We start from the raw sequence: 56,844 nt of genomic DNA on the forward strand, positions 1-56,844 counted from the left end.
CCTGCTCGACGAGGTCCAGGAGTTCCGGCCCGTGCTGGCGGACCAGGGATTCGCCGAGAAGGGTGGAAACGCGGCGGACGTCGGCCCGGAGTTCGGCCGCAAGATCGGTGTCGGAATGCATTGCAGTGTCAGCCATGGAAACTATCTTTCGAGGGTTCGACGTGGCTCGTACACTGCGCTGGATACTGTGAGCCGGATTACTTCTTCCCATGGGATGTTACCCGGAGGCACTCCCGTCCGGAATTCCGTCTCAGATAGTGTCAGTCCCCTCCGGGACCTACCGCGCGATCTTGAAGTTGAACTCGCCCGTGCCCAGCGCGCCCCAGATCCGCAGCCAGATCGGCAGGATCATTTCCGCCCCGCGGGCACTGGTGATGTCGCCGAGGTCGATCACGTCGCGGTGGCCGAAACTCTTGAGGATCCCGGTCACTGCGGCTTTGGCGTCGGCGTCGTTGCCGGAGACGAACACCGAGTGCTCGCCGCCGGCCACCCGCGCGGGATCCACCATCACCGAAGCCGTCATGGTGTTGAGGGTTTTCACCACGTGCGCCCCAGGGAAGGACCGCTGGATCTGCTCGCCCAGGCTGTCCGTGTTGACCGGGTTCAACGACGGCGGCATGCCCTGCGAGAAGTCCAGCGGGTTGGCGATGTCCATGATGACCTTGCCGGCGAGGTTCCCCGAGCCTGCAGCGGTCAGGGCAGCCAAAGAGCCGCCGCCGTTCGTGGCGTTGACGATCAGCTCCGCCCCGGCCGCGGCATCGGCAAACGCGGCGACGCCGACTCCGGAGTTCCCGGCGTGCCATTGGGCGAACGGCGGCGTGCCCATCATGTCCGGCTCCGTCCGGGCAAGTGTCGCCTGCGGGTCGCGGGTGCCGATCACGACGTCGTGCCCCAGGCCCGCCAGCGCGCCGGCAATCGTGCGCCCCACCATGCCGGTTCCCAGTACTGCAATCTTCATGGCATCCTCATTCTGAATCAGTGGAGTAGACAGGTTCGTCTACGTGTGGGCAAGACGCTATCAGACAGACCTGTCTACAGCAATAAGGAAAAGCGCCGGCGGGAACCGAAAGCGATGGACTGACAGATATTGAAATCCGTCAGTCCATCGTTGTAGCCTAGTTCCATGACAACTTCTCCGCTCGGTCCCACCCGCACCCTGGGCTCCAGGGGCCCCGCCACGGCTCCCATCGGCCTCGGACTGATGGGCATGTCCGATCTTTATGGACCGGCCGACGACGCCGAGAGCGTGGCCACGATCCATGCCGCCCTCGACGCCGGCGTGACGCTGCTGGACACCGGGGACTTCTACGGCATGGGACACAACGAAATGCTGCTGCGTGATGCGCTCCGCGGCCGCCGGCGCGAGGACGCCCTGATCAGCGTGAAATTCGGCGCGCTGCGAGACGCCCGGGGCGGATGGAACGGCGTGGACACCCGCCCCGCCGCGATCAAGAACTTCCTGGCCTACAGCCTGCGGCGATTGGGTACAGACTACGTTGACATTTACCGGCCCACCCGCCTCGATCCGACCGTCCCGGTGGAAGAGACCATGGGGGCCCTGGCCGGGCTCGTGAAGCAGGGCCTCATCCGCCACATCGGCCTGTCCGAAGTGGGCGCCGAAACCCTGCGCCGCGCCAACGCCGTCCACCCGGTCTCCGATCTCCAGATCGAATACTCCCTGATTTCCCGCGGCATCGAGCAGGACATCCTGCCGACGGCCCGCGAACTCGGTATCGGCATCACCGCCTACGGCGTACTGTCCCGCGGCTTGGTATCGGGTCACTGGCCCGCGGCCGGCACCGGAAACCGGCGCGATTTCCGGGCCCACCTCCCCCGATTCTCCGGCGAGAACCTGCAGCGAAATCTCGAACTCGTCGAACGGCTGCGCGGCATCGCGGACCGCAAGGGCGCGACCGTCGCCCAGCTCGCCATCGCCTGGGTCCTGTCCCGCGGCGAGGACATCGTCCCCCTCGTCGGCGCCCGCCGTCGCGATCGGCTCACCGAATCGCTGGGAGCGGCCGACCTGGTCCTCTCCGGCGAAGACCTGGCAGCGATCGAGGCCGCCGTCCCGGCCGGCGCCGCCGCGGGCACCCGCTACGACGCCGGCCAGATGGCCTGGCTAGACAGCGAACGCCGGTGACGCCTGCCGTCGCCGTCCTGACGGAGGAACGCATCCTCGACGCCGCCGAAGATGTGCTGCGGCGCTTCGGGCCGGCCAAGGCCACAGTGGTGGACGTTGCGAAGGCCCTCGGCGTCAGCCACGGCAGCGTGTACCGGCACTTCCCCACGAAGGTGGCGCTCCGGGACGCGGTGGCCCGGCGCTGGCTGGACCGTCTCGTGGAGCCGCTGGATCCTGCCCGGGATACGAACGGCCCGGCCGCGGAACGCCTGCTCCGCTGGCTGGAACGCCTCGCTGCCATCAAACAGGGCTTGGCACTGAATGATCCCGAGCTGTTTGCCACCTTCAGCCAGTTGACCACCGAGGCGCGGGAAGTCGTGGCGGCCCACGTCGACCATCTGGCCGCCATGATCACCGCGATCATTGCCGACGGCGTCAGCAGCGGCGAGTTTGTGGTGAAGGATCCGGTCACGGCCGGCCGTGCCGTCCTGCACGCGACCGCACGGTTCCACCACCCGCTGCACGCGGCGGAATGGGCGGACCCGGCCATCGGCTCCGAGCTGCGGGAGGTCTGGCGGCTGCTCGTGCAGGGCCTGGCCACACGCCCATAGGCTGGCGACAACACCGGGCAGGCTGGACGCTACATCAAGGACGAGCCGGGCATAGACAGACTTGTCTGTGTACGATTGTGACATGACGTCGCCAGCAGCCACCGCCCCGCCGGCTGCCCGGACCCCCGCCGGGCAGGCCCGGGAGAAGATCCTGGCCACGGCCTTCCGCCTCTTTTATGCGCAGGGACTCCGGGCCGCCGGCATCGATACGATCATCGCCGAGTCCGGCGTCGCGAAAGCCACGTTCTACAAGTACTTTCCGGCCAAGGACGACCTCATCCTGGCGTATCTGGAGAGGGTCGACGGCGTCTGGACCGGGCAGCTTCACGCCGCAGCCGAAGCCGCCGGGGAAGACCCCGCCGCGCAGCTCGTGGGCCTGTTCGATGCCCTGACCACGGCCTGCCGGCGCGACGGCTACCGCGGCTGCGCCTTCATCAATGCGGCCGCCGAGTCGGCCTCCGGCACCAGGGTCCACGACCGGACCGTGGCCCACAAACAGCAGATCCGCGCCTGGATCAGGGATCTGGCCGTGCGCGCCGGCGCGCACGACCCGGACCAGCTGGCCCGCGGCCTGACCCTGCTGCTCGACGGCGGGCTGGCCAGCGGGGTGCTCGACGGCGACCCTGATGCGGCCGCCGCGGCCGGCGCCGCGGCGGCCCAGCTCGTGGCAGCCAGCCTCGAAACTCCACCCACCCCCAACTGACTCGCAGCAGGGGCCGTTTTGAGGCGTCAAAGCGACCCCTGCTGCGAGCTAGTTGGGCCGATACCTCTGGAGGTGCCCATGATCACTCCTGAACCAGGGAATCGTTCGAAGCCCACACCTGATTCCATGCCCGCAACTGATCCAGCGAAGGATCCCCAGCTCGCCCGCTGGCAGCGCTTCCGGAACAGCCGCAACGCGGCCCTCGCGAGTGAGCACGGCTGGCTGACGCTGACGTCCTTTCAGTGGCTGGAGGACCGTCCGTCCGCCGTCGAGCTCGCCCCGGGGCTCTGGTCCACGGACGGCACGGCGGCCCGCCTCACGGCCGCCGCGCCCGAGGGCCTGACCCTCGTGGAGACCGGCGAACCCGTGGACGGGACCGTCAGTGCCGAACTCGCCGACGAGGAATCGTTGATGTGGGTGCAGTACGGCGGCGACGACGGCCGCCAGGTGGTGGTGGAACTCGCCATGCGGGCCGGCAAGTACGCCATCCGCACGAGAGACTCCCAGTCACCGGTGTTCACCGGGTTCGACGGCGTGCCCACCTTCGACTTCCGTCCGGACCTGGTGATCGAGGCCCGGTTCGTGCCCTATCCGGAGCCCGTGGACGTGCCGATCGGCACCGCCAACCCACTGGTGGACGGGATCCACCGCTCGGTGGGCGAGCTCGTCTTCCGCCTTCCGGGCTCGGAGCACGAGTTCCGCCTGCAGGCGGAGGAGGAGAAGCTCGGCGCGTTGACGGTCACCTTCCACGATGAGACGAATGGGGAAAGCACGGATGAGTGGCGGAAGGTGTCCACCGCAAAACCCCGGCCAGATGGAACCGTGGTCCTGGACTTCAACCGGGCCATCAACTACCCCAGCGCCTTCACCCCGTACGGCACCTGCCCCATGCCGGTGAAGAACAACAGCCTGGACTACCGCATCACGGCCGGCGAGAAGGAGCCCGGCCTCTTCTAAACGGTCGTCTAAGCGATTTGCTAGACGATCGCGGACACCCCGGTGACGGCCCGCCCCGTAATCAGGGTGTTGATCTCGAATGAGCCCTCGTAGGTGTAGATCGCCTCGGCGTCGGAGAAGATCTTTGCCATCCGGTAGTCGGTGACGATCCCGTTGCCGCCCAGCAGGGACCGGCCCATCGCCACGGTCTCGCGCATCCGGGCGCTGACGTAGGACTTCGCGAGCGCCACCTGCGGCATGTCCGCGGCACCCTGGTCCTGCAGCTGCGCGATCCGGACCATCATGCCCATGCTGGCCACGGCATTGCCGAGCATGGTCACCAGCTGCTGCTGGACCAGCTGGAACTTCGCAAGCGGCCGGCCGAACTGCTGGCGTTCGACGGCGTACTGCCGGGCGACGTCGAACGCCGCAAGCTGCTGCCCTACCGCCTGCCAGGCCACCATGATCCGGGAACCGCGCAGGAGCTCGTTGGTGTCCTCGAAGCTGCTGATGCCGGCGAAGCGGTCCGCCTCGGCCACGCGGACGTCGGTGAAGACGATATCCGCGTTCTGCACGGTGCGCAGGGCGATCTTGTTCTCGATCCGGCTCCGGCTCACGCCGGGCAAGGTGGCGTCGACGATGAAGCCCCGGATGCCGCCGTCGGCCTCGTCCCGGGCCCAGACCAGCATGTAGTCGCAGAACGTCCCGTTGCCGATCCAGCGCTTGGCGCCGTTGAGCACCCAGACGTCGCCGCCGCCGGCCTCGACGCCGGGAATCCGCCGGGCCCGGGTCTCCATGCCGCCAGCGACGTCCGAACCGTGGTCCGGTTCGGTGAGCGCAAAGGCACCCGTCGTGCGCAGGCTTGCCGCGTCGTCGAGCAGGCGCGCCTTCTGTTCGTCCGAGCCGAAGCCGTAGAGCGACTCCACGAAGAGGTCATGGTGGACCAGGAAGAAGGTCGCGAGCGAGGTGTCCACGCGGGTCATCTCGGCGATGACGATCCCGGCGAAAAGGTTGCTGTAGCCGCGCTGGGCGGGGGCACTGAGCTCCAGGGCCGCCAGCTTGGGCAGGATATGGGCCGGGAACTCGGCCCTGTTCCACCAGTCCGTGGCGAACGGGGCGACCTCGGCCGCCAGGAACTCCCGCAGCTCCGCGAGCTTGGCCTGCTCCGCGGCGCTGAGCAGGGATTCGTAGTCGAAGAAGTCCGCCGCGGGCAGCCCCGCCACAGATGCCACTGCCGCAACCGGTGCTGCCCCGGCGGCCGGCCCGGTCCGGGTCATTTCGGGCCCATGCGGATGGCGCCGTCGAGGCGGATGGTCTCACCGTTGAGCATGGCGTTGTCCACAATGTGCGCTGCGAGGTTGGCGTATTCGGCTGGACGGCCCAGCCGCGAGGGGTGCGGCACCTGCCGGCCCAGGGAGTCCTGCGCCTCCTGCGGCAGTCCGGCCATCATGGGGGTCTCGAAGATCCCCGGCGCGATGGTGACCACCCGGATGAGCGAGCGCGCGAGTTCGCGGGCGATCGGCAGCGTCATGGCGGCCACGGCGCCCTTGGAGGCGGCGTAGGCGGGCTGGCCGATCTGGCCGTCGAACGCGGCGACGGAGGCGGTGTTGATGATGACGCCGCGTTCGGGACCGCCCAGTTCCGTGCTGACAGGCTCGGTGGCGGCCATCGCGGCCGCGGCCAGGCGGATCACGTTGAAGGTGCCCACGAGGTTGATCTGGATGACGCGGTTGAAGGTCTCCAGGGGCAGCACGCCCTCGCGGCCCAGGACCTTGCCCGGGGTGGCGATTCCCGCGCAGTTCACCGCGATGCGCAGCGGGCCCAGGGCGACGGCGGCGTCGACGGCGGCCTGCACCTGCGTTTCGTCGGTGACATCGGCGGGGACAAAGACGGCCGTGCGGCCGCGTGCCTCAGCGCCGCCAGTGGACGTGCCACGGTGAGCGGACTCGGTGAGTTCGGCGGCAAACGCGGCCCCGGCGGAGCCCGGCAGATCCACGAGCACCACCGATGCGCCGGCGTCAAACAGGCGCCGGGCCGTGGCAGCTCCGAGACCGGAGGCCCCGCCCGTAATCAGCGCGACAGTACCCTTGATGTCCATGCATCCTCCTTGATGTGGAACCGAACCCCGGCCGCGAAGCCTCGACGCGGGCGCCGCCTGCAGCAGCGGCCCGCCGGGAACATTAGTTAGTGAATGTTAACTGGAATGCCGGGATTCCGCACCTTTGCCCGCGCCCTACGGAACGATTCCACCGCACGATTCCACCGCACGCCTGCCGGCACGATTGCACTGCGACCTTGACTGCACCCCTGGAGGCCGCCGTCACGAACGGTGTCCGGGCAGGTCCCGCGACTAGGCTTGAACCATGACCCGAGCCGACGCCGCCCCCAACTGGTCCTTCCGCGCGGACGAGGCCGCCCGCTCGGTGACCAGGCTCTTCGGACAGCGGCTCTTTTTCCTGCCGGGGACCCACATCGGAGCAATCCTCCGGCCCTCCGGCCGGCTCAAGAACCTGTCCCGGCCCTGGCACTACTGGTGGCAGGCGCACTACCTGGACTGCCTCGTGGACGCCGGCCGCCGGGAGCTGGGCTCGCCCGGGCATCGGGGCGCCAATTTCGACGGCGAGAACCGGCCCAGCGCCGGCAGGCTCGCCTCCCGGCTCGTCACCGGGATTCGGCTCCGCAATTTCCTCACGGTGGTCAATGACTACTACGACGACATGGCCTGGCTGGCCCTCGCCACGCTCCGGCTGGACAGGCTCGCCGAGGACTCCCGGAAACGCACCGGCCGGGAGCGCAACGCCAAGGTCCTGCAGAGTCTGACGCTCCAGTTCGACGCCGCTTCCACGGACGATCTGGGCGGCGGCACCTTCTGGAGCAAGAAACGGGACTTCAAGAACACGCCCGCCACCGCACCGGTGGCCCTCTACTACGCGCGGACGGGCAGCCGGGCCAAGGCCCAGGCGCTGCTGGACTGGCTCGACGCCCGGCTCTACGCGCCTGAACAGGGCCTGTACCGGGACGGCTTGCGGATTTCCGGCACGGGCGAAGCGGTGCTGGAGGAGACCATCTACACCTACAACCAGGGGCCTGTCCTCGGCGCCCTGCTGGAACTCGGGGGCGCGGCGAACCTCGAGCGGGCGGCCGCGCTGGTGGAGGCCGTGGCGCGCAGCCTCACGCAGCCGGCGCCGCTGCTGGGCCGCAGCGCGGCGGTGTTGCGCTGCGAGGGAACGGGCGACGGCGGACTCTTCACCGGGATCCTGGTCCGATACCTGGCCCTTGCAGCCCTAAATGAGGGCCTTCCGGCCGAAACCCGGGCCACGGCGTCAACCCTCGTAAATGACACCGCCCAGGCCCTCTGGGAGGGCCGGCGGATTCTCCCGGCCCACGACCGCCTCGCCCGCGGGGGCAGCCATCTGGTCTTTTCCAGCCGCACCGAACTGCCGGCGCGCCGCAGCTATCCGGAGGGCGCCGCCGTCGAGCTCTCCACCCAACTGCAGGCCTGGATGATTCTGGAGGCAGCCGCATCGATTGCCCCGGCACACGCCCCGTAGGCCGCCCCGACGTCGGCCATAATTACGTCACGCAATAGTTTCGTAATTCATGTGATCCTGATCACTTAACGTGCTCTCAGGTTGGTTGCTTAGGTTTGGCTAACCTACAGTCTTTCTTAGTGAGCATGCCCTAACTTCCCCGCTCACGGGGGTCAGGGCACCTACGACGACTTCCTTGCAGAAAGTAGCCCCATGAAGATCCGCACCAACGCACTGGCGGGCATCGCCCTGGCCGCCACTGCCGCCCTGGGCCTGGCCGCCTGCGGCTCCGGTTCATCCTCCCCGGCCGGCAGCAGCGCAGCCGCCGGCGGCACCCCGTCGGGTGAGATCACGGTCTATAACGCCCAGCACGAGTCCCTGACCAAGGAGTGGGTGGACGCCTTCACCGCGGAAACCGGCATCAAGGTCACCCTGCGCCAGGGCGACGACACCGAGATGTCCAACCAGATCGTCCAGGAAGGCCAGGCGTCGCCGGCGGATGTCTTCCTTACTGAGAACTCGCCCGCCATGGCCCAGGTGGAAAACGCCGGCCTCTTCGCGGACGTGGACAAAGCCACCGTGGATCAGGTCCCCGCCGAATTCCGCCCCTCCACCAACAAGTGGACCGGCATCGCGGCACGCTCCACGGTGCTGGTCTACGACAAGAACAAGATCAGCCCGGACAAGCTGCCCAAGTCGATGCTGGACCTGGCCAACCCCGAGTGGAAGGGCCACTGGGCCGCCTCGCCGTCGGGCGCCGACTTCCAGGCAATCGTTTCGGCCCTGCTGGAACTCAAGGGCGAAGCCGCGACCCAGGAATGGCTCAAGGGCATGAAGGAAAACTCCAAGGCCTACAAGGGCAACAGCACGGCCATGAAGGCCGTCAACGCCGGCGAGGTGGACGCCGCCCTGATCTACCACTACTACTACTACGGCGACCAGGCCAAGACCGGCGAGAACTCCAATAACGTCACGCCGTACTACTTCAAGAACCAGGACCCCGGCGCCTTCGTCTCCGTCTCCGGCGGCGGCGTACTGAAGTCCTCGAAGAACGCAGCGGCCGCCCAGGCCTTCCTAAAGTTCATCACCGGCAAGAAGGGCCAGGAAGTGCTCCAGAAGGGCACCTCCTTCGAATACGCCGTCGCCTCAGGCGTCCCGTCCAACGAAAAGCTCGTACCGCTCAAGGATCTGCAGGCACCCACCGTGGATCCGGCCAAGCTCAATTCCGCCAAGGTCACCGAACTGATGACCCAGGCAGGGCTGCTGTAACGGCAGTGACTAACAAGCTGGCGGTCCCAAGTCCATCCGGTGATTTGACGACTGACACGACGACGGCGGGCAGGGGCAAGCGCCCCCGCCCGCCTTTCGGCGTCTCTGTTGTGTCCATTGTGGCGGTGCTGATCGCCTTGTTCTCCCTCGTGCCGTTGGCCTACGTGATCGTCATGACGGCCGCCACCGGGTGGGACACCGCAGTCTCCCTGATCTTCCGCCCTCGGGTGGGCGAACTGCTGCTGAACACCGTGCTCCTGACCGTGGTGACGGTGCCCCTGTGCCTGATTCTGGGCGTGGGCGGCGCCTGGCTCGTGGAACGCACCAGCCTGGTGGGCCGGAAGTGGTGGGCTGTGCTGCTCGCGGCCCCGCTGGCCATCCCCGCCTTCGTCAACAGCTATGCCTGGGTTTCCGCGGTCCCCTCCCTCGGCGGGCTGTGGTCCGGGGTCCTGATCGCCACCCTGTCCTATTTCCCCCTCGTCTACATCCCGGCCGCCGCGACCCTCAGCCGCCTGGACCCGGCCATCGAACAGTCCGCCGCGTCCCTCGGCCTCGGCGCCTGGCGCGCCTTCTTCCGCGTGGTGCTGCCGCAGCTGCGCATCGCCATGACCGGCGGAGGGCTGCTGGTCGCGCTGCACCTGCTGGCCGAATACGGGGCCTTCGCGATGATCCGCTTTGACACCTTCACCACCGCGATCATGGTGCAGTACCAGTCCACCTTCAACGGCACCGCCGGGAACATGCTCGCCAGCGTCCTGGTCTTCCTGTGCCTGATCCTGCTGCTCGTGGAGGTCCGCAGCCGCGGCAGCGCCCGGTACGCCAGGATCGGCTCGGGTGCCCAGGCGCGCGCCTTGCGGCTGCCCCTGCACGCGTATCAGGTCCCCGCCCAGCTGTCCCTGATCGCCCTCACTGCGCTGGCGTTCGGCCTGCCGCTGACGTTCGTGCTGCGCTGGGTCATCGCCGGCGGGCCGGATGTCTGGGCCGCGGAGGAGTTCATGCCGGCCCTGCTGCAGACCCTCGCCTACGGCATCGCCGCGGCCGTGGTCACCACCTTGGTCGCGTTCCCCATGGCCTACCTTGCCGTGCGGCGTCCGGGGTGGTTCAGCAAGTCCCTGGAGCTCTCCAACTACATCACCAGCTCCATGCCGGGGATTGTGGTGGGCCTGGCGTTCGTGACCGTAAGCATCCGGATGCTCCCCAACATGTACCAGACCTCGGGACTCCTGATCGCGGCCTATGTGCTGCTGTTCCTGCCCCGGGCCCTGGTGAACCTCCGCTCCGGGCTGGCCCAGGCGCCGAAGGAACTCGACGAGGCCGCGCAGGCGCTCGGCAAGCCGCCCCTGCTGGCGTTCCTCCGTGTGACGCTGCGCCTCACGGCCCCCGCCGCGGCCGGCGGCGCGGCACTGGTGTTCCTAGGGATCGTCAACGAGCTCACGGCCACCCTCCTGCTCTCCCCCAACGGGACCCGCACGCTCGCCACCGAGTTCTGGAGCAAGAGCAGCGAGATTGACTACGCCGGCGCCGCTCCGTATGCGCTCCTGATGATCCTGATCTCGGCGCCCATGACCTATCTCCTTTTCCAGCAGTCCAAGAAAGTGGCCGGACAGTGACCGATTTTTACCCTCCGCACGAGGCACCCTCCCGTCTCCCCGAGCCGCGGATCGCGGCGTCCGTGGCGCCCAGCACCAACAGCCACCTGGAAATCGACGCGGTCACCAAGAACTTCGGGCCCCAGGCGGTACTCAAAGGCGTCAACCTCTCCGTCGCCAAGGGCGGAACGACGGCGATCGTGGGACCGTCCGGTTCCGGCAAGACCACCCTCCTGCGGCTGATCGCCGGCTTCGAACACCCCGATACCGGCACCATCTCGCTCAACGGCAGCAAGGTGGCGGGAGAGGACGCCTGGGTCCCGGCCCACAAGCGCCACGTCGGCTACGTGGCCCAGGACGGCGCCCTGTTCCCGCACTTGACCGTGGGCCAGAACATCTCCTTTGGCCTGGACAGCGGCAAACTCCCCGGCGGACGCAGCGGCGTCAAGGCGCGGGTGAGCGAACTATTGGAAATGGTCTCGCTGGACCCGTCCATGGCCAAGCGCCGCCCACACCAGCTCTCCGGCGGCCAGCAGCAGCGCGTCGCGCTGGCCCGGGCGCTCGCCCGCGAGCCCGAGCTCATGCTCCTGGACGAGCCGTTTTCCGCTCTGGACGCCGGCCTGCGGGTGGCGACCCGCCGCGCGGTGGGCCAGGTCCTGAAGGACGCCGGGGTCACCACGATCCTCGTCACGCACGACCAGGCCGAGGCGTTGTCCTTCGCCGACCAGGTGGCCGTGATGCGCGGCGGCAAGCTGGCCCAGATCGGCAACCCGTTCGTCGTCTACACACGCCCGGCAGACCGCGCCACCGCGGAGTTCCTCGGTGACGCCGTCATCCTGGATGCCTGGATGGAAGGTTCCCTGGCCACGTGTTCGCTCGGCGGGATCCCCGTGCGACGCCCGCCGGCGCAGGGCCGGGTCCAGCTGATGCTGCGGCCGGAGCAGATCCGCATTTCCGAGGACGGCCCCATCCGCGGCACCGTGGTGGACACCGACTACTTCGGCCCCGAGACCACCGTCCGGCTCCAGCTCCCCGTCCCGCCGGTCCTTGCCGCCGGCGCCGTCCCGGACCACCGCTACCCCGGCGGCGGGGAAATCATCACCATCCGGCACTGGAACGCCTCCATCGCCCGCCCCGGCACCGAGCTGAGGCTGCGCGTGGTGGGCGAGGCCGTGGCGTTCCCGATGGACGACGCGCCGGTCCAATAGGACATTGAGCCCTCCGTGGGCCCCGGCATAGGGTGGGCGAATGACTGTTCAGCCAGGCCTGCACCGCCAGCACTGCTCCGTTGCCGCCCCGACGCAGCTGTGGCTCGATCCCGACGGCCGCCTGGCCGGCGAGTCCAACCCGCCAGGCGCCAGGCAGTCCGGGCAGTCAGCCGGGCAGTCCGGCGATCCGGCCGGCGGGTCCACCGATCCAGCCGGGTTCACCGGGCTCCTTCACGGCGACACCCGGATGCTCTGCCGCGCCCTCGTACGTGTCAACGGCCTGGAGCCAGAACCGGCCACCGTCGAGACCCAGCCCGGCGGCGTCCTGCGCGTGCGGGGACTCGTCCGGGGCATCCCGGGGCCCACAGAAGATCCCGCCGTCGAGCTTGTCCAGATCTGGACCGTGACGCCCGGAGTGGTGCGGCATGCCCTGCAGCTGCGCACGTCACTGGATTCCCTCGACGTCGAGATCGACGTTGAGCTGGCCGCCGACTTCACCGACATGGCCCAGATCCGGCTCAGCCGCTTCCGCGACGCGTCCGCGCCGGTCTCGGCCGACCAGTCGGCGTTACGCTGGCGGGAGGGCGGGAAGAGCCTCGCGGTGGCGGCGCCCGGTGCTGTGACCCCGGAGGGCCGGCTGGCCTGGCGCGGGAGCCTGGGCCGGGGCCGGCCGTTCGAGGCCGAATGGCACGCCGTCCTGACCGACGATGACGACGCCGTGGTGGCGGCGCGGCCGCCCGCCCCGCGGCCGCCGCGGACCGGACCGGCCGGGGCCCTGGGCCTGCTCCTGGACAACTCCCTGGATGAAGTGGCCGGGCTCCGGCTGGCCACCCGCCAGCTTCCGCACGCTCCTTTCATCGCCGCCGGGGCGCCCTGGTACTTCACACTGTTCGGGCGCGACTCGCTGTGGGCGGCGCGGCTGCTGCTGCCACTGGACACCGGGATGGAGACCGGGCTTGCCGCGGGCACGCTGCGGGCCCTGGCGGCCTTCCAGGGCACCCGGACTGACCCTGCGGCTGCCGAGGAACCCGGCAAGATCCTGCACGAGCTGCGCTCCAAGGAACTCGTGCTCGAGAGCCAGGGCCTGCGCCTGCCTCCGGTGTACTACGGCGCCGTGGATTCCACCCCGCTGTGGCTTTGCCTGCTCGGTGAACTCTGGCGCGCCGGGCCGGACGACGCCGTTATCCGGTCGCTGCTGCCGAATGCGGCACGCGCCGCGGACTGGCTGCTCGCCGCCGGCGCGGGAGCGGGCAACAACGCCGGGTTCCTTAGCTACCGGGACGCGACCGGGCACGGCCTGAGCAATCAGGGCTGGAAGGATTCCCGGGATGCCATGCAGTTCCGCGACGGCCGGCAGGCGGAGGGGCCGATCGCCCTTTCCGAGGTGCAGGGCTACGCGTACCAGGCGGCCCTGCAGACGGCCGAGCTGTTCGACGCCTACGGGGAACCCGGCGGCCCGGCGCTGCGGGACTTTGCTGCCGCCCTCCGGCTCAGGTTCCGGGAGCGCTTCTGGGTTGACGACGACGCCGGGCCCTTTCCGGCCATGGCCCTGGACGGGCACGGGGTTCCCTTGGACATCCCGGGCTCGAATATGGGACACCTGCTGGGCACGGGCATCCTGGATGCGGCCGAAGCCCGGATCGTGGCTGACCGGCTGGTGAGCCCGGAGCTGTTCTCCGGCTACGGCGTGCACACGATCTCCCGGCGTGCCGCGGGGTTCTGGCCCTTCAGCTACCACTGCGGATCCGTGTGGAGCCACGACACCGCCATCGCAATCCGCGGCCTCCTGGCCGACGGGTTCATCCCCGAGGCACGGACCCTGGCCGATGGCCTGCTCGGCGCGGCAGCCTCGTTCGGGCACCGGCTGCCGGAGGTGTTCGCCGGGGTGCGGGCCGAGGACTCGGGGGTCGCGGTGCCGTACCCGGCGTCGTGCCACCCGCAGGCGTGGTCCTCAGCCTCGGCGGTGGTGATCGCCCAGGCGATGGGCGTCGGGCTCTAACGGGCCGTCTTCTGACGGGTACTCCTGCGCCGCGTACGCCGGAGCCGGCATTGCCGCCTGCGCGGCGGGGACGGCCGGCGCCGGCAGCCGGGCGGCCCTGGCGGTGCGCAGCCCGTCGGCCAGGATGACGGTCCCGGTGACGGCGAGCGCCAGGCCGATGGAGGCGAGCACGTCCGTCAGCCAGTGATAGCCCAGGTATAGCCGGCTGAAGGCGACCACCAGCGTCCCGGCGGCCGCGGCCGCGAAGCCGAGCGCCGACGTCGTTCGTTTGCTCGTCCGCGTGCCGCGGGCCGTCACCAGCAGGTAGCTCAGAACGCACAGGAAGACGCCTGCGCCGAACGTATGGCCCGAGGGGAATGACAGGGCGTCGTCCGGGCCCAGCATGAAATCGCTGGCGGCTGGCCGGGGGCGGGCGACGTCGTGCTTGATCAGAGTGGACACTGCAAGGGCTGCCGCCATGGCACCGACCAGCAGGGCCGGACGCCAGATTTCCCGTTTCCACGCCGCCCATGCCAGGGCCAGCATGCAGCCGATCACGGTCATCCACAGTGGCGACGTCACCGTGGTCACGGCCGTCAGGATGGAGGTGGCCAGCGGGTTCCGGGACGCCACGAGCCCGTCGTGCACGGGCCCGTCCAAGGCAGCGGCACCGCTGTTCGACTGCACCGCGGCAAGCATGGTCCAGAAGATCGTCTCCCCCGCGACCAGCAAGCCCGCGGCCACGAAGAAGAGCCGCCGCTGGGACGGCAGCGGCGGGCGGGCGGAGGGTCGCGGAGCACGCTGGGCAGGGAGCATCGCCCCATCCTGCCAGCGGCAACTACCCGTAACCCGAACGGTTTCTGGGAGTTCTCTGGGATCCGCGGCGGGGGCTGCCGGGGCCACAGGGGCAGGTGTTACTCTTCCCGGGGCCGCTTGGTCTGCGGGTACGGCGTTTCGAACCGGGCGAGCATCTCAACGAACCCGGCGATCTTCCTCTCTCGCGTAGCGGCCTGCTTAACCCCGTTCGTGCGATAGATCAGGGCATACCGGTTCACCGAGGTCAGGACCTCGAACATTGCCTGCGCCCGGGGCTCCGCCGCGATGGCCGCGGCGAGGTCTTCCGGGACCTCTGCCGTGGCCGCGCCCGAATAGGCGGCCTCCCAGCGCCCGTCCTCCTTGGCGCTGAGGACGGCGGCCTGTCCGGCCGGAGCCATCCGCCCCGCCGACTCGAGACGTTCAACCCGCTCCACGTTCCGCGCGGACCACACGCTCTTGGGTCCGCGCCGTGTCATCCGCTGGCAGGAGCTCTCCTCGTCCCGCCGTCGGCCCTGCCCGTCGATCCAGCCAAAACACAGCGCCTCCTGCAGCGCGGCCTCGTAATCCAGCTCGGTCACCGAGCCGCCTTTCTTGTGCAGCACCAGCCATACGCCGGGGCTCTGCGCGTGATGCCGCTCCAGCCAGGCACGCCACGCGGCGGCATCCTTGACCAGCAATTCCTCCAGTTCAACAGCCATGGCCCTATTGTGCCCTTCGGACCTGACCACAAGTACCGCTTTGGTGGGACGATATCCCTGCGAACCGAAACCCGTGACCACCCGAGGAGCAACGATGCTGCGCGTCCGCCCGATCCACTTCACTTCCCGCCTTGATGAATGGGAGCGGCTGCTCACCGATCTGGGCCTAGTCAAGACCGTAGACGAGCCCACCTGGCGGGTGTTCGACGCCGGTTCCGGCCGCCTCGCCCTTCACTTCGTCGAGCAGGGCTCCGCAGAGGACGGCACCACATCCTTCGGCGTCGAAGTGGGCGATCTGAAGGAATTCGCCCGGCGGACCACGGAGGCGGGGGCGCAGGGCGGTCCCGGCCCGGCCGGCGGCACCACCGCGGAACTCATCGAAGCGGACCACGGGTCTTCCTGCCGTATCACCGCTGCCGACGGTTTCACTTTCCTCGCGGACCCGGCCACGCGCGATGCCGACGGCAGCTGGGGCGGGTCGGCGGAAGCGGACCCGGGCCTCGCCGTCGTCGGCGTCTGGTTCTCCGAAAACGCCGTTGCGGCGGCGCAAACGCTGCGCGATATCGGTGCCCGGCCCCGGCCGGTCCCGGGCAGCGGCGCTGACACAGCGGAGTCCGAAGCGTTCACGGCGAAGAACGGCGGGATCTTGATGGTCGGTGCAGGCGCCGGGACCGCACGTGCCGGCTTCGGCTTCGAATACGCCGGCGACTTTGACGCCCTGCATGAGCGGCTGAACGAGGCGGGTCACGAGGCGGCGATCATTGAGGAAGCTGCCATCCCGACCCTGCACGTGGTCAACCCCGATGCGGACGGAGTGGCCGCCCACCCGCCGCTCTGGATTTCCTCGGCACCCGCGGAGAGCTGAGCGCGGCAGGACTCTATGTGCCGGATCCCGTCCGCGCGGTGCACCTACCTGGGGCACAAACAATATCCCCGATCTGAGGCGCGGCGCGGGGAACGGGTCAGGGATGGGGTAGAACTTAACCATGAATGTGCGCACCCCTGACCCGAATCCCGGCTGGCTCTCCGACGACGACTTGTTCGAAGCGCGGGGAAGGCTGCCGATGGTCTACGTCGAGGCCGTTCCGGTCCGGCTGGATCCGCTGGGGTTTGTTAACGAGGTCGGCACCCTCCTGCAGGCCGACGCGGACGGCACCATGGTCCGCTCCCTGGTTTCGGGCCGCGTGCTCTATCGCGAGACCATCCGCGCCGCGCTCCTCCGCCACATGGAGAAGGACCTGGGCCCGCTCGCCTTCCCGCAACTGCCGGTCAGCCCCGTGCCGTTCACCGTGGCCGAGTACTTCCCGTCGCCGTCGCACACAGGCTTCACCGATGACCGCCAGCACGCCGTCGCCCTGGCGTACATCATTCCCGTCACGGGAGAATGCTCCCCGCGGCAGGACGCCCTGGAACTGACCTGGATGACCCCGCAGGAGGTCATGAGCTCGGACGTGCAGCTTGAATTCAGCGGCGGCCGCGGTGCCCTGATCCGGCAGGCGCTGGCTTTCGCGGGAGTCGGCAACTAGCCGGTTCCCCTGGGTCCGGCGCCGCCCCGGGGACGCTCGGGGCAACAGCAGCGTCCCCGACTTCGGGCACCTGATTTTGTAGACTGTTGGGCGGACTGCAAGAGAACTTTAAGGACTCCCGATGACCCACCCCCCAGCCTCCCGGAACCACAGTGAACTTCAGGCTGGATCTCTACGGGCCGGCGATCACCTGATTCTGCCCGATGGAAACCGCTCCGCCGAGGTCCATCAGGTGGACGTCGAAACCGACGATTTCGGCACGCCCGCCATGGTTCTGGCGACCCTCAGCGGCGGCGGTGTGCTGCGGATCGCGGCAGGATCAACGGTGAGGATCACGGACGACGCGGAGACGGCTGAGATTGACACGGAGGACACGACGGAAGCCGCGGAGTTCACTGATTTCGCGGCCGCCGGCACCGCCGATACAGCACCCCCGAATACAGGTTCCGCTACTTCCGATGCCAGCGCATCCGACGCCGATACCTCCGATGACGGCGCGGCCCCTGCCCCGGGCCAGGAGGGCTCCGAGGCGGCGGCGCCCGGCGTCGTCGTTCCTCCGCTGCCCCTGGTGCCGCCCGCGGTGAGCGGACCCAGCGAGACGGACCTGGCGCTCATCCCGGCACCGGACGGCACACCGGAATCCGTGGTGGAGGCGGTGGCAGAGGCCCATCCGGGCGCCGTCGGCGTGCTCCTGCTCAGCGAACGGCTTGCCAAGGGAATCAACACCAAGTCCGGGAGCTGCCTGAAGGACCTCAGCGACCTCGCCCACGAGCTCTTCGTCATGCTCAAAGACGCCGAAAACGCCCTGGCGGTCGCGGACCTGCTCAACGTCCTGCCGTTCGACGGCAACCCTGGCCGCTGGGCCTCGGTGGAGGCGTCCTTGGCGCTCTCCAGCTACATATGCCGCCAGCTGGGGCAGGACGAGCGCGCCGGAATCTACGAGAAATTCCTTCGCGCGCCGGAGGCCATGGAAGCAGACCCGTTCAAGGCCAGGATCAACGCCAAGGTGCGTCAACGCTCGCTCAACGAGCCCAATCTGTACGACAAGGAAATCTTCCGCTCGATCGACAACTCAAACCCTGATGCGGAACGCGAATGGCGGCTGCTCCGGCTCGAGGCGCTCCTGTTCCTGCGCGCGCACGGCGGCTCTGAAACCATCGGCGCCGCCGAGCTGGAACGCCGGATCGGCAACGAGCTGGAATCCGTCCGCCCCTAAGGGCCTCGCGATCGTTCCCATCCGGCCCAGCCAATCTTCTCCGGTCCCAGCCGGTCCTGCCCACCCGTTCGCCCCTACCCGTTCGGGGCCTGGCGTTGTAGATTCACCCCATGACGAACAATCTGAGCGTTGTGATCAATTCGGACGCGCAGCAAGTTTGGACCATGCTGCGCGAACCCGCCAGAATCGCCCAATGGCACGGCTGGAACGCCGATGACCAAGAGGCCGAAATCAACGAAATCTACTTCGGCCCCAATGTGGTCGAAGGCGCGGACCACACCTCCCTGGTGGTCGACGGCGGAGACGTCTTCACCTTGAAACCTGTCCCCACGGGCACGGAAGTCAGCGTCACCCGGGCGGCGATCGACCACAATTCCGAATGGGCCGCCTGGGACGAGGACATCACCCAAGGCTGGCTGACCTTCCTCCATCAGTTGCGCTTCGCCTTGGAACGGCACCCGCACGGCAAACGCCGGACCTTCTTCTTCTCCGTGCCCGGCACCGGCGGCTCGGCGATAGAAAACCTCGGGCTCAGCGACGTCCCGGCGCCCGGGGACCCGTATTCGCTCACCCTGCCCACGGGCGAGGAGATCTCCGGCAAGGTCTGGTTCCGCAGCAATCACCAAGTGGGCCTGACGGTCCACAACTACGCCGAGCACGGCGAGGGCCTGCTGATCGTGGCGGACCAGCCCGCCATCGCGGACGTCCGGCCCGACGGCGGATCCCTGGCGATCGTCTCCACCTATGACCTCGGGGCCCACCAGCTGGACGCGATCCGCAATTACTGGGACAAATGGCGGGCTGAGAACTACCCCACATCGGATCCCGTCCACTAAGGCTTAGGCGGCGTTAGCTGGCACACTTGAACCGTGCCAGCCAATCCTGTCTCTGATTCTTTGCCGCCCGCGCCTGCCCGGCAGTCCGAGTTCTCCTTCCGTGTGGGCAAGCGCCTGAGTGAGGCGTGCCCGCCGTCGGCCGGTCAGATCGCCGCCAACGGCGGGGAGTTCCTGGGCCGGACCGGCACCATCGCCACCCCGCACGGCGAGATCCAGACTCCGGCGTTCATCGCCGTCGGCACCAAAGCCACGGTCAAGTCCGTGCTGCCGGAATCCATCGCCGAGCTCGGCGCGCAGGCCGTGCTGGCCAACGCGTACCACCTGTACCTGCAGCCGGGCGCGGACATTCTGGACGAGGCCGGCGGGCTGGGCGCCTTCATGAACTGGCGCGGGCCCACGTTCACCGATTCCGGCGGCTTCCAGGTGATGAGCCTGGGCTCGGGGTTCAAGAAGGTCATCGACATGAAATCGGTGGACCATTCAGGGCCGGACGACGCCGTAGCCCCCGGCAAGGAACGCCTGGCCCACGTCGATGAGGAAGGCGTGTGGTTCAAGAGCCACCTCAACGGCGACCGGCACCGGTTCAGCCCCGAGATCTCCATGAACGTCCAGCACCAGATCGGTGCGGACATCATGTTCGCCTTCGACGAGCTCACCACCTTGCAGAACTCCCGCGGCTACCAGGAGGAGTCGCTGGAGCGCACCCGGCGCTGGGCCGAACGCTGCATCACCGAGCACTTCCGGCTCACATCCGAGCGCGTCGGGAAGCCCTACCAGGCGCTGTTCGGGGTGATCCAGGGCGCCCAGTACGAGGACCTGCGCCGCAAGGCCTGCCGCGACCTCGGCGCCATGAACTTCGACGGCTTCGGCATCGGCGGCGCACTCGAGAAAGAGAACCTCGGCACGATCGTGCGCTGGTGCAATGAGGAGCTGCCGGAGAACAAGCCGCGGCACCTCCTGGGCATTTCCGAACCCGACGATATCTTCACCGCAATTGAGAACGGCGCGGACACGTTCGACTGTGTCTCCCCCACCCGGGTGGCCCGGAACTCGGCGTTCTATCACCCCACCGGCCGGTTCAACCTCTCCGGCGCCAAGTACAAGCGCGACTTCGGACCGCTCCAGGAAGACTGCGACTGCTACGCCTGCCTGAACTATTCGCGGGCCTACATCCACCACTTGTTCAAGGCCAAGGAGATGGTCTCGGCGACGCTGATCTCGATCCACAACGAGCGCTTCGTGGTAAAGATGGTGGACGATGCGCGCCTGGCCATCGAGTCGGGCAACTTCTTCGACTTCAAGGCCGAGACCCTGGGCCGGTACTACTCCTAGGTTCCGCTGACGCCGTCCAGGTCGCCGCAACGTTCCGGACCCGGCGTCGAATTCGCCGGAACCTCTCGAGGTCGCCGTAACGTTCCGGCGATCCCGCAGCTTTCCGGCGACCTCGCCATCACCGCACGACGGCGGCCCCTACTCCGGGCGCTGTCCGCACCGCCGTCGAATTCGCCGGAAAGCTGCCCGTTCGCCGGTCTCTTACGGCGAACCCGGCGCTTTCCGGCGACCTCGGGGTATTGATCGAACGACGGTCAGTTCGTGAGGTGCAGCGACGCCGAGAGCGCCGCGTCGGCGTCCCGCAGGACCTTGGCCGCCACCTGGAGGCCCTCAATCCGGCCCAGGGAGGTGTCCTCGTGCTCGATGTTGACGAGCATGTTCGGGTCAACTTCGTAGAGCGCGCGCAGGAACTCCGTCCAGTAGGCGGTGTCGTGCCCGCGGCCCAGGGCCACGAAGTCCCAGGCGGAGTTCTTGGGCCACTCGTTGGCCCACTCGTCGCCGCCGAGGTTGGTGCGGTTTTCCTCCGGGGACAGCCGGCGGAAGCTGTTGTCGAGGACACCGTAGAGCGCGGCGTTCTCCGTGTTCACTCGGACGTCCTTCGCGGCTGCCTGGAAGACCAGCGGACCGAGTTCGCGCACCACCGCGACCGGATCCATCTGCTGCCAGAACAGGTGCGAGGCGTCCAGCTCGACGCCCACGTGCGTGGCGCCGGTCAGCTCAATGAGCTTGCGGACGTCGGCGGTGTTGAACACGATGTTCTGCGGGTGCAGTTCAAGGGCAACCTTCACGCCGTGGTCGGCGGCGAGGCGGTCGGTTTCTTTCCAGAAGTCGGCGGCGATGCCCCACTGGTAGTCCAGCACGTCCAGGGCGGCCGAGTTCCAGGCGTTGACCACCCAGTTGACCGTGGTGGCACCCGGTTCGCCGCCGGGAAGGCCGGACATGGTCACCACCCGGTCCTGTCCCAGCCGGTGCGCCAGCCGGATGGAGCGGCGGATGTCCTCGGCATGCTTCTCGCCGATCTCCCGCTTGGGGTGCAGCGGGTTGCCGTTGCAGTTCAGGCCCGCAATCGAGACTCCGCTCCCCTCGAAAATCGCGAGGTAGTCATCACGGGCCGTATCGCTTTCGAGGATCTGGTCCATGGTGGGCACATGGACGGCCGGCAGGAATCCGCCGGTGTTGATTTCGATGCCGGTCAGTCCGAGGTCGGCGATGACCTTGAGGGCCTCGGGAAGCGGCCGGTCGTGCAGGATTGCGTTGTAGACGCCGAGTTTCATAGCGTGATTTTCTTTCCGTTGTTGAGCGCCGATTCGGTGACCGCGCCGAGCAGTTCCATGTTCCGCACGCCCTCGTCGAACGTGGCGCAGCGCGGCAGCGACTCCGCCTCGCTGAGACCGGCAACTTCCTCCAGGAACGCCCGGGCCTGGTAGCCGAAGGCGTCGTTCTGTCCGAAGCCCACTTCAGGGGCGTCCATGGCCAGGCCGCCGGCGATGTAGGGGTGGCCAGGGCCGAGGATGACCTGGCGGTAGCCGTTCTCGTTGCCGGAGCCATCGTTGAGGAACAGCTGGATTTCGGCGGGGCGGCGCTGGTCGAACTTGGCGGCGCCGTTCTCGCAGAACACTTCAAACTGGAGGCTGTTGGCGTGTCCGGCGGCAACGCGGGAGACTTCAAAGCTGCCGGCGCCATTTTCGAACTCTGCGGAGAACGCCGCGTAGTCGTCGTTTTCGACCGGCTCGAAGGTGTCGCTGACAGCGACGTGGTCGTGGCCCATGACCGCGGCGAGCGGGAGCGGGCGCTTGTCGATCACGGTGCTGAGGTGCCCGCCGCTGATGGACTTGATGTCACCGCAGAGGAATTCGGAGACGTACGTGAGGTGGCTCCCGACGTCGGCCAGCGCGCCGGAGCCCGGGCCGCCCTTGTAGCGCCAGCTCATGGGGGCCGAAGGGCTGAACCCGTAGTCGGTCCAGTAGCGCCCACTGAAGTGCAGGACGTTGCCCAGGACGCCGTTGCGGATGAGGTCGCGGATGTAGGCGATGCCCGGGGTGCGGCGGAAGGTGAACCCGATGCGCGCGATCGAGCTGGCGTTGCGGGCTGCCTCGGCCATGGCGCGGGCGTCCTCGATCGAGTCGCTCAGCGGCTTTTCGCACAGCACGTGCTTCCCGGCGGCCAGCAGGCCCTCCACGACTTCCCGGTGGAGGGAGTTCGCGATCACGACGCTCACGACGTCGATGTCATCGGCCGCGGCGATCGCCTGCCAGGAGGTGTCATTGCGTTCGTAGCCAAAACGCTTCGCCGCAAGGGAGCCGAACTCGGCGTTGACATCGCCGATGGAGACCAGCCGGATGGAAGGAAGAACCGGGCTGTACAGCGTGGACGCCGTACGGTACGCGGCCGCATGCGCCTTTCCTGCCATTCCGGCGCCGATTACGGCAACTCCTAAACTGTCAGCCATCGATTTCTCCTTTGAAATTGCCAGGCCGACGGCCCGACTCTAGAAAATTGGAGCGCTACAAAAATTAGCGCTGATAAGAAGCGTAGCTATGTGAATATGTCCTGTCAATGGTTAGACGGCTATCCTCGAATGAGACATGAAAGGCTCTGCAGATGACGCTGAACACCTCTCGAACCCGCCGCCCGACGATCTACGACGTCGCCAAGAGCGCCGGCGTCTCCCCGTCGCTGGTTTCCCTCGTGCTTCAAAACCCGTCGAAAGTCAGCGAGAAGCGCCGCGAGGCCGTCCGGGCGGCCATGTCAGAGCTAGGATACCGCCCGAGCCGGGCAGCGACCACGCTTGCCAGCAGCCAGACGAAAAGCATCGGACTGGTCATTGACGACTTCCGGAACCTCTGGTTCGTGGACCTCCTGCGCGGCATGGAATCCGCTCTCTCCCCCCACGGCTACCAGGTCACCCTCGCGGATTCCCGCCCGGGCGAGAACCGCATCACCGAAGCCGCGGACGGTCTGCTGTCCATGCACGTCGAGGGCCTTGTCATCGCGGCCGAGCCGAGCGAGTCGATGATGGCGGGGACCTGGGTTCCGGCCGTCGTCGCCGGCTGGCGCAACGGTGTTCCTGCCGGCGCCAGCCTCATTACCAATGACGACGACGGCGGCGGCCGCATGGCGGCGGACCACCTGCTGGGGCTCGGCCACACGCGGATCGGACACCTCTCGGGCTCCGGCGGAGCTGCCGCCCACCGGCGCGAGGGCTTCCGCAGCGGCATCACGAAGGCCGGCGTCGAGCATCGGATCGCCGGCGAATCGCAGGGGACCTCGGAGGAGGACGGCTACGCGGCCGCCTGCTGGATTCTTGACCACCACCCGGACACGACTGCCTTGTTCGCAGCCAACGACACCATGGCCCTGGGCGCCCTCGCCGCGGCCAAGGCGCGCGGCCTGTCCGTTCCGGCAGACCTCTCCGTGATCGGCTACGACAATTCCCAACTGGCCAAGTCGCGGTACCTGGACATCACGTCTGTCGACAACCGCAGCGACGTCGTCGGCGTCGATGTGGCCAACACCCTGCTGGCCCGGATCCAGGACCCGGCCCTCGAGCCTGAGCGCAAGCTGATCGAGCCGGCCCTGATCGTCCGGGGCACGACGGCGCGCGTTTCCGGCTGATACCGGCGCGTCCCGTTCCGGGCCGCCGTCGAACTCGCCGGAAAGGCCCGAATTCGCCGTAAATCCCCGGCGACCCCCGCAGCTTTCCGGCGACCCCGCCGTTATCCACATCGCCGTTATCCACATAGCGACGGCGGAGCCTCCCGGGCGCGTCGGCGGTACTGGACGCTGGAGCCATGTCGCAAAACCCCTCGCTGCAACTGCCCCCGACGGGCAATCTCTGGCGCACAGAAGAACTGCTCGACCTCGGCTACGGCTCGCGGACCATCCGATCCCTCCTGGATTCGGGCGCCCTCGTCCGGCTCCGGCACGGCTGCTACATCCGCGCCAGCCTCTGGAACGCCCAGTCCCCGGACGTCCGGAGCAGGCAGCGCATCTTCGCGCACGCCCACGGAACACGTACGACGTCGACGGGCACCTTCCTGTACAGTCACACGTCCGCAGCGCGCCTCCGCAGCCTGTTCCTCTGGAACGTGGATGACGCCATCCACGTCCTGCAGAAAGTGCGCCCGTCGAACGAGCGCCACGGCAGGGACGTCCGGTGCCACACACGTCCCTTTACCGAACACGACGCCGCCATTGTCCGCGGCCTGCGGACGACGTCTCTGGAACGGACGGTTGCCGACTGCGCCATGATGCTGCGCTACAGGCAGGCCTTGATCCTCACCGACCACGCGCTTCGCCTGGGTGCGGATCGAGTAGCCCTGCAGACCATGGCGGACGCACTGGATGGCCGCCGGGGGATCCGGACGTTCCGTCGCGTCCTCATCACGGCGGATCCACGGTCCGAATCTGCGGGCGAAACCCTGACCCGCGAGCTGATCCACCGGCTTCGGATCAAGCCTCCTGAGCTGCAAGTGGAAGTATCAAGCCGCGCCGGGCGCCACCGTCTGGACTTTGCGTGGAAAGAGGAGAAGGTAGCCCTCGAGTTCGACGGCAAGACCAAGTACTTCGACTACAGGCCCACAGCCGAGGTGCTCTTCGAGGAACGGCGCCGGGAGAAAGCCCTGGCTGAAGAGGGCTGGCGGTTCATCCGCGTTGAGTGGGAACACCTCTTCCGCGAGCAGGAATTCAGGAACCGGCTGCTTCGTGCTTTAGCCGGCCGCCCGCACGCCTGACACGCCCGTGAGTCGCGAATTCGCCGGACGCCCTCGACGTCGCCGGAAACTTACGGCGCCCCCGCAGGTTTCCGGCGAACTGGGCCACGGAACGGAACGGCGTCGGGCACGACGGCGGCTGCCTAAGCGCCGTAGCTCGGTTCGCGCTTCTTCACCCAGCCGATGGCGAGCGTGGTCAGCGGTACGAAGGCGAACTCCACGAGGGTCTTGTAGAGGAAGCCCACAAGGACATAGTTCACGAACATCCCGACGTCGGTAATTCCGATCACGGACGCGGCGATGCTGCAGAAGATCAGCGTGTCCACGAACTCGCCGGCCACGGAGGAGCCCATGATGCGCGCCCACAGGGATCTTTCCCCGGTGCGCGCCTTCATCTTTACCAGGATCCAGGAGTTGATGGTCTGGCCGGCAAAGAAGGCCAGCAGCGAAGCCAGCACGATCTGCGGGACCGGGCCGAGGGCGCCTTCCAGGGCCGCCTGCTTGGAGGCCCCGTACTCGTCGCCGAAGCCCGGCAGGGCGATGATGACCCAGTAGCAGAGGGACGCGAAGACGGAGAGTGCAAAGGTGGTGACGATGGCCTTGCGGGCCACTTTGAAGCCATAGACCTCGCTGATGACGTCGCCCAGGATATATGCCAGCGGGAAGAGGAAGAAGCCGCCGTCCGTGATGATCGGGCCGATCGCCACGCCCTTGGATGCCCCGATGTTGGACAGGATCAGCACCACGGCCATAACGGCCAGCATGATGCCGAAGTATGGAGAACCGATCGAAGCGAACTTCGGCGGCGCGGACACCGGGAAAGTCTTGGCGGACGTCATGGCATTCCATTCGTAGTGGTTCGCTCGGCGGCCCGCGCCCGCAAGGGAATACGCTGGTCCGCCGGCTGTATTAGCACTGGACGGCCCGGGCAAAAGAACCACCCGAACCGCCCTCCATTCTCGCACCCGGCCGTGCGGGCACGACGGTGCGAATCCGGCCCGGAGCCGCGAGTTCGCCGGCAACCTGCCGGTTCGCCGGGAACTTACGGCGATCTCGCACGTTTCCGGCTACTTCGATGCTGCCGGGCCCCGCACTGTGAACGTTCCGGGCGTGATGGCAGGATGGGGGCATGGAGGAGCCCCGTGCCTGACACCGCGGTTTCCACGCGTGCCCTCGTCAAGCGATACCGCGGAGTCACCGCCGTCGACTCGCTCGACCTCGACGTCCGCCGCGGCGAGATTTACGGGTTCCTCGGCAGGAACGGGGCGGGCAAGACGACCACCATCCGCATGCTGCTCGGCCTCATCCGCCCGAGCAGCGGGGAGGTGACGGTCCTCGGGCGGCGCATCCTGCCCGGCGAGACCAACGTGTTTTCGCGCGTCGGCTTCCTCGTCGAGACCGCTACCGCCTACCCCAACCTCACGGTGCGCGAGAACCTCGACATCCAGCGGCGGCTCACCGGCTCGCCAACCCGGACGGTCGCCGACTCGATCGCTCTGCTGCGCCTGGGGCCGTACGCCGACCGGCGCGCCGGGCAGCTCTCGCTCGGCAACAAGCAGCGCCTCGCGCTCGCCCGCGCACTGCTGCACGCCCCCGAACTTCTCGTGCTCGACGAACCCGCCAACGGGCTCGATCCTGCCGGCATCGTTGAGATCAGGGAGCTGCTCCGCTCGCTTGCCGACGATCGTGGCGTCACAGTCTTCATGTCGAGCCACATCCTCGCCGAGGTCGCCCACCTGGCGGACCGTATCGGCATCGTCCACGAGGGCCGGCTCATCGAGGAGTCATCACGCGACGAACTCGCCGCGAAGGCACGCGCCTTCGCGACCGAAGCCTACACGTCCGAAGAACGCGAGCAGGCGCTGCTCACACTGGATCTGGAGCGCTACTTCCTGGCGCGCACGGACGAGAACCCGAAGAGCGGGGACGCCTGATGTTCGGTCAGGTTCTCGCCACCGAATTCGTCAAGCTCCATCGTTCCAAGGCGACGGGGGCCACCCTGGCGGTGCTGGCGATGATGCCGCCGAGCGTAGCGCTTTTCATGTGGATCGTCCGCGAACCGGGGCGTGCGGCTGAGCTGGGGCTTCTGGGCACCAAAGCGAGCCTTGTCGGGATCGAGGCGACATGGCCCGCATACTTCTACATGCTCACGCTGATCTTCGGCGTCGGCGGGATGCTGCTGCTGGCGTTCATCGTCGCTTACCTGTTTGGCCGCGAGTACAGCGACGCCACCGCCAAGAACATGCTCGCGCTGCCGGTGGGCCGTCACTGGTTCGTCGTCGCCAAGCTGCTGGTCGCGGCGGCGTGGTGGATGGCGCTCGTCGCCGTCGTCCTCGTCGAGGCGTTGGCGATCGGACTGGCGATGGGCCTGCCGGGGTTCTCGGCGGAGCTGGCCGCGACCGGAATCGCACACGTGCTGCTCGCCCCGGCGATTTCGTTCCTGCTCGCACCAGTGGTCGCATGGATCGCGGTGTTGAGCCGTGGCGAGGTGGCGCCCATCGCCTTCTCGCTCGTGATGCTGGCCCTGGGCAATCTGTTCGGCAGGACCGGCTGGGCGGAGTGGTTCCCCTACTCGATCGTCCCGCTGCTGATCGGCGTGGTGGCCGACCCTGTCGACTCACTCCCGGCAGGCAGCTACGCGGTGCTTGCCGCGACATTCGTGGCAGGCGTCGCCGCCACGATCCTGCAGCTGCGGTTCGCAGACAACGCGCAGTAACCTGACGACGGCGGGGCTCAGCGCACCGTCCGCCACCGTGGTCTGCGTGATCCAATAACGCTCAGGTGTTGTTCCTACTGTTCATGAAATGCCTGTTCAAGAGCACAATGCGGTCGGAATTAGCCCAATGGCAGGATGGGACCATGACTTCTACCGCATTCGACTCCGCTGCCCTGGCTGTTGCCGACACCACTGCCTCCCCCGCCATCGCCCTGACCATCGCAGGCTCCGAAGCGACCGGCGGCGCCGGCGCGCAGGCCGACCTGAAGACGTTCCAGGAACTCGGCGTCTTCGGCATCGCGAACCTGACCTGTATCGTGTCCTTCGACCCGAAGGACAACTGGAACCACCGCTTCGTCCCGGTTGACCAGCAGGTCATTGCGGACCAATTGGAGGCGACGACGGCGGCCTACGGTGCCGCGTCCGGCGCACCGACCGTGTTGGATACCGTGAAAATCGGCATGCTGGGCAGCCCCGCGACAATTGCGACCGTGGCTGCGGCACTGTCCGACGGGCAGTTCGCCAACGTGGTGCTGGATCCGGTGCTGATCTGCAAGGGCCAGGAGCCGGGGCACGCCCTGGACACCGATCAGGCCCTCAAGGCACAGGTCCTGCCGCTGGCCACCTTCGTCACGCCGAACCACTTCGAGGCGGAGTCGCTCTCCGGGCTGGAGATCACCGACGTCGAATCCCTCACGGCCGCCGCCGTCCGCATCCACGAGCTCAGCGGCGCCGCGGTTCTCGCCAAGGGCGGCGTGCGGCTGGACGGCCCCGACGCCGTCGACGTCTACTACGACGGCGAAACCCTGGAAGTCCTGTCCGCCCCGAAGGTGGGCGACGTGGCCGTGTCCGGTGCCGGATGCTCGCTGGCCGCCGCGGTGACGGCCGAACTCGCGAAAGGCGCGACCCCGCTGGAGGCCGCCCGGACGGCCAAGGCGTTTGTGACCGCGGGGATCCGGAACCGGGTGGCCTCGGGCGCCCCGTTCGACGCCCTCTGGCAGGGCGGCCCGCGCTAGAGCCCTCCGGCCCATTCACCGAGTTCGCCGGGGACTCTCCGGTTCGCCGGAAGTTTGCGGCGAACTCGAGAGTTTCCGGCGATGTGGAGTCAGGCGGGCCGCCCATCACCGGGGGTCGGCCACAGTTCCCATGAACAGGGGCAGGCCGGATTCGACGTGCACGATCTGGTAGTGGAACGGCCGGTCGAAGTCGATGGTCTGTTCCGGCTCCGGCGGCAATCCGGTCACCATGCCGTCAATTCGGGTCACCGCCGCGGCCACTGTCCCCTTCTCCGCGGCAGTGATGCTGGCAGCCTGCGCGGCCTTGGTGATAGTGAGTCTGCTCTGGATGGAGTCGAAGTCTTTGGTGGTGGTGAGGGTTGTGTTCAGCCCCAAGGATCCCAGCACTTTCCGAAGGTCGAAGCTGCTCTTGTGGTCCCACCTGGGCAGGGAGATCAGCACGAGGACTTCGGGGGCCATGTCCAGGGCCGCCGCAATCTCCGCTAGGGTGGCGGCCGTGAGGGTCTCCGGCCCTTCGCCGGGACCGGGCAGCACCAGCCGCATGACAAAACCTTTTGCGTACGGCAGGTCCACGACTCGCCAGCCGGCACCCTCTGCATAGGCCAGCTCCAGCATGTTGTGCATCGTCGGGACGCTGATTTCCTCGCCACCGGACTTGGTGAAGGGGCTGTCCTGGGTGTCGTTGGGGTCGAAAGGCGACAGCCACGCCGCGGCGAAGTACAAGGCGTTGAGGAGGCTGAAAGTGCAGTCGCGATCGTACTCCGCAGGCGCTTTCTTGATCCGGCCGCCGGTGTTCTTGTTCACCCAGGCGTCGATTGCAGGCTTGGTGGCGGCCTCATCTTGGAAGTCCACCGGGTACACGCCGGTGCCATAGTGCTTGGCAAGGGTTGCCAAGTAGTCCTTTCTGGTTGGCACACCCTTGTCCACAAACAGGCCATTGGCCGCGTGCATGACCGGCTTCCGTGGCGGGTCCTTTTCGTCCACCGAGCCGGGATCGCCGTCGTACGCCGCCAGGAACCCGAGAAGGGCGTTCATGGCCTCATCCCGGTTGCCGGCCGGGAGCCCCAGGACCTTGTCCATTTCGACGGCGGTCTCCCCGGAGGCCCCTGCCCGCAGCATTGCGAGCGCTATCAGCAGGCTGCCCGGGGACGACACCACGTTTCCGGCGGACTCTTCGCCGCCGTCGGCCAGGAGAGCGGCTCCCAATGTCAGGGCTGAGGCGCGGAACGCCTCCAACTCGGCTGCGTAGGCGAAGCGGTCCACGCGGACGCGATCCACACCGTCGGCCGTCAACAGCGCCGGTGGCGGGGGCGAGTATGCGGCGAGCGCCCCGGCGCTCCGCGCTGGCCCGATTCCAGCCATGCGGTGATTTTTCATTGCCACTCCCGTTGTCTCGTTAGTGCCCAGTTCGCCTGAATCTCTCCAGTTCGCCGGAAACTTCCCGCGAGCTGGAGAGTTTCCGGCGAACTCGGAGGGTCTCAGCGCCGCGGGATGTTGCGCAGGTTGCTCCGGGCCATGCTGACGGCCTCGCCGGCGCCCCGGTTGAGGACCACCTTGGACATGGCCGTGGCGAAACCCAGGACCTGCGCGCCCTTGATCTTCGGCGGGAGGGACAGCGCCTTGGGGTCCGTGATGAGCTCCACGAGCGACGGGCCGGGATGGGCAAACGCTTCCCGGTACGCGGCCTCGATGCGGGACGGGTCCGTGACACGTACGGCATGGAACCCCAGGGCCCGGGCGACGTCGGCGTAGTTGGCGTCGGGGACGTCCACGCCAAAGTCAGGGAGCCCGTCCACCAGCATTTCGAGTTTCACCATGCCGAGGGTGGAATTGTTGAAGACCACGACGTTGACCGGAAGCCGGTGCGCGGCGACCGTGATGAGCTCACCCAGCAGCATGGACAGGCCGCCGTCCCCCGAGACCGAGACCACCTGCCGGCCGGGGTAGGCCAGCTGAGCGCCGATCGCGTGCGGCAGCGCGTTGGCCATGGAGCCGTGCAGGTACGAGCCGATCAGCCGGCGGGTGCCCAGCGGGTTGATGTACCGCGCGGTCCAAACATTGCACATGCCCGTATCCGCCGTGAAGATCGCGTCCTCTGCCGCCACCTGGTCCAGCAGCGAGGCCGCATATTCCGGGTGGATAGGCTGTTTCTTGCCCACGTTCCGGGTGTATGCGCCCACGGCCTTGTTCATGAGACGGTCGTGCTTCTTGAGCATCGCATCGAGGAAGCGCCGGCTCTTCTTGGCCTTGATCAACGGCATCAAAGCCGCGAGCGTGGGGAGGACGTCGCCGTGCACGGCGACGTCGACGTCGGTCCGCCGACCGAGTTTGTGGGCGGCCCGGTCCACCTGCGCCGTCCGGGTTGCCGGCAGGAACTGATCATAGGGGAAGTCGGTGCCCAGCAGGATCAGCAGATCCGCGTCCTCGATGCCTTCGGCCGCAGCGCCGTAGCCCAGCAGCCCCGTCATGCCGATGTCATACGCGTTGTCGTACTGCATGAAGTCCTTGCCGCGGAGCGAATGGCCGATCGGCGCCGCGATCAGTCCGGCGAGCGCCACCACCTCATCGTGCGCGCCCTCGACGCCGGCCCCGGCAAAGATGGCTATCTTATCCGCCGCGTTGATGGCGTCTGCCAGCTCTTGAACGCTGGCGGGGTCCGGGGTCAGCGTCGCCGGCCGGAATGCGGCCGGGGCCGGGGTCGGAGCGGTTGCTTCGAGGCCGGCGATGTCGCCGGGAAGGGTCACGACGGCGACGCCCCGGAGCCCGACAGCGTGCTGGATGGCGCTGTGCATGACCCGGGGCGCCTGCTCCGCGGTGCTGATCAGTTCGGAATAGACCGAGCATTCGTTGAAGAGCCGGTCCGGGTGGGTTTCCTGGAAGAAACTGCTGCCGATCTGCTTGCTCGGGATGTGCGAGGCAATGGCCAGCACCGGCGCCCCGGAACGGTTGGCGTCGTACAGCCCGTTGATCAGGTGCAGGTTGCCGGGCCCGCAGGAGCCGGCGCAGACCGCGAGCCGGCCGGTCAGCTGGGCCTCCGCCGCCGCGGCGAAGGCGGCTGCTTCCTCATGCCGGACATGGATCCAGTCAATGCCGCCCTGCTGCGAGCCGCCGGTCTTGCGGACGGCGTCGACAATCGGGTTGAGGCTGTCCCCCACGATCCCGTAGATCCGCTGCACGCCGGCAGCCTGGAGTTGTTCGATGAGCTGGGTGGCAAGTTCCTTGGCCATGGGTGCACGCTCCCGCGAGGTGGGTCGATGAGCTGACAAAGGCCAATATAGTCCGCCCTGCCGTCAGCCACGCCCAAGGCGACGCTCCCTCACCTTCCGCAACAGTCCGCCGGACGCTCACTCACCAGATGTGCGGGAGCGACGCACTGAACCGCAGAAAATGCGGGAGCGACGGCAGTAAACGGGCGGGACGGGAGGGTCCCGGAGAAACCCGCAGGACGTGAGGGGAGGATCAGCTTCCGGAGTGGGCCTGCAGGAAGGAGTAGACCTCGGTCTCGTCCACGCCGGGAAAGGCGCCCGGCGGCATGGCGGCCAGCAGGTGGGAGTGGGCCCGGGCCGAGGGCCAGGCGTTGCCGGCCCATTCGGCGGTCAGCGATGCCGGTGGGCGGCGGCAGCAGCTTTCGTCCGGGCAGGTGGATTTGGACCGCTCCGTGGTGTCGCGGCCGCGGAACCACTTCACGTGCGCATACGGGACACCCACGGAGAGCGAGAACTCCCCGTTGGCGGAGCGTTCGGTGCGGGCCGTGCACCAGAAGGTCCCGGCCGGGGTGTCGGTGTACTGGTTGTACGCGCTGAACTTGTCCGGGACGTCGAACACCACCCGGGACGTCCAGTTCTTGCAGGACGGCTGGCCCTCGATGGCGCCTGTGTGGTCCTGCGGGAACGTCACGCCGTCGTTCTCGTAGGCCTTGTAGATGATGCCGCTCTTGTGGGTCTTCTGGAAGTGCGTGCGGAGGTCCAGATGCTGCGTGGCGAGGTTGGTGAACCGGTGCGCGGCCGTCTCATAGGACACGGCGAAAGCATCCCGGATGTCCTCGACGGCGATTTCCTTGGCCTGCTTGGCCCGCTGCAGGAACTCCACCGTGGCCTGTTCCGGGAGCAGGAGCGCGGCGGCGAAGTAGTTCGTGGCCACGCGCTGCATGAGGAAGTCCCCGTAGTTCGACGGCGTCTGGTGGCCCAGGACATAGTGGCCCAGGGCCTGCAACAGCACCGACCGGGGGTCGTGGTCGCTCCGTGCGTTCTGCGTGAGGTAAATTCTGCGGTTCTTAAGATCCGTCACCGAGCGGGTGGAATGCGGCAAATCGCCCACGTGGTGGAGGCTGAAACCGAGGTGCCCGGCGATGTCCGCAATGACGTGGTGGGAGAGGGGTCCGCTCGTGTGGCCCACCGAGGCCAGGACCTTCTGCGCCTCGGCCTCATACTCCGGGAAGTAGTTGTTCCGTTCCCGCATCATGGCCCGCAGTTCACCGTTGGCGCGGCGAGCCTCCTCCGGTGTCGCCACCTGCTCGTTGAGCCGCCGCTCGAGTTCATGCTGCAGGCCCACCATGGACTCCAGCACGTCCATCGGAAGCCGCGAGCTGATACGGATTTTCGGCAGGTTGAGAGACTCGTAGATGGGGCTGCGCTGGTAGCGTTCCAGCTCGATTTCCAGCGCCGCGCGGCGGTTCGGCGGCTCGGCCCCGAGCAGTTCATCGATGCTGACCCCGAGGGCCCCAGCGAGCTGCTGAAGCAGGCCAAGCTTCGGCTCGCGCTTACCGTTTTCGATCAGGCTCAGCTGGCTGGGAGCGGTCCCGACGGCGGCGCTCAGGTCATCGAGCGTGAGTCCGGCAGCCTTGCGCAGATGACGGACACGGCGGCCCATGCTGATGACGTCCACCTCCGGGACGGCAGGCGAGGCGGCTGAGGCGGGGCGGTTCCAGCTGGCGGGGTGCATTTATTGAGGATATGCGAAGAAGTGCACTTCTTTCCATAGCTTTGGTCTAGAAACCCCTTGGAAAGTGAAGAAAAGTAGATCTCACTGAAAGATTCACTATCCGGAAACAACCGGCCAGGATCTGCAGAATCGCAGGCTGGCCGGTCCCGGACCCCATCAAGGAGACAAAGATGACTGCAGCATTTGAGCCCACCCAGCAGCCGTCCAGCCAGGACACAACAGAGCAGGCCGCCGCACTGGAGCTCGAGTGGGCCGCCAACCCGCGCTGGGAAGGTGTGACCCGTGACTTCAAGGCTTCCGACGTCGTCCGCCTCCGCGGCCGCGTCTCCGAAGAACACACGCTGGCCCGCCGCGGTTCCGAGAAACTGTGGAAGCAGCTCACCGAGGAGCACAGCACCGGCAAGTACACCAACGCCCTGGGCGCCCTGACCGGCAACCAGGCCGTGCAGCAGGTCAAGGCCGGCCTCCGCGCCATCTACCTCTCCGGCTGGCAGGTCGCCGCCGACGCCAACAACTCCGGCCACACCTACCCGGACCAGTCGCTCTACCCCGCCAACTCGGTCCCCACCGTGGTCCGCCGCATCAACAACGCCCTGCTCCGCGCAGACCAGATCGAGTTCTCCGAGGGCATCCAGACCGTCGAGGACTGGCTGGTCCCGATCGTGGCCGACGCCGAGGCCGGCTTCGGCGGCCCGCTGAACGCCTACGAGCTCATGAAGTCCATGATCCAGGCCGGCGCCGCGGGCGTGCACTGGGAAGACCAGCTCGCCTCGGAAAAGAAGTGCGGCCACCTCGGCGGCAAGGTCCTGATCCCCACCCAGCAGCACGTCCGCACGCTGAACGCCGCCCGCCTCGCCGCCGACGTCGCCGGCACCCCGTCGGTCATCATCGCCCGCACCGACGCGGAGGCAGCCACCCTGATCACCTCCGACGTCGACGAGCGCGACCAGGAATTCATCCTCCGCGAAGGCGGACAGCCGGTCCGCACCCCGGAGGGCTTCTACAAGGTCCGCAACGGGATCGAACCCTGCATCGCCCGCGCCAAGGCCTACGCCCCGTACTCCGACCTCATCTGGATGGAAACGGGCACCCCGGACCTGGAGCTGGCCCGCAAGTTCGCCGAGTCCGTCAAGGCCGAGTTCCCGGACCAGATGCTCTCCTACAACTGCTCGCCGTCGTTCAACTGGCGCAAGCACCTCGACGACGCCACGATCGCGAAGTTCCAGCGTGAACTCGGCGCCATGGGCTTCACCTTCCAGTTCATCACCCTGGCCGGCTTCCACGCCCTGAACTACTCGATGTTCGACCTCGCCCACGGCTACGCCCGGGAAGGCATGAGCGCCTACGTCGAGCTGCAGGAGAAGGAATTCGCCTCCGAGTCCCGCGGCTACACCGCGACCAAGCACCAGCGCGAAGTCGGCACCGGCTACTTCGACGACATCGCCACCGCGCTCAACCCGAACGCATCCACTTTGGCTCTCGTGGGATCCACAGAAGAGGGCCAGTTCCACTAATCCCCGCCCAAGGTGAGCTGTTGACTCCGCTCATCTGAAGGCACGACGGCGGCCGGCACCCAGGGTGCCCAAGCCCTCGGGGGCCGGGAAAGGTGATCCGGAAGCGTGCGTATAAGGGGCCCTGTCCCCGCCCGGCCGAGCTCTGCGAGGCCCACGGCGGGGATGGGGAATAGCACGCGGAGGATTGCCTTTTTCGGCCCCAAACCGCACCCCGCCGTCGAACATTTGCTTCTCCGAGGAGAGATTGAAATGAACAGCTTCACTGACAACTTCACTATCAACGGGATCACGCTGACTGCGCAGCCGATTTGCCGGCAGAGCGAGGTCCTCACACCGGATGCGCTGGCGTTTGTGGCCAAGCTGCACAAGGCCACGGCCGGGCGCCGGCAGGAGCTATTGGAGGCACGGCGTGAACGCCGTCAGCAGATCTCCAAGGGCCAGGACCCGCGGTTCCTGCGCGAGACCGAGTCCGTGCGCAACGACCCTAACTGGCGCGTCGCTCCCCCGGCCCCGGGTCTGGAGGACCGCCGCGTGGAAATCACCGGGCCGGTGGACAAGAAGATGACCATCAACGCGTTGAACTCCGGCGCCAAGGTGTGGCTCGCGGACATGGAGGACTCCTCCACCCCATCCTGGCGCAACGTGATCCAGGGCCAGCTGAACCTCACGGATGCGCTGGAGCGCCGGATCGACTTCACCTCCCCCGAGGGCAAGGAATACAAGCTGCGCCCGGCCGGGGAACTGCCCACGATCGTGGTCCGCCCCCGCGGCTGGCACCTGCCGGAAAAGCACATGCTCATCGACGGCACCCCGATCGCCGGTGGAATCGTGGACTTCGGCCTGTACTTCTTCCACAACGCCCGCCGCCTGATCGCCCAGGGCAAGGGACCGTACTTCTACCTGCCCAAGATCGAGAACCACCTCGAGGCCCGGCTGTGGAACGACATCTTCATCCTGGCCCAGGACCTGCTGGGCATCCCGCAGGGCACCATCCGCGCCACCGTGCTGATCGAGACCATCACCGCCGCGTTCGAGATGGAGGAAATCCTCTACGAACTGCGCGACCACGCCGCGGGCCTGAACGCCGGCCGCTGGGACTACATCTTCTCCCTGATCAAGAACTTCCGCACCCGCGGACCGCGCTTCGTGCTCCCGGACCGCGGCCAGGTCACCATGACCCAGCCGTTCATGCGCGCCTACACCGAACAGCTCGTCCGGGCCTGCCACAAGCGCGGCGCCATGGCGATCGGCGGCATGGCCGCTGCCGTCCCCAACCGCAAGGACGCCGCAGCCAACGCGATCGCCTTCGAAAAGGTCCGCGCCGACAAGACTCGTGAGGCCGGCGACGGCTTCGACGGCTCCTGGGTGGCGCACCCGGACCTGGTTCCGGTCTGCCGCGAGGTGTTCGACGGCGTGCTCGGCGACCGCCCGAACCAGCTGGAACGCCTCCGGGAAGACGTCACCCCGGACGACCGCGCCCTCCTGGACATGTCCTCGACCACCGGAACCATCACCGAACAGGGCATCCGGAACAACATCGAAGTCGGCATCCGCTACATCGAGTCCTGGCTGCGCGGCAACGGCGCCGTGGCCATCCACAACCTGATGGAGGACGCCGCCACCGCGGAGATCTCCCGCTCACAGCTCTGGCAGTGGATCTTCTCCCGCGCCATCACCGACCACGGCGACGTCGTGACCCGCGAGTGGGTGGAGGACATGCTGGATGAGGAATTCGCCAAGCTGGAACGCTTCGAAGGGGACCGGTTCGCCGACGCGCGGGACATCTTCGAGGAGGTCACGCTCAGCAACGAGTTCCCGGCCTTCCTGACGCTGCCGGCCTACGACCGCTTCCTGTATGAAGCGCGCGACGGCGCGGAGCTCAGCGAGAAGGCCGCCCTCATCCCGGCGTAACCCCAGAATTCCGTCAGCTGGACTGCCCGCCCTTCGCAACAGGCAGCCCGAAATCCGGGTGGCAGCCCAGCAACGGAACACAGCCCGACAACGGCGTCGAACTGACAGTGAGGGCCCATGTTTTCGATAAAACATGGGCCCTCACTGTGTTCCCGGCGCAAACTTTGTGGGCGGGAAGGCGGCCGGGGCGGGCATTTCTCGGCGCACAGGCGTCCACAAGCGCGGCCCCGAAATGAGCCGGGGCGGGAGGAACCTAGTGCGGCTTCGGCACGCGGCGCAGGGACAACGCGGTGCCCAGGATGAACGCGGTCACGGAGCACAGGATCAGCAGCAGCGGACCGGTCCAGGCGCCGGAGACACCGTGGACGTAGCCCAGAAGGGTCGGCGCCACGGCGCCGAAGGAATACCCGGTCCCCTGGACGACGGCGGACATCCGGGCCGCCGACGCCTGGTCCCGGGCCAGCCGGATGATGGCGAGGAAGATCAGCGTGATGCCGCCGCCCTGGGCGACACCGCCGAGGGAACACCACAGCCACCACAGTTCGGGCGCGAGCAGCAGGCCCACAGGAACCGTGAGCCACAGCAGGCCAAGGGTGAGGCCCACCGCCGTCGTGCTGGCGAACCGGGCCGCCAGCGGGACGCCGAGGCCGCCCACAATGGCAAAGATCTGGAAAAGCGAGGACGCCGCACCGGCGGCCGACGGCGTCATGCCAAGTTCGTCCACCAACAGGCTGGGCAGCCAGGCGGTCACACCGTAGTAGGAGAACGCCTGCCCGGCGAACCCGACGGTCAGGGCTGCCGTGATCCACCGCGATGTGAGTTTGCCAGCCGGCCGCCCGGGGTCGGACGCGGGAACGGCAGCAGGAACGAAGGCCGCCCGCTGGCCGACGGCGATCACCCAGACCGCGAGGGCCGCCAGCGCGAACAGTCCGCTCGCGGCAATCGCGGGACGCCAGCCCAGCAGCTCGGCCAGCGGCGCGGACACCATCGACGTAAGGAACGAGCCGATATTGAGCGCCGCAGTGTAGGTGCCCATCGCCGCGCCCTGCCGGGCCGGAGTGAAGTCCCGCCGGATGATCAGCGGCACCACGATGTTGCCGATCGTGATGGAAACGCCCAGGATCACGGTGCCCAGCATCACGACGGCGCCGCCTCCCGCCGAGCGGACCACGACGCCCAGGAGCACGCCCAGCAGGGTCAGCGTGATGGCGAACTCGGGACCCAGCTTGCGCCCGGCCAGCGATGCCAGCGGCGCGGCCAGGGCAAAGCACAGGACCGGGATCCCGGTGAGGAATCCCAGTTCCACCGGAGTGAACCCGAGATCGTGCTGCATCTGCGCGACCACCGGGGCCACGGCCACCAGGGGGCCGCGCATGTTCAGCGCGATGAGCCCGATCGCGAGCATGAGGAGCCAGCCGCGCGGTGCCTTGGCGAGGTCTCTCATAAGGTGGGCCGTCGCCCGGCGAGCGGGCACAAATATGGTTTCATCAGTCCCATTGCTATCACGGGCCACTCCCGCACTCGCGGAATATGACGCCACCCGGGACACGGCCACCGGCGACCACGCATCCGGGGCGACGGCTTCCGGGGACGCCGTTTCTAGCCCGTGGCCTGCAGAGTCGCCTCAATGACGGCGGGCGAAAGCACGTGCTGCGTGACCATCTGGCTGGCGCCGAGGATGGCGGCCTGGTCGCCGGCTTTGGACAGGCCGATCCTCAGGTGCGTCGTGGCCAGCGGCAGCGAGCGCCGGTAGACCACCTCGCGGACCCCTGCCATGAGGTGCTCCCCGGCCTGGCCGAGGCTTCCGCCGATCACGATCACCGAGGGGTTTAGCAGGTTGACCACCGTGGAGAGGACATCCCCGAGGTCCCTGCCGGCCTGCCGCAGCGCCTGGATTGCCTGGAGGTTCCCCTCAGCGACGAGGCGCAGGACGTCGACGCCGTCGTGCGCCGGCAGTCCCTGCTGAGTGAGCGCCTTGGCGACGGCGGGACCTGACGCCAAGGCTTCGAGGCAGCCGTAGTTCCCGCAGCGGCACAGCACGTCGTCGCCGCGCGGAACCCGCACGTGCCCGAGGTCGCCGGCGGTGCCGTTGGCCCCGCGCTGGAGTTCACCGTTGCTGATGATGCCCGCGCCGATGCCAGTGGCCACCTTGATGAAGAGGAAGTTTTCGTCCTGGGGCCAGTGCGCCGTGCGCTCGCCCAGGGCCATGATGTTCACGTCGTTGTCCACCAGGACCGGGACCGGGAGGGACCGCTGGACGTGACGGACGACGTCGAACCCGTCCCAGCCGGGCATGATCGGAGGCTTCACCGGCATGCCGGTGGCGTGTTCCACGGGCCCGGGGAGCCCGATCCCGGCACCGGCCAGGTCCGAGGTACTCCGCCCCGCCTCGCCGAGCAGCTTCAGCCCTTCCTCGATCACGCGGTCCAGGACAACCACCGGGCCGTCGGCGACGTCCTGCGCCAGACGGCACTCGGCGAGCACTTTTCCGTTGAGATCCGTCACGGCGATGATCACGTGCGTGGCCCCGACATCTACAGCCAGGACTACCCGGGCGGCCGGGTTGAAGGCAAAGCGCGACGGCGGCCTGCCGCCGCTGGAGCTCGCCTCCCCTGCCGGGCCGACGAGCCCCGAAACCATCAGCGCGTCGATGCGGGAGGCCACAGTGGAGCGGGCAAGCCCGGTGGTCAGGGCCAGTTCCGCGCGGGTCCGGGCCCTGCCGTCGCGCAGGAGCTGGAAGAGGTCGCCGGCGCGGGACAGGCTGCCGCCGGCCTCGGTGGCTGCGGGTTCGGTGCCGGTGGGCGTACTCATGTGTAAGTGATAGCACGAAGCCCTTCTGCATGTCACGCTTCACAAAGATTGAAACGTAGTTTTCAACTTTTGCTTGACGCTCGTCAAAAGTATGTCTAGCTTTGGGTGTGAGCCAGATCACCGACCCGGCAGCTTGGCTGCCGCTGGACGGTTCCGGGACTACGAAGGGGTATGAACGAACTTGTCGAGCCAAGAACATGCGGCGCCGGCGCCGCTGGGAGTGGGGATTCTGGGGGCGGGTCCCGTCACCCAGGCGATCCACCTTCCCTCCCTCGCCAGGCTGCGCGGCATCCTGGAGGTCCGCCACATCATGGACGTCGATCCGGCGGTGGCCGAATCCGTGGCCGCACGGGTGGGGGCACGCTTCAGCACCAGCATGGAAGAACTGCTGGCCGACCCCGCGGTCGAGATCGTCGCGATCTGCAGCCCGCACCAGTTCCACGCCGTCCAGGTGATCGCCGCCTGCCGCGCCGGCAAGAAAGCCGTCCTGTGCGAAAAGCCCTTCGCCATGAACGGCGAGGAAGCCGCGGCCATCGCCGCCGTGTCAGCCGAAACCGGTGTGCCGATCGTCGTCGGCGCCATGCACACCTTCGACCCCGGCTGGCTGGCCGCCGAAGCCGCGTGGGGCACCCTGCCGGAACAGGTCCACACCGTCAGGTCCTCGATCGTCCTGCCGCCCAACCCCCGTTTCGAGGACTTTGCCACCGAGATCGTGGGCCGCACTCCCCCGGCGCCCGCGCCCGACAAGGACACCGCCCCTGATACCGCCGCGGTGAAAGCCATGCTGACCGGCGGCGTCATGGGCCTGGCCATCCACGACCTCCCCCTGGTCCGCAGGTTCGCCCCGGACTTCCGGGCCGTCGAGGTCCTGCATGCCAAGACCGTCATGCCGTTCGGCTACGTCATCTCCCTGCGGGCGGGCGACGTGGCAATCGAACTCCGCGCCGCGATGAACGGCACCTGGGAACCGTCCTGGACCTTCGAGGCCATCGGCAACGACGCCTCGCTGTCCATCGATTTCACCCCGTCCTACGTTCACGCGGGGTCGGCGACCGCCCGGATCCGCACCGCTGCCAGCACCACCGTCCTGGGACCCTTCGGCCACAACGGCTACGAGGGCGAATGGCGCAAACTCGCCGAAATCGCTCGAGGCACCGGAACGGCCCCCCGTCCGGAGACGCTGATCAACGATCTGGAATTCGCCCTCGCGATCGCCGACGCCGCCGCTGCCTGCGTCGATGCCGGCGCCGCCGCCTATGAGGAGGCCAGCGCATGACAACCCCGCTTCTCGTCCAAGCCGGCCCGGACGCCGAGCAGACCGGAGCCGTCGGCGCCGTCGTCGCGTCCCTGCCGGTTTCGTTCGCCCCGGCCGGCGGCGGGCCCGACGTCGTCGCACTCGCCGGCACCGCCGGCTGGACGGCCAGCGCCACCGCCGCGGTCCGCAGCGGTGTCCGCGGCGTCGTCGTCGTTGATCCCGTGGCGGAAGACCCTGCGGCGCTGGCCGCGGCAGCAGCGGAGGCGGGCTCCGCGGTGGTCCTCGACCAGGCGTGGGCCGGAAACCCGGTCCTGGCGGAATCCCAGGCCGCGGTCCGAAACGCCATCTCCGACGCCCTGGCCGACGCCGTGCTGCTGGACTCCGTGGCGTGGGGCGCCCCCGGAACCGACCCGGAGACCCTGCTCACGCGGCACCTTGGCGCTGTTCTGGCCTGCGGCGTCGAGCTGGAAGGCCTGCGGGTCATCCAGCGCAACGCCAACGGCTACACGGTGATCGGCAGCCTCCCCGGCGGGGCGCCGGCGGCCCTGCAGGGAATCACCACGTCCTCGCTGCCCGCGACGGCCACCGTGTCCGTCCTGACCTCCTCCGGACGGGCGGACATCACGCTCCCCGACTCCTCCGCAGGCTGGACCGCGGAGGTCCGCTCGGTCACCTCCGCCGGGGCCGCCACCTTCCCCTCGATCTACGAATCGGCCCACCGGCACAGCTGGAGGCGGCTCCGCGCCGCGATCGACTCCGGTGCCCCGGAGGCCGATCTGGAACGGTTCGCCGCCCTGACCGCACTCGTCGGGCAGCTCCACGACTCACCGCAATAACTGCACTAGCTGCTCTAACTGCACAGCCCGCAATACCTTCCGCATCAACTCACTGTCGAGAAGACCGGCCCGCGCCACAGCAGGCCGGTCACGAAAGGAAATCATCGTGACGATCAAGTCCTCTGTAACCTCCACCGCATTCTCCCGCCGGGGATTCCTGGGCTTCGCCGCAGCCGCGGCGAGCGCACCTCTCCTCGCCGCGTGCGGCGGCGGCTCCGCCTCCCAGTCAGGCGGCAGCGGCGTCATCAAGTTCTGGGACATGCCGTGGGCCACCCCGGCCTACAACGATGCCGCCAAGAAGATCGCAGAGGGATACGCGCCGGCCTCGGGCAACCTCAAGGCCAGCTACCAGACCATCCAGTGGAACAACTTCTACCAGACGTTCTCCTCGGCCATCGCCTCCAAGACCGGACCGGCGGTCTCCACCGGCGGCGGCTTCCAGGCCTTCCAGTTTGAGCAGCAGGGCCAGATCGCCTACGCGGACAAGGTCGTGGAGGAACTGAAGAAGAATGGCCAGTTCGATGATTTCCTCCCCGGAGTCCTGGAGCCGTTCAAGTCGGACAAGGGCTACGTGGCTGTCCCGTGGCAGCTGGACATGCGCGTGTTCTGGTACCGGAAGTCGCTCTTCGAGAAGGCCGGCGTGGACGTCCCCACGGACTGGGCCTCCCTGCTTGAGGCGGGCAAGAAGCTCAAGACCATCGGCGCCTTCGGCTTCGCGACCGGTTCCGGCGCCGGCAACAACATCGGCAACCACTCGATGATCATGATGATGGTCAACAACGGCGGCGGGGTGTTCACCCCGTCCGGTGAGCTCGATGTCATGAACGACCGCAACGTCGAAGCTATCGAGTTCCTCCTCGAAATGGTCTCCAACGGCATCATCGACCCCGCCGCCGTCAGCTACACCACCGACAACCTCAATGCCCAGTGGAAGGACAGCAAGGCGGCCTTCGGCCCGTACGTCCTCGGCGTCCCGGCCCGTGTCGGCGACACCTCCGGGGACATCGTGGTGGCCAGCCCCATCGCCGGACCGCACGGGGACAAGGCCGGCCTGGTCTTCCCGAACAACATCATGATGTACACAAACACGCCGTCACAGGCGTCGTCCGAGGCCTTCCTGGTTGCCTACATGGGGCAGCTGAAGCAGCTGTGGCAGCAGAAGCTCATGAACGCGCTGCCGGTCTTCAAGTCCATCACCGAACTCCCCGAATTCAGCAGCGACCCCAACAACGTCAAGATCGTCAAGGAATGGCAGCCGATCGCCAAGACCTTTGCGGCCCAGGGCAACTCGCTCAACGCCAACCTTGCCGTGCTCGACGGCGGGCAGGCCCTCAACCAGTTCACGCAGACCGTCCTCACGGGCAAGACCGACGCCAAGTCCGCGTTGCAGGCCTTCCAGTCCGGACTGCAATCCGTCCTGAAGAAGTAAGCGGACCTTTCGATGGCACTGACCACAGCCCAGACCGGCCTGAGCCGGGCCCGCCGGGGCGTTGCCCCCGGCGGGTCGGGCAAGCCCGCCAAACCTGCCAACCGCAAGAGCAAACTCAGCTCGCAGACCCGCAAGACATTCTTCTGGCTCCTGCTGCCCTCCGTCGTCCTGCTGGTCCTGATCCACGGCTACCCGCTCGCCTACGCCGGCGTCCAGGCCACCCACAACGGCTCGCTGATCGACACCGGCGAGTTCGTCGGCCTCGAGAACTTCGCCAACGTCCTGGCCTCCGATGCCTTCTGGAAGGCGGCCCGCTTCACGCTGCTGTTCACGATCGTGGGTGTCTTCGGTTCCTGGCTCATGGGGCTCGGCCTGGCCCTGCTGCTGCGCACCAAGATTCCGGCCGGCGGAGTCTTCAAGGTCCTCCTGCTGCTGCCCTGGGTGGTCCCGATCGTGGTGTCCTCCACCGCCTGGAACTGGCTGCTGGGCACCCCGGACAGCCTCATCCCGAGCATGTTCCGGAACCTCGGCCTGGGCACACCGCTCTTCCTGGCGGACCCGACCCTCGCGGCCATCACCGTCATGGTGTTCAAGGTGTGGATCAGCTTCCCGTTCATGATGATGATGACCTCGGCGGCCCTGGCCTCGGTGGACACCACGGTCTATGAAGCCGCCAGCATGGACGGCGCGAGCCGCTGGCAGCAGTTCAGCCAGATCACCCTGCCGCTGATCGCCCGGTCCACCTACATCAGCTGGATCCTCATGACGATCTTCTGTGTGAACGACTTCCCCACCATCTACCTGCTCACCGGCGGCGGGCCCGTGGACGCCACCACGTCCCTCGTGGTGCTGGCCTACCGGACCGTTTTCCAGGACTTCCAGACCGGACCGGGCGTCGCGATCGCCTTCCTCATGACCATCACCCTCGTGGTGGTGTCGGTCATCCTGTACCGCCAGATCCGAAAGTCGAGCGTCGAATAATGAGCGCAGTAGTCCACGCCCACCCCCAGTCCGGCCCGGTCCTCGGCGTCACCGGAACCGGCAAGCCCAACCGTGCCCTGTCCGACGCCGGCCTCCGCGGCCGCTGGTGGCGGTTCGCCTTGATCCTGGCCATCACCGCCGTCGTGCTCGTGCCCATCATGGTCACCGTGGTGCTCGCCGTCACCCCCGGGCCCACCAGCACGTCCACCGGCTTCACGCTGGAGAACTTCGGCTCCGTGTTCTCGCAGACGCTGGCCTCGACCTGGCTGCAGAACAGCCTCATCACCACGCTCAGCACCGTGGTGGTCTCGGTGGCCGTCGCCGCGCCGGCAGGCTATGTCCTCTCCCGCGGCCGCAGCAAGGCAGTCTCCGGCTACTCCCTGCTCCTGTTCGTCATGCAGTCGCTGCCCATCATCACCTCCGTGGTGCCGCTGTTCATCCTCTTCGCCGGCATGGGCCTCGTGGACAACCTGATGGGCCTGACCATCATCTACGTCGGTTCCACCATGACCGTGGCGACCTGGATGATGGCCGCCTACTTCGATTCCATCCCCATCAGCTTGGAAGAGGCATCCTGGATCGACGGCTGCTCCGTCTTCGGCAGCTTCACCAAGGTGGTGCTGCGGAACTCCCTCCCGGGCGTCCTCTCCACCGCGATCTTCGCCTTCCTGCTGGCCTGGAACGACTACCTGGTGGCCATCGTGTTCCTGCGCTCCACAGAAATCTTCACCCTGCCCATGGGCGTGCAGTCCTTCTTCCAGCAGAATCAAACTGACTGGACATCCGTCATGGCCTTGGCCGTGATCATGATGCTCCCGCCCATCATCGTCTTCGCCGCCCTCAACAAGTACTTCAGCGTCGGCGGCATCGGCGGATCCCTCGCCGGCCGCTAGACACCTGGCTCCACCCCCGACGTCGGCCGGCTAGCCGCAGGGCCGCTCCCCTACTTGAGAACAACCGACTCCCCGCAAAGGAACGCAATGTCCTACTCAATCCAGCTGTACACCCTCCGCAACGCCCTGCAGGAAGACCTGCCCGGCACCATCAAGAAGGTTGCCGAGCTCGGCTTCACCCAGGTGGAGCCCTACAACTTCGTCGCCACGGCCGCCGAGCTCGGCGCGGCTCTGAAGGCGAACGGCCTGACCGCCCCGTCCGGCCACGCCCCGCTGCTGAGCCAGGACCAGGACGAGATCTTCGCCGCGGCCAAGGAACTGGGCATCAACACGGTCATCGATCCCTACCTCCCGGCCGAGCACTGGCAGTCCGCCCAGGACATCCAGGCCACCGCCGCGAAACTCAATGCCGCCGCCAAGAAGGGTGCCGGGTACGGCATCCGCGTCGGCTACCACAACCACGCCTGGGAGCTGGAGTCCAGTATCGATGGCCAGACCGCCCTGGAGTACTTCGAAGGACTCCTGGACCCGGAACTTGTCCTAGAGGTGGACACCTACTGGGCCGCCGTCGGCGGCCAGGACCCGGTTGCCCTCCTTGAGCGCCTCGGCGACCGGGTCAAGTTCATCCACATCAAGGACGGCCCCGTCTCCACGGACACCAAGGCCCAGCAGCCCGCCGGTCAGGGCAAAATTCCCGTGTGGGATGTCATCGAGGCGGCGCAGTCCCTTGAGGTCGGCGTCGTGGAGTTTGACGACTACTCCGGCGACATCTTCGACGGCATCGCCCAGTCCCTGGGCTACCTGCAGAGCGGTTCCGCCAGCGCCAAGGGCGTGAACGCATGAGCACCGCAGCACCCGGACGCGGCCCGGTGGGCGTTGCCGTCATCGGCGCCGGAAACATCAGCAAGCAGTACCTGGACAACCTGACCGTCTTCCCCGACCTCAAGGTCCATGTGATCGCCGACCTCTTCGAAGAGGCTGCCGAGGCGCGCGCCAAGGAATACGGCATCCCGGAGTGGGGCGGCGTGGATGCGGCCCTGAACCACCCCGACGTCGAGATCATCGTGAACCTGACCATCCCGGCAGCGCACGTGGAGGTGGCGACGGCCGCCGTCAACGCCGGCAAACACGTCTGGACGGAAAAGCCGTTCTCGCTGGACCGCGAATCGGGCCTGGGCCTGCTGAAGGCCGCCGACGCCGCGGGGCTGCGGCTGGGCTGCGCCCCGGACACGTTCCTGGGGGCCGGGCTGCAGACCGCGCGGCGGCTGATCGAACGCGGCGACATCGGCACCCCGCTGACCGCCATGACCACGTTCCAGACTCCCGGCCCGGAATCCTGGCACCCCAACCCGGCCTTCTTGTTCCAGTACGGCGCCGGCCCCCTGTTCGACATGGGCCCGTACTACCTCACGGCTCTGGTCCAGACGTTCGGGTCCGTGCGCCGCGTGGCCGCCACCGGGTCCAAGGCCAAGGAAGTCCGGATGATCGGCTCCGGGCCCAAGGCCGGCGAGGAATTCACGGTCGAGGTCCCCACCCACGTCTCCGCGATGGCCCAGTTCGAGTCCGGCGCGTCCTCCCACAGCGTCTTTTCGTTCGAGTCACCCCGGCTGCGGATGGGCTTTGTGGAGATCACCGGGACCGAGGCCACCATCTCGCTGCCGGACCCGAACTACTTCGACGGGGACGTCAGGCTCTGGCGCGCCGGCGACGAGGAGTGGACTGTTATCCCGGCGACCGGCCCCAGCCAGGGCCGCGGCATGGGCGTGCTGGACATGGCACGCTCCATCCGCGCCGGCGTCCCGCACCGCGCCACCGGCAACCTTGCCTACCACGTCCTGGACACCATGGTCTCGATCTCCGAGTCGATCGATTCCGGCGCGTTCGTCGACGTGGAAAGCTCCGCCCCCGCCTCCGCAGCCCTCCCCGAGGACTGGGACCCCACCGCTTCCACACTCTAGGAACCAGTAATGAACTCCCACGAAACTACCCCCGGATCTTCCCCCTTGGGAGTGGCCATGATCGGGTACGCGTTCATGGGCAAGGCCCACTCGAATGCCTGGCGGAATGTTGCCAGCTACTTCGACGTCCCGGCCTTCGAACGTCGCGTGCTGGTCGGACGCGACCCCGCCGGGGTGGCGGAGGCCGCCGCGAAATACGGCTGGGCCGAGTCCTCCACCGACTGGCGCGAGGTGATCGCCAGGGACGACATCCAGATCGTCGATATCTGCGCCCCGGGCTGGATGCACGCGGAAATCGCCATCGCCGCCCTGGCCGCCGGCAAGCACGTCCTGGTCGAAAAGCCGCTGGCCAACACCCTGGCCGAGGCCGAGGCCATGGCGGAGGCCGCCCGGGCCGCCCGGACCCGGGGCGTGCAGTCCATGATCGGATTCAACTACCGCCGGGTCCCCGCCCTAGCCCTCGCAAAGGAGCTGATCGCGGAGGGCCGGCTCGGCACCATCCGGCACGTCCGTGCCGCGTACCTGCAAGACTGGCTCGTGGACCCGGACTCGCCCATGACCTGGCGGCTGAACAAGGACACCGCAGGGTCCGGGGCGCTCGGCGACATCGCCAGCCACGCGATCGACCAGGTGCTGTTCCTCCTCGGCGGCCAGGTCACCGAGGTCTCCGGCCGGCTGCACACCTTCACCCCGCAGCGCCCCGGCGCCACCGGGCTGGAGGACGTGACAGTCGACGACGCCGCCTGGGCCACGCTGACCCTCGCCTCCGGGGCCATCGCCTCCGTGGAGGTCTCCCGGGTGGCCACCGGCCAGAAGAACTCGCTCAAGCTGGAGATCTACGGCGACAAGGGAGCCCTGCTGTTCGATCTCGAGGACCTCAACGAGCTCGGCTTCCTCGACGCCACCCTGCCCGTGAGGGAACAGGGCTTCCGCCGCATCCTGGTCAACGAGCCCGAGCACCCGTACGTGGACGCGTGGTGGCCGCAGGGCCACGTGCTCGGCTGGGAACACACGTTCACGCACGAAATCCGCGACTTCCTCGTGGCGGTGGGCACCGGAACCACGCCGTCGCCGTCGTTCGAGGACGGCCTGAACGTCCAGCGGATCCTCGCCGCCGTGGAAGAAAGCGCCGCGGCCAAGAGTTCGCTCATCCAGCTCGCCCCGTCCGCACCGACCACCCAGCCCGCTACCGAAAGAGCCTGACATGCCCCGCCCGTACACCCTGTTCACCGGCCAGTGGGCCGATCTCCCCTTCGAGGAAGTCGCACGCCTGGCCTCCGGCTGGGGCTACGACGGCCTGGAAATCGCCGTCTCCGGCGACCACTTGGACGCCTGGCGCTGGGACGAACCCGGCTACGTCGAATCCAAACTCGCCGTCCTGGAAAAGTACAACCTCAAGGTCTGGGCCATCTCCAACCACCTCAAGGGCCAGGCCGTGTGCGATGACCCGATCGACTTCCGGCACGAGGCCATCGTCGGGGCGCGCGTGTGGGGCGACGGCGAGCCCGAAGGCGTGCGCCAACGTGCCGCGGAGGAAATGAAGCACACCGCCCGGCTCGCCAAGGCCCTCGGCGTGGACACCGTGGTCGGGTTCACCGGGTCCTCCATCTGGCAGTACGTCGCGATGTTCCCGCCCGTGCCGGAGAAGGTCATCGAGGCCGGATACCAGGACTTCGCTGACCGCTGGAACCCCATCCTGGACGTCTTCGACGAATGCGGGGTCCGGTTCGCCCACGAGGTCCACCCCTCCGAGATCGCCTACGACTACTGGACCACCGTCCGCACCCTCGAGGCGATCGGCCATCGCGAGGCCTTCGGCCTGAACTGGGACCCGTCCCACTTCATGTGGCAGGGCATCGACCCCGTCTCCTTCATCTGGGACTTCAAGGACCGGATCTACCACGTCGACTGCAAGGACACCAAGCTGCGCCCCACCGGCCGGAACACCGTCATGGGCTCGCACCTGCCCTGGGGCGACCCGCGCCGCGGCTGGGACTTCGTCTCCGCCGGCCGCGGGGACGTGCCCTGGGAATCGTCCTTCCGCGCCCTCACCGCGATCGGCTACGACGGCCCCATCTCCATCGAGTGGGAGGACGCCGGAATGGACCGGCTCCACGGCGCCCCCGAAGCCCTCGCCGCCCTCAAGAAGTTCGACTTCCCGGCCTCGAACACCTCCTTCGACGCCGCCTTCAAACAGTGAGGGCACGTTCATGTCAGGCATTGAAACGTCCGACGGCGGCGACCGTTTTGTCCCGCTGTTCGACGGCACCACTTTGGCTGGCTGGCGATCGGTACCCCGCGTCTACGGCACCGAGTATCCGGGCGGTCCGGCCCTCTCGGAACGCTTTGCCGCCCTGGGTTTGACCCCGCCGGTGGAACCCGAGAAGCACCCGGCCCGCTGGTTCGTGGAAGACGGCGTCCTGGTCGGCGAGCAGGACGCCCCCGGCAGCGGTTACGGCGGCTACCTGGTGAGCGAGCAGGCATTCGGCGACTTCGAACTCGTGCTGGAAATGCGCCCCGACTGGCCGGCAGACACCGGCGTCATGATCCGGCGCCGGCCGGATACTTGGGAAGGCTTCCAGGTCTTGGTGGACCACCGTCCCTCCGGCGGTATCGGCGGGTTCTTCGGCAACGGCCTGGCGAGCTTCTCCGCCGTACCCTTCGCCGTCAACGTGGCCATGGACGCTGACGGGCGACCCACGGGTTTGATTGCGGACAACCCGGCCACGTCGGTGGAGCCCGTCACGGAAGAAAAGCGTGGCCGCCTGAAGCACGCCGCCGACGTCGAGGACTTCCTTAACGTCTGGCGATGGAACGGCTGGAACGAACTCCGCATCCGCTGCGTCGGCGCCCTGCCGGTCATCACCACCTGGGTCAACGGTCTCAAGATCGCCGAACTGGACACCGCTACGCTGGACTCGCCGAACTACAACCCGGCAGATGTCCTGGGTGTTCTCGGAGAGCGCGGTCACATCGCCTTGGAAGTCCACGACAACGACTCCATGTTCGGCGAGGCCCGCTGGGGCAAGGGCGCGCAGTGCCGGTGGCGGAACATCCGGATCAAGGAACTCTGAGCATGCTGCGTACCCTTCAGACCGGCCAGCGCTGCGAGGTCTGGATAGCGTCCGTCACAGGCGAATCCGAACTTGTCTACAGCACCGACGAGCTCCTCCTCGAAGCGCCCAACTGGACCCTTGACGGCTCGGCCCTCATCCTCAACGGGGACGGGAAGCTGTGGCGGTTTGAGTTGCCCGGCCGGTCCATCAGCCAGGTCCCGCTGACCGGCATCCCCGACCTCAACAACGACCACGTCCTGGCACCCGACGGCACCGGCATCTTCCTCTCGGCGAACGACGGCCACATCTACCGGGCAGCTTTGAGTGGAGGTCCGGCGGAGCGGATCACCGACGCCGACGGCTCCTTCCACTTCCTGCACGGCGTCAGCCCGGATGGATCCCAGCTGGCATACGTCGGCATCGAGGGCGGAGACTTTACGCAGCCGGGCCGCCTCAGGACCATACCGTCCGACGGCGGCGCTACCGCCGGCGTCGATGTCGGCCCCGGCCATTGCGACGGACCGGAATACTCGCCCGACGGAAAGTGGCTCTACCTGAACACGGAGTCCTTCAGCGCTCTCCACGGCCACGCCCAGCTTGCCCGAGTCCAGGTTGACGGAAGCGATTTCGAGCACCTCCTAGAGAGCGAAACCGTCGACTGGTTCCCGCATCTATCCCCCGACGGCGGCTGGGCCAGCTACATCCGTTTCCCCCGCGGCACTGAGGGCCACCCCGCGGACCTGCCGGTCGCCGTCGTGCTTGTCTCCACCAGCGACTGGACCGCACCGCTTCACACCTGGCCCCTCTTCGGCGGCCAAGGAACCCTCAACGTTAATAGTTGGTCGCCGGATTCCAGGCGCTTTGCGTTTGTGGCTTACCCGCTGGCCACCACCGACTCACCAAAGGACCAAGCACGTGACTAATCAACCCACCGGCACCTCTGACGGCCGCATCCGCTGGGGAATCCTCGGCACCGGATTCATCGCGGGGCTGCAAACCCAGGACCTGATCAAGAACGGCTTCACCGTCCAGGCCGTCGGCTCCCGGACCCTGGATTCGAGCCAGGCGTTCGCTGAAGAGTACGGTGTGGCAACCGCGCATGGCAGCTATGAGGACTTGGTGGCCGACCCGCTGGTTGACGTGGTCTACATCGCCACGCCGCACCCGTTCCACCACGCCAATGCCTTGTTGGCCTTGAATGCCGGCAAGCATGTGCTGGTGGAGAAGTCGTTCACCATGAACGCCCGCGAAGCCCAGGACGTTGTCGACCTCGCGGAATCCAAAGGGCTCGTGGCGCTGGAAGCCATGTGGTCGCGATTCCTCCCGCACATGATCCGCATCCGCGCAATCATCGAGGAAGGCACCATCGGCGAGGTCCGGAAGGTGGTCGCCAGCCACAACCAGAGCCTGCCCAAGGACCCTGCCCACCGGCTGAACGATCCTGCACTGGGCGGCGGAGCGCTGCTGGACCTCGGCATCTACCCGGTCTCCTTTGCGTTCGACATCCTGGGCACTCCGGAGACCATTCGCGCCAGTGCGTCCATGACCGCTACCGGGGTAGACCGGCAGACTGCAGCCATCTTTGAATATGTTGGCGGTCAGCAAGCCATTGTGGACTGCGAACTGGACGCCGCCAGCGCCAACCGGGCTATGGTCATAGGGACCGAAGGGTGGATCGATATCGAATCCACTTGGTACAACCCCACGCCCTTCACAGTTCATGCCTTGGATGGCAGCGTTGTTGAACGCTATGAGCAGCCTGTCGACAGCCGCGGAATGCAGTACCAGGCCGCCGAACTGGAACGACTGGTCAGGGAAGGCGTAACCTCCGGCACCATCCTTCCGCCCCGCGAATCAGTGGCCGTCATGGCAGCAATGGACGATATCCGACGCCAGATCGGTCTCAGCTACGACGCCGACTCCACACCGGACGAGACTCCCCATGACTGACACCGACTCACCGCGGATCGCCGAACTGCGCCGGCACGAGGAAGAACTCGTCTTCCCGGGCTTTGATCACCACGATGCCTGGCTCCTCGGCTCGCTCATCGCCAACCGCGCGATCGTCGGGGGCCATTCCGTTGCCATCGATATACGCCGGCACAACCTGGTCCTCTTCCGCTGTGTCCTGCCGGGAGCCACCGCCGACCAGGAGGAATGGATCCGCCGCAAGGCGGCCACGACGCTCCGCTTTGAACGCAGCACGGCCCTGCTCGCCGAGGAGTTCGCGGTCAAAGATTTCGATCCAATGCAAGGAGGGTGGCTCGCCGCGGAGGACTACACGTTGGCCGGGGGCTCGTTCCCCATCCGGGTCAAGGGCGTCGGTGTCGTCGCCGCCGTGACGGCATCCGGGCTGTCCTCCGACGACGACCACCAGCTGGTGGTCGAGGCTATCAGGCGTCATCTCCAGGCGGCCGCCGGCTAAGAAATGCTGTCCATGTGTTGGCATGAGATATGTACCCCAGCCACCACCTGCACGCACTCCCGGAGTGCCACGTGACCGAGACAATCCGCACCGCTGCGGTCCGCTAAGGGTGCTGGCCGAACTGGCTATCGGCGCCGAACACCTCCGTACTGCAAGTTCCGCCGACTGTTGACACGGGACTCCGCGGGGTCCGATGCTGAGCTGGTCCGGTATTGCTGACCCTCGGTGCGGCTTTGCGCATCGAGTAGGTGCAGGAAAATCCCCCTCCTCGTGCGACCCAGCGGAGAGATAGCAAAAAGGAGCACCCCCATGCACATCGATATGCCGACCCGGTACGACGTGGAACGTCTGGCCGCCGCGCGCGATCCACACAGCGTCACCGTGTATCTTTCGACGAGCAGCGTCCCGGCCCATTCGGAGGACAATCAGTCCAGAGCCCGGTCCTTGTTCAGTTCCGCCGTCGAACAGCTCCGCCAAGGGGGAAACAACGACGCAGTGGCCGCGATAGAAACCTTTCTCGACGAGCTGCTGGGATCTCCCGAGTTCTGGTTTGACATGGGGCGGAGCGTGGCCATCTTCGTTACCCCGACATCAATTCTTGAGTTCCGTTTGCCCAACGATCTCGAGGACCACGTGAGCGTGTCCGACCGCTTCGCCATCACCCCGCTGCTTCGCGCCCTCACCTTCCCGAACGCGGCGCTCGTGCTCGCAATCTCACAGAACGGGGCGCGGCTCATTGAGGTCACGGCGGACCGGCCGGCAGAGGAGGTCACGGTACCGGGCATGCCCCGGGATGCAGCAAGTGCCGTCGGGCTCGAATCGATAGGCGGCCGCTCCGCATCCGGCCGGCTGCAGGGCGACGAGGGACGAAAGGTACGGCTGACCCAATATGCCCGTTCCGTCGACCATGCGCTTCGTCCACTCTTAAACGGGAATTCCCTCCCGCTGGTGATCGCTGCGACGGAACCACTCACCAGCATCTACCGCAACCTCACAGGCTACGCACACCTTGCGTCCGAAGTCATCGAGGGAAACCCCGATGAACTGACACCGGCCCAACTGGCGGAAGCGGCGCGTGGTGTGCTCGACCGGATCTACGCGGCCGACCTTGTTGCTCTGCAAACGACGTTCGAGGAGCGTCGTTCCAACGGCCGTGGCACGACCGACCTCAGCGACCTGGCTCGGGCCGCCGCCTTCGGCGCCATTGCGACGCTCGCCGTGGACATGGATGCACAAGTCAACGGTGCTGTCGGAGACGACGGCGCGCTCACCCTCGACGGGGACACCGGGCAGGACGTGGTTGAGGAAATCGCGCGCCGGGCCCTCGGCGCGGGCGCCCGGGTCCTGGCCGTGCGCCGCTCCGATCTGCCGGAAAACGTGGAGGCGGTCGGAATCCTTCGCTACACCATCTGATAGGTAGCTCTGCCCGGCAACCACGCCATTGATGCCCGGGCTCCGCGGCGGACTAGGGTTTTAGCTATGACGCACCAGATCCGGACAGCAACCGCGGACGACGCCGGGAGGCTGGCGGCGCTTGCTGCCGTCACCTTCCCGCTCGCGTGCCCGCCGGAATCCCGGCCGGAGGACATCGCGGCCCATCTGGCCAACACCCTGAGCGAGGCCAATTTCCGGGCCTATCTGGCCGATCCGGCGGTCACGGTGCTGGTGATCGACGCCGACGGCGAGCTCCGCGGCTACAGCCTGCTGGTGGCCCGCCCCGCCCGGGACCCGGAGGTGGCCGCAGTCCTGGCCGAGCTGCCGTGCACCGAACTCAGCAAGTGCTACGTCCACCCGGACCACCACGGACTGGGCTCCGCCGCCGAACTGATGCACGCCAGCATCGCCGCGGCCGTGGCGGCGGGTGCCCGCGGACTGTGGCTCGGCGTGAACAGCCAGAACGCCCGGGCCATCCGGTTCTACGAGAAGTCCGGCTTCCGCAAGGTCGGCACCAAGTCCTTCCAGCTGGGCGACACCGTGGAGCACGACTTCGTCATGGAACGCCGGCTCACGCCGTGACCGCGGGCCTTTAGCGAAGGCCCGGGCCGCGCGGCCTGCCCATGTCCAAGTCCATGTCCTGCCGTGGCCGGCCCATGTCCATGTCCATGTGCATGTGCATGTCCATGTCCAAGCCTTGAACAGCCCGTGACGAAGCCGACACGCCGTCGGGGAATGGACCTGCCGCCGTCGCGGTTGTCGCCGGCATGAAGATTGAGATCTGGTCCGACGTCGCCTGCCCCTGGTGCTACATCGGCAAACGCCGTTTCGAAACCGCCCTCGCGGCCTTCCCGCACCGTGATGCCGTGGAGGTGCAGTGGCGCAGCTACCAGCTGGACCCCACGCTCCCGGAGCACTACGACGGCACCGAACTGGACTACCTGAGCACCCGCAAGGGCATGGCTCCGGAGCAGGTGTCCCAGATGTTCGAGCACGTCGCCGCCCAGGCCAAGGGCGAGGGACTGAACTACCGGTTCGACGCCGTCGTGGTGGCCAACAGCTTCACGGCCCACCGGCTGATCCACCTCGCCGCCGCCCACGGCAAGCAGGACGCCGCAAAGGAACGCCTGCTCAGCGACCACTTCGAACACGGCAAAGACATTGGCAGCCAGGAGTACCTGACCGCTCTGGGCCTGGACCTCGGGCTCGACGCCGGCGACCTCGCGGAGCTGTTCAGCACGGACGCCTACGCCGACGACGTCCGGAACGATTTCGCGGAGGCCCGGGTCCTGGGCATCAGCGGCGTCCCGTTCTTCGTGATCGACCGGAAGTTCGGGCTCTCCGGCGCCCAGCCGGCAGACACGTTCAGCGCCGCCCTTGAGCAGGCCTGGCAGGACAGCCACCCGCTGGTCATGGTGGGCGCCGCCGGCACGGAGGCTGCGGATGCCGCCGAAGGGGATGCTTCTGCGGCGTCCGGCGCCTGCGGCCCCGACGGCTGCAGCGTCTGAGCCGCACCGCCTGAGTCCGACGCCGTCGAATTCGCCGGAAACGCCCGGGTTCGCCGGAAGTTTCCGGCGACCCCGCAGGATTCCGGCGAATTCGGGGCCGTCACTGCGATCCCCGGCCTAGAGTGAATCATGGACACTTCGGCCGGACCGGACGGATCCCGGACCTCCCTGTTTACCGATCACTACGAGCTGACCATGTTCCAGGCGGCGCTCCACTCCGGGGCGGCACACCGCCGGTCCGTCTTCCAGGCCTTTGCCCGCGGGCTCCCGGCCGGGCGCCGGTACGGGATCGTGGCCGGCACCGGCCGGCTCCTTGAAGGCATCGCGGACTTCCGCTTCGACCAGGACGACCTCGATTTCCTGGCCGGCACCGGGGTGGTCAATGAGGACACGCTGGAGCACCTGTCCGCCTTCCGGTTCTCCGGCGACATCTGGGGCTACCCGGAAGGCGAGGCCTACTTCCCGCACTCCCCCGTCCTGATCGTGGAATCGACCTTCGCCGAGGCCTGCGTCCTGGAGACCTACGTCCTGTCGGTGCTGAACCACGACAGCGCCATCGCCTCGGCCGCGTCCCGGATGACCAGTGCCGCGGGCGGCAGGCCCTGCATTGAGATGGGGTCCCGCCGCACGCACGAGGAAGCGGCCGCCGCGGCGGCCCGCGCGGCCGTGATCGCGGGCTTTTCCGGCACGTCCAACCTGGCCGCCGGCCGGCGCTACGGCCTCCGGACCGTCGGCACCGCGGCCCACTCCTTCACGCTGGTCCACGACTCCGAGCGCGACGCCTTCGCGGCGCAGCTTGCCTCGCTGGGGGCAGGCACCACGCTGCTCGTGGACACGTACGACGTCGAAGCGGCCGTCCGCACCGCCGTCGACCTCGCCGGAGACAAGCTCGGGGCCATCCGGCTGGACTCTGGAGACCTCGTGGCCCAGGCACACTGGGTCCGCGAACTTCTGGACAGCCTCGGCAATGTGCACACCAGGATCGTGGTGACCTCGGACCTGGACGAGTTCTCCGTCGCCGCGCTCCGGGCAGCGCCGGCCGATTCGTACGGGATCGGCACATCGCTGGTGACCGGTTCCG

52 protein-coding genes (2 of these 52 running past the window's edge) are annotated in these 56,844 nt (G+C 67.6%); 38 read left to right on the plus strand and 14 right to left on the minus strand.

The annotated features are described in order from the left end of the window. Together ppc and C9424_RS12170 are read right to left on the minus strand one after the other, a co-directional pair. Positions 1 to 136 carry the beginning of a phosphoenolpyruvate carboxylase gene (gene ppc, locus C9424_RS12165; protein ID WP_116767091.1) on the minus strand. It extends 2,678 nt beyond the left edge of the window, so only the first 136 of its 2,814 coding nucleotides appear in the window; it begins with the start codon at positions 134 to 136; its stop codon lies off the left edge, out of view. Between the two features lie 141 nt (positions 137 to 277). Then, the gene (locus C9424_RS12170; RefSeq protein ID WP_116767092.1) at positions 278 to 958 is read right to left on the minus strand and encodes an NADPH-dependent F420 reductase; all 681 of its coding nucleotides are present in this window, start codon (positions 956 to 958) and stop codon (positions 278 to 280) included. A 165-nt stretch (positions 959 to 1,123) separates the two neighbouring features. On the opposite strand from C9424_RS12170, the gene C9424_RS12175 reads away from it, so the two are divergent. The 4 genes from C9424_RS12175 (at position 1,124) to C9424_RS12190 (ending at position 4,390) form a co-directional block, all read left to right on the plus strand. Further along, entirely contained in the window at positions 1,124 to 2,140 is a 1,017-nt protein-coding gene (locus C9424_RS12175; RefSeq protein WP_116767093.1) for an aldo/keto reductase, read from the plus strand. Then, complete coding sequence (locus tag C9424_RS12180; RefSeq protein WP_116767094.1) at positions 2,137 to 2,730, plus strand: TetR family transcriptional regulator; 594 nt, start codon at positions 2,137 to 2,139, stop codon at positions 2,728 to 2,730. The genes C9424_RS12175 and C9424_RS12180 overlap by 4 nt, the downstream gene beginning before the upstream one ends. Positions 2,731 to 2,812: 82 nt before the next feature. Beyond that, positions 2,813 to 3,433 carry a TetR/AcrR family transcriptional regulator gene (locus C9424_RS12185; RefSeq protein WP_116767095.1) on the plus strand — a complete coding sequence of 207 codons (621 nt, stop codon included), beginning with the start codon at positions 2,813 to 2,815 and terminating at the stop codon, positions 3,431 to 3,433. A gap of 126 nt (positions 3,434 to 3,559) precedes the next feature. After that, on the plus strand, positions 3,560 to 4,390 hold the full coding sequence (locus tag C9424_RS12190; RefSeq protein WP_116767096.1) for a DUF1684 domain-containing protein: 831 nt from the start codon (positions 3,560 to 3,562) through the stop codon (positions 4,388 to 4,390). A gap of 20 nt (positions 4,391 to 4,410) precedes the next feature. On the opposite strand, the gene C9424_RS12195 is transcribed toward C9424_RS12190, so the two are convergent. After that, positions 4,411 to 5,646 (minus strand): acyl-CoA dehydrogenase family protein, encoded by a 1,236-nt coding sequence (locus C9424_RS12195; protein WP_116767097.1) that lies wholly within the window; start codon positions 5,644 to 5,646, stop codon positions 4,411 to 4,413. Beyond that, the gene (locus tag C9424_RS12200) at positions 5,643 to 6,467 is read right to left on the minus strand and encodes an SDR family NAD(P)-dependent oxidoreductase (protein ID WP_116767098.1); all 825 of its coding nucleotides are present in this window, start codon (positions 6,465 to 6,467) and stop codon (positions 5,643 to 5,645) included. Before C9424_RS12200 ends, C9424_RS12195 begins: the two co-directional genes overlap by 4 nt. 265 nt (positions 6,468 to 6,732) lie before the next feature. On the opposite strand from C9424_RS12200, the gene C9424_RS12205 reads away from it, so the two are divergent. From C9424_RS12205 to C9424_RS12225, 5 genes are all read left to right on the plus strand, one after another. Further along, complete coding sequence (locus C9424_RS12205; RefSeq protein ID WP_116767099.1) at positions 6,733 to 7,920, plus strand: glycoside hydrolase family 76 protein; 1,188 nt, start codon at positions 6,733 to 6,735, stop codon at positions 7,918 to 7,920. Between the two features lie 192 nt (positions 7,921 to 8,112). After that, positions 8,113 to 9,168: an iron ABC transporter substrate-binding protein gene (locus tag C9424_RS12210; protein ID WP_116767100.1), complete on the plus strand. Its 1,056-nt coding sequence runs from the start codon at positions 8,113 to 8,115 to the stop codon at positions 9,166 to 9,168. 110 nt (positions 9,169 to 9,278) lie between these two features. Beyond that, positions 9,279 to 10,778, plus strand: coding sequence for an ABC transporter permease (locus C9424_RS12215; protein ID WP_116767101.1), 1,500 nt, complete (start codon positions 9,279 to 9,281; stop codon positions 10,776 to 10,778). A gap of 50 nt (positions 10,779 to 10,828) precedes the next feature. Continuing rightward, positions 10,829 to 11,965, plus strand: coding sequence for an ABC transporter ATP-binding protein (locus tag C9424_RS12220; protein WP_202615851.1), 1,137 nt, complete (start codon positions 10,829 to 10,831; stop codon positions 11,963 to 11,965). 40 nt (positions 11,966 to 12,005) lie between these two features. After that, on the plus strand, positions 12,006 to 13,964 hold the full coding sequence (locus C9424_RS12225; protein ID WP_116767102.1) for a glycogen debranching N-terminal domain-containing protein: 1,959 nt from the start codon (positions 12,006 to 12,008) through the stop codon (positions 13,962 to 13,964). Here C9424_RS12225 and C9424_RS12230 read toward each other — a convergent pair. Together C9424_RS12230 and C9424_RS12235 are read right to left on the minus strand one after the other, a co-directional pair. Further along, a complete protein-coding gene (locus C9424_RS12230; RefSeq protein WP_116767103.1) occupies positions 13,917 to 14,759 on the minus strand; it encodes a phosphatase PAP2 family protein in 843 nt (280 codons plus the stop codon). The genes C9424_RS12225 and C9424_RS12230 overlap by 48 nt on opposite strands. Before the next feature lie 98 nt (positions 14,760 to 14,857). Then, entirely contained in the window at positions 14,858 to 15,457 is a 600-nt protein-coding gene (locus tag C9424_RS12235) for a YdeI/OmpD-associated family protein (protein ID WP_116767104.1), read from the minus strand. A gap of 73 nt (positions 15,458 to 15,530) precedes the next feature. Between C9424_RS12235 and C9424_RS12240 the strand changes: the two genes are divergently transcribed. From C9424_RS12240 to tgt, 5 genes are all read left to right on the plus strand, one after another. Next, positions 15,531 to 16,322, plus strand: coding sequence for a VOC family protein (locus C9424_RS12240; RefSeq protein ID WP_337189823.1), 792 nt, complete (start codon positions 15,531 to 15,533; stop codon positions 16,320 to 16,322). Positions 16,323 to 16,443: 121 nt separating this feature from the next. Beyond that, entirely contained in the window at positions 16,444 to 16,983 is a 540-nt protein-coding gene (locus tag C9424_RS12245; protein ID WP_091255041.1) for an NUDIX hydrolase family protein, read from the plus strand. 121 nt (positions 16,984 to 17,104) lie between these two features. Then, positions 17,105 to 18,199, plus strand: a complete 1,095-nt coding sequence (locus C9424_RS12250) for a DUF6707 family protein (RefSeq protein WP_116767106.1) — start codon at positions 17,105 to 17,107, stop codon at positions 18,197 to 18,199. A 110-nt stretch (positions 18,200 to 18,309) separates the two neighbouring features. Further along, a complete protein-coding gene (locus tag C9424_RS12255) occupies positions 18,310 to 19,035 on the plus strand; it encodes an SRPBCC domain-containing protein (RefSeq protein ID WP_116767107.1) in 726 nt (241 codons plus the stop codon). A gap of 33 nt (positions 19,036 to 19,068) precedes the next feature. After that, on the plus strand, positions 19,069 to 20,367 hold the full coding sequence (gene tgt, locus C9424_RS12260; RefSeq protein ID WP_116767108.1) for a tRNA guanosine(34) transglycosylase Tgt: 1,299 nt from the start codon (positions 19,069 to 19,071) through the stop codon (positions 20,365 to 20,367). A 254-nt stretch (positions 20,368 to 20,621) separates the two neighbouring features. On the opposite strand, the gene C9424_RS12265 is transcribed toward tgt, so the two are convergent. Together C9424_RS12265 and C9424_RS12270 are read right to left on the minus strand one after the other, a co-directional pair. Beyond that, complete coding sequence (locus C9424_RS12265) at positions 20,622 to 21,641, minus strand: sugar phosphate isomerase/epimerase family protein (RefSeq protein WP_116767109.1); 1,020 nt, start codon at positions 21,639 to 21,641, stop codon at positions 20,622 to 20,624. Beyond that, a complete protein-coding gene (locus C9424_RS12270) occupies positions 21,638 to 22,816 on the minus strand; it encodes a Gfo/Idh/MocA family protein (protein WP_116767110.1) in 1,179 nt (392 codons plus the stop codon). The genes C9424_RS12265 and C9424_RS12270 overlap by 4 nt, the downstream gene beginning before the upstream one ends. Before the next feature lie 152 nt (positions 22,817 to 22,968). Here C9424_RS12270 and C9424_RS12275 point away from each other — a divergent pair, with 152 nt between their 5' ends. Together C9424_RS12275 and C9424_RS12280 are read left to right on the plus strand one after the other, a co-directional pair. Beyond that, positions 22,969 to 23,982: a LacI family DNA-binding transcriptional regulator gene (locus tag C9424_RS12275; protein ID WP_116767111.1), complete on the plus strand. Its 1,014-nt coding sequence runs from the start codon at positions 22,969 to 22,971 to the stop codon at positions 23,980 to 23,982. A gap of 176 nt (positions 23,983 to 24,158) precedes the next feature. Continuing rightward, positions 24,159 to 25,100 (plus strand): type IV toxin-antitoxin system AbiEi family antitoxin domain-containing protein, encoded by a 942-nt coding sequence (locus C9424_RS12280; RefSeq protein ID WP_116767112.1) that lies wholly within the window; start codon positions 24,159 to 24,161, stop codon positions 25,098 to 25,100. A 122-nt stretch (positions 25,101 to 25,222) separates the two neighbouring features. Here the strand turns inward: C9424_RS12280 and C9424_RS12285 are convergent, their stop codons facing one another. Further along, positions 25,223 to 25,918, minus strand: a complete 696-nt coding sequence (locus C9424_RS12285) for a queuosine precursor transporter (protein WP_116767113.1) — start codon at positions 25,916 to 25,918, stop codon at positions 25,223 to 25,225. Positions 25,919 to 26,200: 282 nt separating this feature from the next. On the opposite strand from C9424_RS12285, the gene C9424_RS12290 reads away from it, so the two are divergent. The 3 genes from C9424_RS12290 (at position 26,201) to C9424_RS12300 (ending at position 28,811) form a co-directional block, all read left to right on the plus strand. Further along, positions 26,201 to 27,013 carry an ABC transporter ATP-binding protein gene (locus C9424_RS12290; protein WP_116767114.1) on the plus strand — a complete coding sequence of 271 codons (813 nt, stop codon included), beginning with the start codon at positions 26,201 to 26,203 and terminating at the stop codon, positions 27,011 to 27,013. Then, positions 27,013 to 27,795 (plus strand): ABC transporter permease, encoded by a 783-nt coding sequence (locus C9424_RS12295; protein WP_116767115.1) that lies wholly within the window; start codon positions 27,013 to 27,015, stop codon positions 27,793 to 27,795. The genes C9424_RS12290 and C9424_RS12295 overlap by 1 nt, the downstream gene beginning before the upstream one ends. 143 nt (positions 27,796 to 27,938) lie before the next feature. Beyond that, positions 27,939 to 28,811: a hydroxymethylpyrimidine/phosphomethylpyrimidine kinase gene (locus C9424_RS12300; protein ID WP_116767116.1), complete on the plus strand. Its 873-nt coding sequence runs from the start codon at positions 27,939 to 27,941 to the stop codon at positions 28,809 to 28,811. A gap of 105 nt (positions 28,812 to 28,916) precedes the next feature. Here the strand turns inward: C9424_RS12300 and C9424_RS12305 are convergent, their stop codons facing one another. The 3 genes from C9424_RS12305 to C9424_RS12315 all read right to left on the minus strand — a co-directional run bounded on the left by C9424_RS12305 (position 28,917) and on the right by C9424_RS12315 (position 33,752). Continuing rightward, on the minus strand, positions 28,917 to 30,173 hold the full coding sequence (locus C9424_RS12305; protein WP_116767117.1) for a serpin family protein: 1,257 nt from the start codon (positions 30,171 to 30,173) through the stop codon (positions 28,917 to 28,919). Between the two features lie 116 nt (positions 30,174 to 30,289). Continuing rightward, complete coding sequence (locus C9424_RS12310; RefSeq protein WP_116767118.1) at positions 30,290 to 32,038, minus strand: pyruvate dehydrogenase; 1,749 nt, start codon at positions 32,036 to 32,038, stop codon at positions 30,290 to 30,292. A 232-nt stretch (positions 32,039 to 32,270) separates the two neighbouring features. Next, positions 32,271 to 33,752: a helix-turn-helix domain-containing protein gene (locus tag C9424_RS12315; protein ID WP_116767119.1), complete on the minus strand. Its 1,482-nt coding sequence runs from the start codon at positions 33,750 to 33,752 to the stop codon at positions 32,271 to 32,273. A gap of 170 nt (positions 33,753 to 33,922) precedes the next feature. On the opposite strand from C9424_RS12315, the gene aceA reads away from it, so the two are divergent. Further along, entirely contained in the window at positions 33,923 to 35,266 is a 1,344-nt protein-coding gene (aceA, locus tag C9424_RS12320) for an isocitrate lyase (RefSeq protein ID WP_116767120.1), read from the plus strand. 249 nt (positions 35,267 to 35,515) lie between these two features. Further along, positions 35,516 to 37,177 carry a malate synthase A gene (gene aceB, locus C9424_RS12325; protein WP_116767121.1) on the plus strand — a complete coding sequence of 554 codons (1,662 nt, stop codon included), beginning with the start codon at positions 35,516 to 35,518 and terminating at the stop codon, positions 37,175 to 37,177. A gap of 253 nt (positions 37,178 to 37,430) precedes the next feature. Here the strand turns inward: aceB and C9424_RS12330 are convergent, their stop codons facing one another. Both C9424_RS12330 and C9424_RS12335 read right to left on the minus strand, forming a co-directional pair. Continuing rightward, complete coding sequence (locus tag C9424_RS12330) at positions 37,431 to 38,621, minus strand: MFS transporter (protein ID WP_116767122.1); 1,191 nt, start codon at positions 38,619 to 38,621, stop codon at positions 37,431 to 37,433. Between the two features lie 155 nt (positions 38,622 to 38,776). Then, positions 38,777 to 39,988 (minus strand): ROK family transcriptional regulator, encoded by a 1,212-nt coding sequence (locus C9424_RS12335; RefSeq protein WP_116767123.1) that lies wholly within the window; start codon positions 39,986 to 39,988, stop codon positions 38,777 to 38,779. A 181-nt stretch (positions 39,989 to 40,169) separates the two neighbouring features. Here C9424_RS12335 and C9424_RS12340 point away from each other — a divergent pair, with 181 nt between their 5' ends. The 17 genes from C9424_RS12340 to C9424_RS12420 form a co-directional block, all read left to right on the plus strand. Next, complete coding sequence (locus tag C9424_RS12340) at positions 40,170 to 41,264, plus strand: Gfo/Idh/MocA family protein (RefSeq protein ID WP_202615848.1); 1,095 nt, start codon at positions 40,170 to 40,172, stop codon at positions 41,262 to 41,264. Next, entirely contained in the window at positions 41,261 to 42,079 is an 819-nt protein-coding gene (locus C9424_RS12345) for a hypothetical protein (protein WP_116767125.1), read from the plus strand. Before C9424_RS12340 ends, C9424_RS12345 begins: the two co-directional genes overlap by 4 nt. 106 nt (positions 42,080 to 42,185) lie before the next feature. Then, positions 42,186 to 43,508, plus strand: coding sequence for an ABC transporter substrate-binding protein (locus C9424_RS12350; RefSeq protein ID WP_202615849.1), 1,323 nt, complete (start codon positions 42,186 to 42,188; stop codon positions 43,506 to 43,508). Between the two features lie 12 nt (positions 43,509 to 43,520). After that, the gene (locus tag C9424_RS12355) at positions 43,521 to 44,489 is read left to right on the plus strand and encodes a carbohydrate ABC transporter permease (RefSeq protein WP_116767126.1); all 969 of its coding nucleotides are present in this window, start codon (positions 43,521 to 43,523) and stop codon (positions 44,487 to 44,489) included. Then, on the plus strand, positions 44,489 to 45,382 hold the full coding sequence (locus C9424_RS12360) for a carbohydrate ABC transporter permease (RefSeq protein ID WP_116767127.1): 894 nt from the start codon (positions 44,489 to 44,491) through the stop codon (positions 45,380 to 45,382). The genes C9424_RS12355 and C9424_RS12360 overlap by 1 nt, the downstream gene beginning before the upstream one ends. 87 nt (positions 45,383 to 45,469) lie before the next feature. Next, positions 45,470 to 46,225, plus strand: coding sequence for a sugar phosphate isomerase/epimerase family protein (locus C9424_RS12365; RefSeq protein ID WP_116767128.1), 756 nt, complete (start codon positions 45,470 to 45,472; stop codon positions 46,223 to 46,225). Beyond that, positions 46,222 to 47,340, plus strand: a complete 1,119-nt coding sequence (locus C9424_RS12370; RefSeq protein WP_116767129.1) for a Gfo/Idh/MocA family protein — start codon at positions 46,222 to 46,224, stop codon at positions 47,338 to 47,340. The genes C9424_RS12365 and C9424_RS12370 overlap by 4 nt, the downstream gene beginning before the upstream one ends. Positions 47,341 to 47,349: 9 nt before the next feature. After that, positions 47,350 to 48,543: a Gfo/Idh/MocA family protein gene (locus tag C9424_RS12375; protein WP_116767130.1), complete on the plus strand. Its 1,194-nt coding sequence runs from the start codon at positions 47,350 to 47,352 to the stop codon at positions 48,541 to 48,543. Between the two features lies 1 nt (position 48,544). Next, positions 48,545 to 49,540: a sugar phosphate isomerase/epimerase family protein gene (locus C9424_RS12380; protein ID WP_116767131.1), complete on the plus strand. Its 996-nt coding sequence runs from the start codon at positions 48,545 to 48,547 to the stop codon at positions 49,538 to 49,540. A gap of 10 nt (positions 49,541 to 49,550) precedes the next feature. Next, positions 49,551 to 50,414, plus strand: coding sequence for a 3-keto-disaccharide hydrolase (locus C9424_RS12385; protein ID WP_116767132.1), 864 nt, complete (start codon positions 49,551 to 49,553; stop codon positions 50,412 to 50,414). A gap of 2 nt (positions 50,415 to 50,416) precedes the next feature. Further along, positions 50,417 to 51,319, plus strand: coding sequence for a TolB family protein (locus tag C9424_RS12390; protein WP_116767133.1), 903 nt, complete (start codon positions 50,417 to 50,419; stop codon positions 51,317 to 51,319). Next, on the plus strand, positions 51,312 to 52,346 hold the full coding sequence (locus tag C9424_RS12395) for a Gfo/Idh/MocA family protein (RefSeq protein ID WP_116767134.1): 1,035 nt from the start codon (positions 51,312 to 51,314) through the stop codon (positions 52,344 to 52,346). Before C9424_RS12390 ends, C9424_RS12395 begins: the two co-directional genes overlap by 8 nt. After that, positions 52,339 to 52,821, plus strand: coding sequence for a heme-degrading domain-containing protein (locus C9424_RS12400; RefSeq protein ID WP_116767135.1), 483 nt, complete (start codon positions 52,339 to 52,341; stop codon positions 52,819 to 52,821). Before C9424_RS12395 ends, C9424_RS12400 begins: the two co-directional genes overlap by 8 nt. A 309-nt stretch (positions 52,822 to 53,130) precedes the next feature. Beyond that, complete coding sequence (locus C9424_RS12405; protein ID WP_116767136.1) at positions 53,131 to 54,234, plus strand: baeRF11 domain-containing protein; 1,104 nt, start codon at positions 53,131 to 53,133, stop codon at positions 54,232 to 54,234. A 66-nt stretch (positions 54,235 to 54,300) separates the two neighbouring features. Then, positions 54,301 to 54,837 (plus strand): GNAT family N-acetyltransferase, encoded by a 537-nt coding sequence (locus C9424_RS12410; RefSeq protein ID WP_116767137.1) that lies wholly within the window; start codon positions 54,301 to 54,303, stop codon positions 54,835 to 54,837. Positions 54,838 to 55,022: 185 nt separating this feature from the next. Then, positions 55,023 to 55,763, plus strand: a complete 741-nt coding sequence (locus C9424_RS12415) for a DsbA family oxidoreductase (RefSeq protein WP_116767138.1) — start codon at positions 55,023 to 55,025, stop codon at positions 55,761 to 55,763. A 129-nt stretch (positions 55,764 to 55,892) separates the two neighbouring features. Beyond that, positions 55,893 to 56,844, plus strand: partial view of a nicotinate phosphoribosyltransferase gene (locus C9424_RS12420; RefSeq protein WP_116767139.1) — the 5' portion only. The gene runs 371 nt beyond the window's last position; the window shows 952 of its 1,323 coding nt (coding positions 1-952); it begins with the start codon at positions 55,893 to 55,895; its stop codon lies beyond the right edge, outside the window.

Origin of the sequence: Arthrobacter sp. H-02-3, assembly GCF_003097355.1 — a bacterium.
In the GTDB taxonomy this organism is placed as follows: Bacteria; Actinomycetota; Actinomycetes; order Actinomycetales; family Micrococcaceae; genus Arthrobacter; species Arthrobacter humicola.

What these genes read in the sequence shown, in the direction of transcription:
- C9424_RS12170 (WP_116767092.1), bottom strand. Translation starts at nt 958, where the DNA reads ATGAAGATTGCAGTACTGGGAACCGGCATGGTGGGGCGCACGATTGCC.
- C9424_RS12175 (WP_116767093.1), top strand. Translation starts at nt 1,124, where the DNA reads ATGACAACTTCTCCGCTCGGTCCCACCCGCACCCTGGGCTCCAGGGGC.
- C9424_RS12185 (WP_116767095.1), top strand. Translation starts at nt 2,813, where the DNA reads ATGACGTCGCCAGCAGCCACCGCCCCGCCGGCTGCCCGGACCCCCGCC.
- C9424_RS12190 (WP_116767096.1), top strand. Translation starts at nt 3,560, where the DNA reads ATGCCCGCAACTGATCCAGCGAAGGATCCCCAGCTCGCCCGCTGGCAG.
- C9424_RS12195 (WP_116767097.1), bottom strand. Translation starts at nt 5,646, where the DNA reads ATGACCCGGACCGGGCCGGCCGCCGGGGCAGCACCGGTTGCGGCAGTG.
- C9424_RS12200 (WP_116767098.1), bottom strand. Translation starts at nt 6,467, where the DNA reads ATGGACATCAAGGGTACTGTCGCGCTGATTACGGGCGGGGCCTCCGGT.
- C9424_RS12205 (WP_116767099.1), top strand. Translation starts at nt 6,733, where the DNA reads ATGACCCGAGCCGACGCCGCCCCCAACTGGTCCTTCCGCGCGGACGAG.
- C9424_RS12210 (WP_116767100.1), top strand. Translation starts at nt 8,113, where the DNA reads ATGAAGATCCGCACCAACGCACTGGCGGGCATCGCCCTGGCCGCCACT.
- C9424_RS12225 (WP_116767102.1), top strand. Translation starts at nt 12,006, where the DNA reads ATGACTGTTCAGCCAGGCCTGCACCGCCAGCACTGCTCCGTTGCCGCC.
- C9424_RS12230 (WP_116767103.1), bottom strand. Translation starts at nt 14,759, where the DNA reads ATGCTCCCTGCCCAGCGTGCTCCGCGACCCTCCGCCCGCCCGCCGCTG.
- C9424_RS12235 (WP_116767104.1), bottom strand. Translation starts at nt 15,457, where the DNA reads ATGGCTGTTGAACTGGAGGAATTGCTGGTCAAGGATGCCGCCGCGTGG.
- C9424_RS12245 (WP_091255041.1), top strand. Translation starts at nt 16,444, where the DNA reads ATGAATGTGCGCACCCCTGACCCGAATCCCGGCTGGCTCTCCGACGAC.
- C9424_RS12250 (WP_116767106.1), top strand. Translation starts at nt 17,105, where the DNA reads ATGACCCACCCCCCAGCCTCCCGGAACCACAGTGAACTTCAGGCTGGA.
- C9424_RS12255 (WP_116767107.1), top strand. Translation starts at nt 18,310, where the DNA reads ATGACGAACAATCTGAGCGTTGTGATCAATTCGGACGCGCAGCAAGTT.
- C9424_RS12265 (WP_116767109.1), bottom strand. Translation starts at nt 21,641, where the DNA reads ATGAAACTCGGCGTCTACAACGCAATCCTGCACGACCGGCCGCTTCCC.
- C9424_RS12270 (WP_116767110.1), bottom strand. Translation starts at nt 22,816, where the DNA reads ATGGCTGACAGTTTAGGAGTTGCCGTAATCGGCGCCGGAATGGCAGGA.
- C9424_RS12275 (WP_116767111.1), top strand. Translation starts at nt 22,969, where the DNA reads ATGACGCTGAACACCTCTCGAACCCGCCGCCCGACGATCTACGACGTC.
- C9424_RS12280 (WP_116767112.1), top strand. Translation starts at nt 24,159, where the DNA reads ATGTCGCAAAACCCCTCGCTGCAACTGCCCCCGACGGGCAATCTCTGG.
- C9424_RS12285 (WP_116767113.1), bottom strand. Translation starts at nt 25,918, where the DNA reads ATGACGTCCGCCAAGACTTTCCCGGTGTCCGCGCCGCCGAAGTTCGCT.
- C9424_RS12290 (WP_116767114.1), top strand. Translation starts at nt 26,201, where the DNA reads ATGGGGGCATGGAGGAGCCCCGTGCCTGACACCGCGGTTTCCACGCGT.
- C9424_RS12295 (WP_116767115.1), top strand. Translation starts at nt 27,013, where the DNA reads ATGTTCGGTCAGGTTCTCGCCACCGAATTCGTCAAGCTCCATCGTTCC.
- C9424_RS12300 (WP_116767116.1), top strand. Translation starts at nt 27,939, where the DNA reads ATGACTTCTACCGCATTCGACTCCGCTGCCCTGGCTGTTGCCGACACC.
- C9424_RS12305 (WP_116767117.1), bottom strand. Translation starts at nt 30,173, where the DNA reads ATGGCTGGAATCGGGCCAGCGCGGAGCGCCGGGGCGCTCGCCGCATAC.
- C9424_RS12310 (WP_116767118.1), bottom strand. Translation starts at nt 32,038, where the DNA reads ATGGCCAAGGAACTTGCCACCCAGCTCATCGAACAACTCCAGGCTGCC.
- C9424_RS12315 (WP_116767119.1), bottom strand. Translation starts at nt 33,752, where the DNA reads ATGCACCCCGCCAGCTGGAACCGCCCCGCCTCAGCCGCCTCGCCTGCC.
- aceA (WP_116767120.1), top strand. Translation starts at nt 33,923, where the DNA reads ATGACTGCAGCATTTGAGCCCACCCAGCAGCCGTCCAGCCAGGACACA.
- aceB (WP_116767121.1), top strand. Translation starts at nt 35,516, where the DNA reads ATGAACAGCTTCACTGACAACTTCACTATCAACGGGATCACGCTGACT.
- C9424_RS12330 (WP_116767122.1), bottom strand. Translation starts at nt 38,621, where the DNA reads ATGAGAGACCTCGCCAAGGCACCGCGCGGCTGGCTCCTCATGCTCGCG.
- C9424_RS12335 (WP_116767123.1), bottom strand. Translation starts at nt 39,988, where the DNA reads ATGAGTACGCCCACCGGCACCGAACCCGCAGCCACCGAGGCCGGCGGC.
- C9424_RS12345 (WP_116767125.1), top strand. Translation starts at nt 41,261, where the DNA reads ATGACAACCCCGCTTCTCGTCCAAGCCGGCCCGGACGCCGAGCAGACC.
- C9424_RS12355 (WP_116767126.1), top strand. Translation starts at nt 43,521, where the DNA reads ATGGCACTGACCACAGCCCAGACCGGCCTGAGCCGGGCCCGCCGGGGC.
- C9424_RS12360 (WP_116767127.1), top strand. Translation starts at nt 44,489, where the DNA reads ATGAGCGCAGTAGTCCACGCCCACCCCCAGTCCGGCCCGGTCCTCGGC.
- C9424_RS12365 (WP_116767128.1), top strand. Translation starts at nt 45,470, where the DNA reads ATGTCCTACTCAATCCAGCTGTACACCCTCCGCAACGCCCTGCAGGAA.
- C9424_RS12370 (WP_116767129.1), top strand. Translation starts at nt 46,222, where the DNA reads ATGAGCACCGCAGCACCCGGACGCGGCCCGGTGGGCGTTGCCGTCATC.
- C9424_RS12375 (WP_116767130.1), top strand. Translation starts at nt 47,350, where the DNA reads ATGAACTCCCACGAAACTACCCCCGGATCTTCCCCCTTGGGAGTGGCC.
- C9424_RS12380 (WP_116767131.1), top strand. Translation starts at nt 48,545, where the DNA reads ATGCCCCGCCCGTACACCCTGTTCACCGGCCAGTGGGCCGATCTCCCC.
- C9424_RS12385 (WP_116767132.1), top strand. Translation starts at nt 49,551, where the DNA reads ATGTCAGGCATTGAAACGTCCGACGGCGGCGACCGTTTTGTCCCGCTG.
- C9424_RS12390 (WP_116767133.1), top strand. Translation starts at nt 50,417, where the DNA reads ATGCTGCGTACCCTTCAGACCGGCCAGCGCTGCGAGGTCTGGATAGCG.
- C9424_RS12400 (WP_116767135.1), top strand. Translation starts at nt 52,339, where the DNA reads ATGACTGACACCGACTCACCGCGGATCGCCGAACTGCGCCGGCACGAG.
- C9424_RS12405 (WP_116767136.1), top strand. Translation starts at nt 53,131, where the DNA reads ATGCACATCGATATGCCGACCCGGTACGACGTGGAACGTCTGGCCGCC.
- C9424_RS12410 (WP_116767137.1), top strand. Translation starts at nt 54,301, where the DNA reads ATGACGCACCAGATCCGGACAGCAACCGCGGACGACGCCGGGAGGCTG.
- C9424_RS12415 (WP_116767138.1), top strand. Translation starts at nt 55,023, where the DNA reads ATGAAGATTGAGATCTGGTCCGACGTCGCCTGCCCCTGGTGCTACATC.